Below are 57,671 nucleotides of genomic sequence, written 5' to 3'. Positions count from 1 at the left end.
GCCGTCCTGTTCCCGGAGGAGGCCGAGCAGCAGGTGTTCCGTTCCGACGTAGTTATGGTTGAGATTGCGGGCCTCTTCGATGGCGAATTCGATGACTTTCTTGGCCCGCGGCGTCTGGGGGAGCTTGCCCATGGTCACCATGTCGGGGCCGCTCTTGACCAGCTTCTCGACTTCCAGCCGGACCTTGCGCAGGTCCACTTCGAGGTTTTTCAGGACGTTGGCGCCGACCCCGCTGCCTTCCTTCACGAGGCCCAACAGGATGTGCTCCGTCCCGATGTATTCATGGTTGAAGCGCTGCGCTTCCTGGTTGGCGAGGGCCATCACTTTCCGCGCACGATCTGTGAATCGCTCAAACATTCGTTCACATCCTCTCCCGTCCGCCGGGAAGTTCGAACTTCGCCGTTACTTTCAACCGCCGCCTCACCGACGTCCTCTCCGGCACCCCAAGGGCCGGGGATTCGACCCGATCGCCATCGCGCTGCTCCGTTGAGAGTCGTCCGTCCCGGCGCGCCAAGATCGTGGGTCTTGGTCGCGGCAGGTGCTGAGTTGCGACGATAACCGCGATGTCCATTCGTCGCAATTCTAGCTGTGCTTTCTCGGTCCTTCCACGAGGCGGCTCATGGACAGGCGGGCTCTGCCTCAGCCCTACCCTCTATCGGTTGCCGAATTGCCCGCGTGAACTCCCGCCAGCAGTCGGATGGCAGGCGGTTCTTTCGACATCACTGCCGATAACGCGTCATTGACATGAAAAATCCGCGTCCGAAGGCGGGCCCTTGGGCCGGGAGAAATGGCGTCGAAGCATGATTTGGGCTGCCGCCCAGGAGAGGAGGGCCAGGACCGTCGCGATCGCCGCCAGCCAGGGCGGCATGGCCGCCGGGGCGATGAACCAGCCGGCGAGTGCGACGTTGCCGCAGATCCCGAAGACGATGGCCAGGAGAAAACCCAGCCATTCGCGCCGAGCCAGGATCAATCCCGTGCCCGGCAGTATCACATTCAGCAGCCAGGTGCCCACGAGATTTCCTGTCCGAGTGCGCCATCGTCGGCGAAGGGGTTACGGCTGACCGATGACCTGCTCGACCGCTCCGCCCGGTTTCTTATCGCCGACGATAATCGGCTCGCTCAATTGCATCCACGCGTAAATCATGACCGGTGCGAGTGCGATGCAAACCGCACCGAGCGTCATGCCCATCCACGATCGGCCCTGCTTGGTGTTTCGGGCCTGCCCGAGGCTGCGAAAGCCAAGCGCGCCGGCGGCAATTCCGAGAAGGATGACCACCGGCGTGACCGCGTAGATCAGCGGCTGGCGGTATTGCGACCAACCGATGCGATCGCTGAAGGGGATTACCCACTGCTGCGTGTCGAGCCCCTTGAACACGACGACGGACAATCCCATTAAGCAGAGGAAACCCAGCGCGCCCGCCAGCATGGCTGTTGTCGCCTGAGTGTCGTAGAGTCGAAAGTTCGGCATCTTCATGATCGATCTGTCCTGAAAAAACCTGCCGGCAGGTCCGTCCGCCGTTTACGTCACCCATTTCGGCGGCGATAGGGGCCCGACGATTGGCGTCAAAGCTCGATCAGTATAAGGAAAACCCGACAATCTCCAAAGTCCCTGTATGACGAATCGCATGCCAAATGGGAGGGGTCCGATTTTGGTCGGCAGCGGCAATTTTTGCCGGTTCACAGTGTTTGCCTCGATGGTCGGCTCCCGTACAATCCCCGCCCAGCCGTACCAGCGACGGAGCCGGACGGAGCAAAGTTGCAACGCGGGAGAATCAAGGATGTATTGGAACGAAAAAATCGGGGGACGGAAGTGTATTCGCCAGGGCGCAGTGTGTGTTGCCGTGGTTACAGGGGTTGTTTTCGGTTTGGCGGTGGCATCGTTGGCCGTCACGCCACCGGGGCCGGGTTGCACTGAAATCACCGCCACCTTCACAAACTCGACGCCGGTGGTGATTTCCGGCGGCGACGAGCCCGTCGTCACTTCCACGATCACAGTCTCCGCCGCCGGCGCCTATCTCTGGGATCTCGATGTCACGACCAACCTGACCCACAGCAACTGCACCGACTTGGACATCACGCTCATGTCCCCGGCGGGGACGATCGTCACGTTGACGACCGACAATGGCGGCGGCAATGACAATATCTTCAACGGCACCATCTGGGACGACGACGCCAATCCCGGCGGCATCGTTCCCTATGACGACAACGATGGCATGGTCACTGACTCGTCGTTTGTGGATGGGACGACCGGGACTCCGCTGACTCCCGAAGAACCGCTGGGCGCGTTCATCGGCGAAGACCCCAACGGCGTCTGGACCCTGACGATCAGTGATGATGAAAACTCCAACGGCGGTGTTCTTGACAATTGGAACCTCGCCGTGAGCACGCTCCCCTCGGCGCCGACGGATACCGTCGCGTCATTCGAAAACGCCGCCGACCTTAACATCCTCGATGAGTCCGCAGTCAATTCCCAGATCCACGCCCTCGGCCTGAGCAATCGAATCTGCAAGGTTCGCGTCGTCACTCATATGAAACATACGTTCTTCGGCGACCTCGTCATCGGACTCACGTCGCCTTCTGGGACGATTGTGACCCTCTCTTCGGAGAACGGCGAAGGACTCGACAACGTTTTTGACGGAACCCAATGGGACGACGATGCCAATCCCGCCGGCCAGGTTCCCTATGACAACAACGATGGCTTGGTCACCGATCATCTGTATGTCGATCTCACGACCGCCACCCCTTTGTGCCCGGAGGAGCCCTTTGCCGCTTTCATCGGTGAAGATCCGAACGGCATTTGGACGTTGACGATCGGGGACGTGGCGGCCGGCGACATCGGCGTCCTTGAAGATTGGACATTGGAGATCACCACCTGCACCTACCCCGACGCTGACGGGGACGGCGTGGGCGATCCCTGCGATGAGTGCGCCGAGGGCGACGACTCGCTGGATGGAGACGGCGATGGGATTCCCGACGCCTGCGATCCGTTCAGCTTCTGCGGCACGGGCACCGGCATCATGTTGCCGTTCATGGTCCTGAGCTTCGGGATGATGCGCCGCTCGATACGCCGTCGCTTCTAACCGTCGCGCGGATTTGGAATTTCACCGGCCGGTCTCTCTCGTAACCTCGGGAGGGATCGGCCATTTTTTTGGCAGTGATTGGACGAGGCGGCCACTCTGCGGATCAGCCGCGAAGCCCCAGCCCCGCCGCGATGATGTTGCGCTGGATGTCGTTGGTGCCGCTGTAGATGATGCCGCCGAGGCTGTCGCGGAGAAAGCTCTCCACGCCGCCTTCGTTCACGAAGCCGTTGCCGCCGTGGATGCGGATGAGGTCGAGGCTGTTCTGCACGAACGATTCGCTCACGAAGAGCTTGGCGATCGCCGCTTCGAGCGGGGCGCGCTTGTTGGCCGATTTCAGCGCCGTCACCTGGTAGAGCAGGAGTCGCGACGCCTCATGGCGGACTTTCATGTCCGCGATGCGGTGGGAGATCGCCTGGTGACCGGCGATCGGTTTGCCGGCGACGACGCGTTCGTTGGCGTAGGTGATGGCGAGTTCGATTTCGCGCTGCATGGAGCCGAGGGCCGCGCCGAAGATGCAGGCCCGCTCGCGTTCGATGGAGCCCTGGAAGAGCATCGCCCCCGCGCCGGGCTTGCCGAGGATGTTCGCGACCGGGACTTTCACGTCTTCATAGGTCACTTCGGAGAGGCCCGACCCGGTCAGCCCGACGGCGGGCAGTGGTCGGACCGTCATGCCCGACGTGCCGGGTTCGATGAGGAAGCAGGAGAGGCGATAGCGCGTCGGGTCGTCCATTTTGGCATAGACGACATGCAGATCAGCCCCCGCGCCGCAGGTGGTGTACCGCTTCTTGCCGTTGATGATGTAGTGATCATTCTTCAGCGCCGCGGTGGTCGTGAAGCTCATCAGGTCGGAGCCGGCCTGCGGCTCGGTCACGCTGTGGGCCCCGACCCATTCGCCGGTCGCCAGCTTGCGGAGGAACTTTTTCTTTTGCTCATCGGTCCCGGCGACGCAGAGCGGCTCGACGACGCCGAAGACGTGCGCGCCGATCGCCGTGAGCAGGCCCATGCGGCGACAGCCGTAGCCCAGCCCCTCCATGGCGGCGACGAATTCGTTGAGGGTCTGCCCGCGACCGCCGTAGTCGGTGGGGGCGGTGATGCCCATCGCACCGATCGCGCGGCATTTTTTCCAGCCGTCGCGGTCGAAAACGGGATCGACGTCGCCCGTCGTTAGTTCGCGCTGGGCGAATTCAATGGCTTCGTCCTTGGCGGCTTGTTGAGAGGGTGAGAGGCTGAAGTCCATGCGCGTATAATAACCGATCCACCGCACGTTGACGCGGTTCGGGGTCGCGGCTACGGTCTCGCCCCATGGTTTTGGCGGTCGGCACGTGGAGGCGGGGGCGTCGGCGCGCAGCCGTGGCCCTCACGTCGCTGGTCGTCCTCATCGCATTTCTACCGTTTCTCGTTCCAGTTTCGCAAACGACGACCGCCCCGGCCGCGCCGCCATTGCCGGAGGATCTTTACGGCCTGTGGACGGTCGCGCCGGCGATTGTCGCGATCGGCATGGCCATCCTCCTGCGCCAGGTCTTCCCCGCGATGATCATGGGCATCCTCACGGCGTCGGCGATGGTGATGTACTGCCTGCCGCCGGAGGCGAAGTTCGGCGGGGCCAACGGGTTCGTGACGGCCGCGCGGTTGGCGATTGAGCGTTATCTCGTCGGGGCGATTGCCGATCCTTCGCACAGTGGGACGGCCGATCCGGCGAGGATGATGACGGTTCTGGCCAGCCTGACGATTTCCGGCATGGTCGCGGTCATTCACGCGAACGGCGGGACGGCGGCGATGGTCCGCGCGGTCAGCGGATTGGCCCGCACTCGCCGTCGCGGGCAGCTTACGACGTTCCTGGCCGGGCTGGTCGTGTTTTTCGATGACTACTCGAACTGCCTGATCATCGGTCCGACGATGCGGCCGATTACCGATCGGTTGCGGATCAGCCGGGAGAAGCTGTCGTTCATCCTCGATGCCACGGCGGCGCCGGTGGCATCGCTCGCGCTGTTCGGGACGTGGATCACGACCGAAGTGAGCTTCATTCAGACGGGGCTCGATCAACTCAAGTCGGATGGGCATCTGCCGGCGTTCCTGGCGGATGTCGGGGCGTACGAGGCGTTCGTGCGGAGCTTGCCGTATCGCTACTACGCCATCTTCACGCTGGTGCTCGTGTTTCTCTTGGGGTGGACCGGCCGCGATTTCGGTCCCATGCGCAAGGCCGAGGAGCGCGAGGCGGCGCGGGCGACGCCCTTTCAAGAGGAGCATCGGATCACGGCTCACGACCGCGCGAAGTGGTGGTACGCGGGCCTGCCGGTCGGCGGCCTCGTTGTGGCAACCGTCCTCATCCTGTTCCTGACGGGTTGGTACGGGTCCGCGGAGCCGCGGACGATGGCCGACATTCTGAAAAACGTCAACGCCTACGCGGCGATTCTCTATGGGGCAATCATCTCGGTGTTGTTGGCTATCGGTCTCAGCGTGGCCACAAGGTCTCTCACGTTCATGCGATCGCTGGAGTCGATGATGGAGGGCGTCCAGCGCGTCATCCCTGCGATCGCCATCCTGATCTTCGCGTGGGCGCTCTCGGACAGCATGAGGGACCTTCACTTAGGGCAGGTAGCGGTCCGCGAGTTGAAGTCGCATCAGTTCTCACCGCACCTCCTGCCGCTCATGATCTTCGTCGCCGCCTGCATCGTTTCCTTTGCGACGGGAACATCGTGGGGGACGATGGGTATCCTTTGTCCGGTCGCCGTCCTCCTGGCTGGGCATCTGGCCACCGACCTTGCCAGGGACGACGCGCTCACGCTATTCTACGGCTCCGTGGGAAGTGTTCTGGCAGGCGCGGTCTTTGGCGATCATTGTTCTCCCATCAGCGACACGACCGTCTTGTCGGCGTTGGCCTCGGAATGCAGCCTGGAGGCGCACGTCTGGACGCAATTGCCCTATGCCGTGACCGCGGCACTGATGGAGATCGTGGCGGGCGATTTGCTTTGCGGCTGGCTGGGCGCGCCGGCGTGGGTCGGGCTCCTGACGGGCAGCGCGGGCCTGGTCGTCATCGTGTATGCGATCGGGCGACCGATTCGCGAGCGGGCGGCGGTGGTCGCGTGACAATTCGTTACCGAGTCGCCGCGGTGGAGTGAGGAGACGATCGTCTATGGCGCAATCCAAAGAACAGTGGGGCAGCCGGCTGGGGATGATCCTCGCGGTCGCCGGTTCGGCCGTCGGGCTCGGAAACTTTCTGAGGTTTCCCGGAACGGCGGCAGCGAACGGCGGCGGGGCGTTCATGATCCCTTACTTCTGCGCGCTGATCTTCCTCGGCATCCCGATCTGCTGGGCCGAGTGGGCGATGGGCAAGTACGGCGGGCAGCACGGCTTCAATTCCGCCCCGGCGATCTTCGGCCTGCTCGGGCGCCGTTCGATCTGGCGTTATCTCGGCGTGTTGGGATTGATCATCCCCGTCATCATCTACATGTACTACGTTCTGATCGAATCGTGGTGCATGGGATACGCCATGAGTTATCTCATGGGTTGGATCGATCTCGGAGGCGATTCGGGCCAGTACGCGACGAAGAGCGTCGACTATTTCAATTCATTCGTCGGAGCCAATCAGGATGGGCTGATGCTCGACGGCCGGGTGCACATCAGCGTCGTCGTGTGGCTGATCGTTTTCGCGGTGAACTTTTATTTCATCTACCGCGGATTGTCCGGCGGGATCGAGAAGTTCTGCACGTATGCGATGCCGCTTATGGCACTTTGTGCCATCATCGTACTGATCCGCGTTTTGACGCTGGGTACTCCCGATCCGAGCAAGCCCGAGTTCAGCGTCATGAAAGGGCTCGGCTTCATGTGGAATCCGAAACCCCTGGCAGGCGATACGAGCTGGTATGAAGCGCTGGCAAATCCAAAAGTCTGGATGAACGCCGCCGGTCAAATCTTCTTCAGCCTGTCCGTCGGGTTCGGCGTGATCATTAATTATGCAAGCTATCTCAAGCGCAAGGACGATGTGGTTCTATCCGGGCTTACGGCGTCGGCGACCAATGAGTTTTTCGAGGTTTGTCTCGGCGGATTGATCACCATTCCGGCGGCGTTTGTGTTCCTTGGTGCCGCCGGGGCATCACAGACGGGCACATTTTCGCTGGGCTTCCATACCCTGCCGATCGTATTTCAACACATGCCCGGTGGGCGGCTGTTCGGGTTTCTCTGGTTCTTTATGTTGTTCCTGGCGGCGATTACGAGTTCGCTTTCCATGCTGCAGCCCGCCATCGCTTTTCTCGAAGAAGCGCTGGGTATCGGCCGACGCGCCTCGGTCGCACTGCTGGGATTTGTGACCGGGCTGGGCTCGCTCTTCGTGATCTTTTTCAGCAAGGACCTGAAGTCCCTCATCTTCCTCGATGACACCATCGGGACGATCGCGATCGTCGTCCTCGCTGCCGTGCAAACGCTGCTCTTTGGTTGGGTTTTCGGAGTGAAGCGCGGGGTCCAGTTCGCGCACGAGGGCGCGGAGCTACGCCTGCCTCGGTTCTTCCCGTTTGTCATCCGATACGTTACGCCGGCGTATCTCCTGATCATGCTCGGCTTGTTTTTCTACAACGATTTCAAGAAATACGTCGATCAAATCCGTTCCGACAATGTTGTGGCGCTATCATTTGCCCTCGTCGTCGTTGTGACGGTGTTCCTGCTCGTGTTGATCAACATCGGCGGGCGGCGATGGAAGGCGGAGACCAAGGACACGGGTCGTTTACCGGCGGAGGCGCGATCATGACGACAGAGGGCTGGATTTTCATGATTGGCTCGCTGAGCTTCGTCGTCGGCTTGACCTGTTTTTGTTTCCATCGCGTCCTGGCCAAGCCCTCGGCCGCTAATCACATGCATTCCCCGGTCGATATCGATACGCAAGACACCCATACCTGACACCGACAACCCTGCAATCCCCATTTCGAGGCAGGGTATACGAAGTTGCGGACCCATTGCGCGTGGGCGGCAAGCAGCCCGGTTTCCTGTTTATAATGGCTGTGGCCGTCAGGCCTTAGATGCCGATGCAGCACGCAGGCCCGCTCGACTGCTACCGCCATGCCCAGCTTCACCTACACCGCCCGCAACGCCGAAGGCAAGACCGTCAGCGGTGTACTGACCGCCGATAACCAGCAGCAGGTCCTCCGCTCGCTGGACGAGCAGCTTCTGTTTCCGGTCGATGTCCGCGAGGGGGGCAAGGCGAGTCGGGGCGCCGGCGGGCGGAAGCGGAAGGTCAAGGGGGCGAAGGTCGCCGTTCTGTATTCGCAGTTCGCGGATTTGCTGCGGGCGGGCGTGCCCGCGCTGCGGTCGCTGGATGTGCTGCACAAGCAGACGTCGAACGCCGTGTTCAAGGAGATCCTGCGGGAGGTTCGCGAGGACCTGTCCAGCGGCCAGACGCTGGCGGACGCGATGTCCAAACATCCCAACGCCTTCAATCCGCTGCATGTATCGATGATCCGCGCGGGGGAGAAGGGCGGATTTCTGGAGGATGTGCTCGCCCGCATCGCCGTTTTCACCGAGCGGCAAAACGAACTGCGCAACAAGCTTCTCGGCGCGATGCTGTATCCCGCCCTGCTGATGGGCGTGGGGACGTGCATCATCATCTTCATTCTCGTGGTGATCGTGCCGAAGGTGCGTTCGTTTCTTCGCGGTGAACTGCCGCCGCTAACCAAGCTGGTTTTCGCTTTTTGCGATTTTCTCCAGGCGAACGGGACGGCCGTGGCGGGCGTATTGGCGGTTGTCGTGATTGCGACCATCGCGCTGATCCGCAGCGAGCGTGGGCGGATGGCGATGGACAAGTTCTCGCTGAAGGCGCCGATGATGGGCAAGATCATCACGCTGGTGGCGATCTGCCGGTTCTGCCGAATTCTGGGAACCCTTTTACACAACGGCGTGCCGATCCTTCAGGCGCTGAAGATCAGCCGCGACTCGGCGGGCAATCGGCTGCTGATGGAAGTGGTCGACGAGTCCATTGAGGGCGTGCGTAAAGGGACGTCCCTGGCCGCGCCGCTGGGCAGGAGCGGGCTGTTTCCGCTGGATATCGTGGACATGATCGCCGTCGGCGAGGAGAGTAATAACCTGGAGAATGTGCTCGTCACCATCGCCGATTCGTACGAGGCCCGGACGGGGCGGCAGATCGACCTGATGGTGCGGTTCCTGGAGCCAATTTTGCTGATCATCATGGCGGTGGTCGTGGCGGTCATCGCGATTGCGCTGCTGTTGCCGATCCTGACCATGAGCGCCGGGGCGACTTAACGCTTGTGGAGGGGATAGTGTCGGAGCGGAACGAACGACGATAGAATCCGTTGGATTTGATAGGAACGATACGTTTCAAGGAGCTGACGTTATGAAAAAGAACACGTACACACGAAGAGCGGCGGGGCGGCGGGGTTTCACCCTTCTGGAAATCCTCCTGGTCGTCGGATTGCTCGCCCTCCTGGCGGCGTTTGTCGTGCCGGCGCTGACCACGCAGAGCGACAAAGCCAAGGTCGATCTGGCGAAGGCGGCGATCGGTCCGAATGGTCCCTTGAGCCAGGCCATCAACCTGTTCAAGGTAAACACGGGAATGTACCCGGAGGAACTCAAGTACCTTCTGGAAAAGCCCAGCGACGACGACATCGCCAAGAAGTGGGCCGGTCCGTACATCGAGAACGAAAGCGGCCTGAAGGACCCGTGGGACAACGAGTACCAGTACAACGCCAATGGCCAACACAACGAAGGTAAGTACGATTTGTGGAGCAATGGTCCCGACAACCGCGAAGGCACCGAAGACGACGTAGTGAATTGGAAGACGGATCGATGACCGCGGGTAGGGCGGGTTCCACCCGCCGAAGTTTGCGCGCCGGTCAAACGGCGGGCAGAGCCCGCCCTGCGTTGCGCCGAGGCTTTACGCTCCTTGAAGTGCTGCTGGCGCTGTCGCTGTTCGTCCTGCTTGCGGCGATGGCGTGGCCGCTCATGCAGGGCCAACTTGTCGCGGCGGAGTTGCCTGAATCCGCCTCGCGGCTCCGTTCGCTCCTCTACATGACGCGATCGTCGGCGATGCTGGAACATCGGCGCCACCGCGTCCGATTCAGCCCCGGCGAACAGCAACCTGTTATCGAGGTCGAGCCCGATCCCATCATCGAGCCGGGCCTGTGGGTGCCCGCTTATTACGATTGGGCCGAGGAACCCGCGCTACTGGCGGATATCGAGGTGCATCGCGTCCTGCCGGGTCGGCCCGCCTACATGCGCCCGGTTTCCGTCTCGGAAGAGGGGGTGGTCGATCCGCTCGAGGCCGAGCCCGTCGCTGAAGAAGAGACCTCCGCTGTCGAATCTACGTCCGCGAAGTTGCAGGCGGCCCGCTCCGATGGCATGGGCGGCCAGGAGATCGAGATCGACGAGCTTCGGCCGATCATCCTCTTCGAGGCCGACGGCTCGGCGGAATGGGCCACCCTTGTTCTCTCTCGAATCGCGCCTACGGAGGAGTTGCCCGAGGAAGAGCCGCAGTCCTGGGTGGTCCTTGACGGCCGTACGGGCTTGGCGACGATTCGCGACGCCGTCACCCAGAAGCAACTGAACGACCCCACCTTTTATGTCCAGCGGGAGAAGCTCGAAATCCCGGATGTGACCGCACCGGAAGACATGACGCTGACCATCCCCGCGGATGGGACCGGCCAGAAGGGGGCCGACGATTCATCGCAGGCTGCGGTCGATCCGTCATCGGGACAACAGGAGATTGGCAACCTCCCACCCATCGATCCGACGGCGCTCCAGCAAGGCCAACCTCCGCAGGACGCCGCCGCCGACCCCAACGCCCCTCAATCCGCTGACGACGCCCTGGCCCAGCTTGAGAAGGAACTGGCCGATTCCAACCTCTCGGACGAGGAAAAAGAGGAGATTCGCCGTGCCTTTCAGGAAGCCCAACCCAAACAGAGCGACACGGACGGCAAGTCGCCGTCATAGCTAAACACTCAGACTATCTGTAACTAACTGTCCAATAAAACGTTAGGGCAGCATCTCCGTCGAAAAGAGCGATTCTTTACTTTGCGGCGCAGGCGCTTTTTGTCGGTAAAAGAAGCGGGGCCCGCCAGGCAGAGATAACTGAGTACGTCCCTCTCAGGACGGCAGGATGACATTGATGCGCGGAAGAAGTTTGGCACGTCGGCGTGCCCCGGTGAGGGGAGCGCGTTCGGTTGCGCGCCGCGGGGCGGCCTTGTTCGAGGTCGTCATCGCCCTTTCGCTCCTGCTGGTCGCCATGTCCGCGATCGGCGTCGCCTTCCGCAACGGGCTGTTTCACGTCGAGCATGCCGAGCGGATGAACCAGGCGACGCTTATGACCGACCGGCTGCTGACGGCGCTGGACCTGGGCCTTATCGCGCCGAGCGAGAAAGAAACCACGGGCTTCTTCGAGAATGAGACGATCAGGGGGATGGCATGGCAGATGGAGGCGCAGCCGATCGAGGCGATCTCCGGGCTGTTTCACATCCGCGTTTCGATCTACATGGGCGATCCCGAGGGAGCGGATAACGAGAAGCAGCATCTGCTGACGACATATGTCCTTCGCGCCGAGCCGCGCAACATCAACCTTGAGACGGACTTCGGCATCCCGGAAGAACAACTGACGATGCTGACCGACGCGATCCCCGGCGGCGCGGCGGTGCTCGATCCGGCGAACTTCAACCCGCGCGATGTCGCCGGTCTTCCCCTGGACACCTTGCGCGAGATGCTCCCGATGATCCTCCAGACGCTGGGCATCACGCTCAATCCCGGGCAGATGGAGGATGTCATGCAGGCATTGCAGCGCGGCGATATGCGCGAGATTCAGAACCTCGCGAATCAGGCCGGCATCGATCCCGCGCAGGGCAACCCGCTGGCGCCGAAAGATCAAAAACCCCTCTTGCCGCCGCCCGGCGGCGGGAGGCAGCGATGACACCGCGCGCTGCGAGTCGCCGAACCGCACTGACGCTCATCGAGGTCATCCTCTCGCTGGGCCTGATTACGCTTATCGCCACAATCATGTTCACGTTCTACGACATCTCACTGCGCACTCGCGATCTCGGCATGCGACGGATGTTGGATAGCAACCTCGCCCGCGTCGTCGCCTTGAAGATCGCGGATGAGATTCGTTCGGCGAACGGGTTTCTCGGCCAGACGCCCGGCGTCAGCGGCAAGGACCGGATGATCACGCTGCAGACGGTCGTCCTGCCGGACAAGTCGCTGTTCATCGACCGAAAGATACAGGACGTCTTGCCGCCGGCGGAGAGCGACATCCGGCAGGTGCAATACTACCTCGCCTACGACTACGACCAGACCTACGAATATCCGGACGGGACCGTCGGGCCGGCGCCGATGGGCCTCGTACGGCGGGAAATCAAGACACTGAATCAGGCGATTATCCGCGAGGACCAGCAGGAGTCCGTGGATCTGGATTTGTACGCGGCGGAGATGAAATACCTGCGCTTCCGCTACTTCGATGGTGTCGAGTGGATCGACAAGTGGGACGTCGGCGACGTCGGCGGCGGGATGGGCAATTCGCTGCCGCAGGCCATCGAGGTGACGGTCGGCTACGACGCGCTGCCGCCGAAGCTGGAGGAGGAGGAACTGGATCTGCAGAACGAAGACATACTGCCGTCGCTGCCGGAGCCGTATTCGACGCAGACTTGCACGATCCAGGTCAAGCTGACGCAGGCGGATACGTTTTTCGGATCTCGTTTGATGCGGGCCCAACAGGAGAAGCCCTCGGATGAGGAAGCCGCGGCGGGAGGGGGCGCGAAATGATCCGCAGGCAAACACGAGAATTGCGACGCGGGCTGATTCTCCTCGTCGTCCTCATCATCGTCGTTTTGCTTTCACTTTTGGCGGCGGGCTACACGTTCATGGTCCGCGCCAACCTGAACGCCGCCGTCGCCTATCACCAGCAATTCCAGGCGCGCGTGGCCGCCGAGAGCGGCGTGCAGGCCGCCATTACCATGCTCCGCGACGGTCGGAACAATCCCGGCCTGTGGTACGACAATCCGGATGTGTTTAAGGCGATTGTTGTCGCCGGCGCGCCCGACAAAGTGGAACCGATCAATAAGGACACGACCGACCGGTACGACCCCAACGCCCCGCAGGCGTGGCGCTACAAGGTCGTCGCGCCGAATTACGACGATCCCACGACGGTACGATACGGGATTACCGACGAATGCGCGAAGCTCGATCTCAACCGGGCGACTGAAGCGCAGTTTCGCCGTCTCTTCGAGATGGTCATACCACAGGAGACGACAGACCTGGTCGACGTCAACGTCCTCGTGGACTCGCTGCTCGACTGGCGCGACGGCGGCGCGGCGCCGCGTCCCAACGGCGCCAAGGACGACTACTACAACACGCTCGATCCGCCCTACCGATGCAAGGGTGCGCGGTTCTCGACCATTGAGGAGCTGCTCCTCGTGCGCGGCTTCACGGCCTGGGTCGTCTTTGGCGAGGACTACAACCGCAACGGCCTGCTCGATCCCAATGAGGACGACGCCGACGCGTCGTTCCCGCCGGATAACGCCGATGGCGCACTTTTTGCCGGTGTCTCCCCCTATTTCACCCTTTGGTCGCGGGAGAGGAACGTCTCCAGCAACAATCGCGCAAGAATCAACCTGAACATGAAGGACGCGCAAAAATTGCAGGAGGCGATGGCGGAGGTGATCCCCTCCCAGATTGCCAGTTATGTCATGGAGATTCGAGGGGGCGGAGGGGCCTTTAACAGTGTTATGAATCTGCTTCCCGCGCCGCCGCCACCGGAAGAGGAAGAAGAAGAGGACCCTACGACGCAGCCGGCGACCAGCCAACCCGCGCAGGAGGATCCCAGTACCACGCAGCCGACCAGCCAGCCGGACAAGGGAATGGACGCGGGAACAGAACAACCTTCGACCGATCTAGATCAGGCGCGCGGCGCGTCCGAGAAAAAGCCGAAGGCCAAGCGGCCGGTCTACCAGAACCTGACGGCGACGATTCCGCCGGGGACGTACGAAGACCTGCCGCTGATCCTCGATCGGCTCACGGTCCAGCCGACTCCGATGTTCGCGGGTCGGATCAATGTCAGCACGGCCCCGCGGCCGGTGCTGGCGATGATCGAGGCCCTGACGGATGAGGAGCTGGATGCGATTGTCGCGGCGCGGCGCGAGCTAACGCCCGAGGAGCGGGCGACACCGGCCTGGTTGCTGACGCGGAGCGTCATTGATGAAAACCGATTCCGTCAAATCCTGGACAAGCTGGCGATGGGCTCGGCGGTGTTTCGCGTCGAGTCGGTCGGCTACGCGGATCACGTCGGCGTGGTGGAGCGGATCAACGTCGTCCTGGAGATGCGCGGTCCGGTTCCGCAGGTGCTGTACCAGCGCAACCTTGGAAGCCTCGGCGTGGCCTACCAGCCGCACGGTGAGGAGTTTCGCGGTGTGCGCGAAGGGACCCCATAGAGGGAGCAGGGGATGAGGTTCGGAAGCAAGCAATTCCTGGCGATCGAATGGAACCGCAGGGACCTGCGCATGGTGGCGCTCGCTCCCAAGGGGACCGGCGTGGAGCTGGTCAAGGCCGTGTCCGTTCCGATTCCCGCGGAGGTCCGCGTGGAGGATGCGGCCGCGCTGGGCGCGTTCATCCGCGCGGCGCTGCGCAGCGCCGATCTCGGCGCGCGGCGGGCGCTGCTCTCCATCCCCCGCGATCAGGTCGTGCTCAACACGCTCAATCTTCCGCCGACGCCGCCCGAGGAGCTTGCCGCCATCGTCCAGTTTCAGGTGGTCAAGGAGCTGCCGTTTCCGGCGGAACTGGCGACGCTCGACTTCGCCGTCTGCGGCGAGTTCGATCCGAAGCTGCCCAGCAATGTTCTCGTCGCGGCGGTTCGCAACGAGGATCTCGATTTCTATCGCCAGGTCGCGGCGGCGGCGGACCTCTCCGTCGAGCTGATCGGGCTGCGCCCCTATTCCAACCTGCTGGCCATGGGCGCGCTGTGGCCGGATCTTTCCGACAAGACCATTCTGCTCGTCGACGTCGGGCCGAATCTGACGGAGATCGACATTATCAAGGGCGGGGTTCTCGCCTTCTCGCGCGCTGCGTCGGTCGCGCTCGCCAATGACGAGGGACCGGTTGGCACGGCCCTGACCGACAGTCGTATTGCCGCGGTGCCGCTCTCCGATCGCGAGCCCGACGAGCGGACCCAGCGGGCCGTCTCCGACTTAATGGTGGACATCATCCGCTCGTTCGAGGCGTACCGGGCGACGGATCCCGCGATCAGCGTCGATCAGATCGTGGTCTGCGGATCATCGGGCCTGGAGGCGCAATTGGCGCAGGCGCTGGCGGCGCGGTTCGCCGCGCGGGCGGAGCTGTACTCGCCGCACCTGGCGCTGGGCCTGCCGCCGCAACGCGCCCGCGAACTGCGCGGCTTTTCCGCGACGATCGGCTTGGCTTTGGGGCATGCCGATAGGGGACCGGGTCATTTCGATTTCTTGAGTCCCAAGAAGCCGGTCAGCAAGCGGGCATTGCGGATGAAGAAAGTGCCCGTCGCCGTGGCCACGGCGGTGTTGTTCATCGCCTCCGGCATTGTCTTTCACTACAAGTACGTCGCGCCTCAGGACGCCCTCGTTGCGCAACTCCGCGAGGAAGTGAACAAGAAAAAGAAAACGGAACGGGTGATCAACGATTTCCGAGTGCAGGTTGAGGCGCTCGAGGCGTGGGTGGATTCGCAGCAGACCTGGCCGGAGGTTCTGGTCGCGCTGACGGAAGTCTTCCCGCCGGAAAAGGAGGCCTATGTTACGCGGATCGACCTCGATACGCGGCCCGTCCCGAAGTCCAAGACGCACGCCCGCGCCAGCACCGTCAAGTTGAAGTTCCGCACCGCCTCGCTCGGCACGGTCAACCGCCTCAACGATCGGTTGCAGGAGGCCGGGTTCCAGAACGTCAAGCCGGGCAAGGAGACGCCTTCGCCGGGTCCGGATGGATATTCGTATGAGACCGAGATAGATGCCGATGTGCCGCCGCGCTCGGAGCTGCATGCGCGTGAAGCCGAGAAGATCGAGGCGCCGCCGGCGGAGAACAAATCGGAGGACGCTGCAAGCGTCGCACCAGCTTCGACGGATTCGGCAAAGGCCCCGGCGACGACGCAACCGGGCGCCGCGCCGGCCTCGGGGGGGACCCGACCATGATGAACCCCCGCGAAAGAACGCTCGCGATTGTCGTCGGCGGCATCGTCGGCCTGGGCGCCGTCTATCAGGGCATGAACCTGCTCTTCCTGAAGCCCGCGGACGAGGCGAAGAAAGCCATCGCCGACCTGGAGGGCCAGAACCAATACCTCGATACCGTCATCCGTTCCCGACGCAACCTCGCCGATCGCTGGAACTCTGCGGTCAGCCGCACGCTGGCGTTCGATCGGCCCGAGGCGTCCAACAAGATTGCCCAGGCGCTCAAGGACGGGGCCAAGCGGCATGGATTCGAGAACCCCGGCTTCTTCCCCAATTCGGTCGGCTCGAAGATCGGCGCGAAGACGGGGATCACGACGGTCTCGTACCGGATCACCGCGGAAGGGCCGTTCAAGAACGCGATGGACTTCCTGACGGATATCTATCGCAGCCCTTACTTGTGCGACATTTCGCGCCTGTCGATTACGCCGCTTCTCCAGCGCAACCGGCCGCGCGGCGAGGTGAAGATTGAGTTCTTCGTCGAGTCGCCGCTCATGCCCAAGGTCGATCCCAAGAAAGTCCCCGAGCTGGTCAACACGGCGTCGCTGCCGGGGGAGGGCGCGGACAAGCAGGGTCCCTCGCGCGACGACATCCCACTGGATGAAGAGCTGGCCCTCCTCGGCCGGCGCAACATTTTCCGCCCGTTCGTTCCTCCGCCGAGCAATGTGGTCATCGTCGACAATCAGGATTGGAAGATGGTTGTGGTCCGCGCGAAGTTCTTCTGGGAGGGCGAGGTCATTCGGCAGACGGTCGACGGCAACCAGGTAGAGGAAGTGGTCAAGACCGTGCAAAGCAAGAGCAATGGGGAAATCCGCGGGCTGGGCGACGCGGTGGAGATTCAAGGCACCTATATCGGCGGCAAGACGTTTGGCCCGCAGCGATTTGATTTCGTGACGAAGAAGGATTGGACCTATGCCGTAGCGCAGGTTAACGAGCCGCCGCCGCCGACAGTCGTCCGACTGGCCGCCGACAACAAGCACGCCGAGCCCGTCGATCTCGAAGTTTCGGTGACGCTGCCGGATGGTCAGACGAAGATCAAGCCTACGATTCGCTTGCGCGGAGCGACGGCGCAGGACATTGACGACTTCGAGGTCAAATCCCTGACCGTCACGGCGACCTATGCATCCGGCCGGAAGGCGCCCCCGGCCACCTATACTCCCTCAAAGGAAAAGCAGACCTATGTCGTCCCCGTCGAGCCGGTCGAGATACCGCCGGAAGTCGCCGTCGACCCCAGCGATCAGCCCCCCGACCCCAGTCTGACCGTGACGGGGCTGGTCACCTATCGCGGCAAACAGGAATTGATCGCGAGCGCCGGGCCGGCGGATCGGCGGATCATCTCGGCGGGCGAAGCGGCGGTTGTGGACGGGGGTATGCTCCTGGGCGTTCATCCCCTGGGCGGCGTCGTCAAGATGCCCAGCGGGAACTACTACATCTATCCCCTGGGGCGGCCCTTCACCCAGCGCGTGAAACTGGAAGCCAAGTCGGACGAGGAACTGCCCGCGGCGATCGACGCGTGGTCACGTCCGGATAGCGGGGAGTCGGAAACGGAGCCGGAGGCGGAATCGGCCGCAATCGAGGCGGTCGCCGGCGAGTAGAAAGAGCGGCATTGTGGAAGAGACTCTCGGGAACGGTGCGGAGGCACGATCCATGGTATTAATAAGAAGTAAGCCCTCGCAGACGATTATTCGCGGCGCCGTCGCCGCGGGAATCCTCACGTTCTGCCTGTCCGGCGGCGGTCTGGCGCAGCCGAACCCGCCGCCGACCACCCAGCCGACTACCCGGCCCGCCAAGGGCCCCGCCACGCAGCCTCTGCGCACCACACCCGCCCGCGCGGAAGAACTGAAGGCGCTCCGCGAAAAGGCGCTGAAATCGATCAAGGGCCCCGGCGGTGGATATCCGACGACTCAACCCGTGCCCTCCCCGGCCCAGTCGCGACAGACCCCCACCAGGCCACCAACTCCCAAGCCTGCTGCCCCCGTCGTCAAGACACCTCCGAAGACTGCGTCGCCCGTGACGCCACCCCAATCGCCGGGGCGTCCTCCGCAGCCGGGCGTTCGTCAGCCGGGAAAACCGACGGCATTTCCGGGCAGTCCCAAGCAAGGCGCAGTTCCGCCCGTCGAGGAAGTCCCGCCGACGACCGCCCCGGCCGGGATCGAAAACACGCAGACGACGATGACGTTCACGATCGAGCCGATTGACCCTGAGGCGCGGACCTATCGCTTCAGTTTTTCCAACACACCATGGACGGATGTTTTAGAGGCATTCTCACGGATGAGCGGGCTGCCGTTTCTTAACCAGCCCGATCCGCCGATCGCCGAGACGCTGACTTTCATCAGTCCGAAGGATTTCACCTACAAGGAGGCGCTGGATCAAATCAACAAGCTGCTCTACGAGCGCCCGCTCAACAAGTACATCGTGCAGCGCGAGGACGACTTCCTGACGATCGATCGCCTGCCGGACGCGATGCGGAAGATCCCGCCGAGCAAAATGTTCGCCTCCTTCGAGGAGATGGAGAAGGCCAATCTCGGCCAGTACGACGTGGCCCTGGTCAATATGGAAGTGCCCGAGGGCTGGTCGCCCTTCGAGCTCATCTCCAAATTCCGCATCTACGCCACCGACACCTACGGGACGCAGGTCAACGGCGACAAGATCGAACTGACCGGCCTGGCGCAGGAGCATCGCCGATTTCGTGAAGTAATCGAGCGCCAGAAAGGGATGACGCAGCCGGAAAAGGAAGATCCGCGCACCACGATCACGGTCGACCTCAAGGTGTCGAGAGTCGCCGACATCCAGCAAATCCTTAGGCAGATCTACCCGGCACAGGCAGCGGCCGCGCCGGGCCGCGGCCCCGGCGTCGATCCGATCATGGACAACGCCAGGCGGATCGACCTCATCCCCGACATCAAGAACAACCGGCTGATGGTCAAGGCGATGCCGGCGATGTTGAGCGAGATCCTCGAAACAATCGCCAAGCTCGACACCGGCGCGCCGGCGAGCTTGCCGGAGATGAAGGTCATCAAGCTGGAGTATGCAGACGCGAATCAACTAACCGCGACGCTCAAGCAGATGTTCATGAAAGAGATGCAGTTGCTCGTGAGGCCCGACGGCCCTTACGTGTCGCCGGAGGAAAAGTCCGACCTCGAACGCGATATCTTCCCCGATCCCGCCAACAACTCCGTCATCATCGTGGGCGGCAAGACCGGCGTCGCCAAGGCCGAGGAACTGATCAAGCAATGGGACACGCCGGCGGAGAATCAGGTCACCGAAGTCATTGAATTGGCGCATGCCGATGCCTCGGCGATCTCCCAGACGCTCTCGACCATCTTCCCGCCAACCGGCAAGGGCGGCGTGGCGGATCGCATCACGCCGCGGACGAGCACGTCGATCCTGGTGACCTGCTCTCGGCAGAATTTCGAAAAAATCCGCACGCTCGTGGAGAAGCTCGACGTGCCCGACGGCGACGAGGAAGGCGAGCATGTCGTTCAGCCCAAGGCCGTCCAGCCCAGTACCCTCGCGCAAATCCTCCAGCAGGCGCTCAGCGGAGCGATAGCGCCGCGCGGGCCCTCCCCCGCACAGCGCGGCGCACAACCGGGCGTCCCCGGCGGCACCGGGCCGCGGTTTATCCCCGACGACGGCACGGGTTTCCTCTTCGTCTATTGCAGTAATAAGGACTGGGAGAAGGCCGAGCGGCTGATCAAGACGATCGACGCGCAGGCGGTCGTCGTCGAGCCGAGGCTCCGCAACTTCCCGCTCCAGCACGCCAGCGCGAACGATGTCGCCGCGATGCTGCGGCAGATGTTCACCGCCACGCCCGGCGTCGGTAAGGGAGCCGGCCCCGGCGGACCGCAGCAACTCTTCTTCGCCGACACTTACAACAACGCCGTGCAAGTTTATGCGTCGGACGAGTTCCTGGACAAGGTCGCGCCGTTCATCGAGCAGCTCGACATTGAAAGCACCGGCGTATTGACGGTCATCAAGCTCGTCCACGCCAAGGCCGAGGCCCTGGCGCCGGTCCTGGCCCAGACATTTCCCGGTTCGACGGGCACGCCGGTTCGCGCGGTCACACCGCAGGGCGGCCAGGCCCCGCCCGTTTCGCCGGTTTCGGCGAGCGGCAGTGGCGTGCGGATCATCGCCGAGCCGATTACGAACTCGCTCCTGGTGACCGCCCCGGCGAAGGAGCTGGCGCAGATCAAGGACCTCGTCGCGTCGATGGAGGCGGCGGCGGAGACTCAGGTCAACACGCGCGTCATACTCACCTGCAAACATCGCCCGGCAACGGAACTGGCCGAGACGCTGCGGAGCCTGGCCGGCGCGCCGACCAAACCCATGGGCAAGCTCGTCGCGGGGTCCGGCGCGGTCGGCACACCCACCGGCGGCGAGGCGCTGAACATCGTCCCCGCGGGCACTCAACTCATCCTCGACGGACCGCAGGACCAGGTCGCCAAGTCGCTCCAGCTCTTCGACCAGCTCGATGTGCCGTACGAGCAGGCGATCTATCGCAAGTACGCCGTGCAGGACGCGGAGGAGGATGAGAAGAAGCTGCGGGCGATGCTGGCCATGAAACCCGCGCCCAAAACCGAGGGTGGCAAGCCGGGCGAAGGGGCGCCGGCTCAGCGCATCGCCGCGCCCGAGGCGATCCAGATTTTCGCGGATACGTATGAGAACACGCTGCTCATCGGGGCAAAATCTGAATCCGACCTAACCGTTATTGAGGGTTTGCTCGAACTAATTGTCGCGGATGCTCGACCGATCAAGGGCGTGATACCAGGCGGAAGTGGGGACTTTTTCGTCATTCAGCTCAAGCACAAAGAGGCCTTCGATATCTCCTTCTCTGTCGAGGATCTTCTGAATCCCGATCGCAAATCCGGCGGCATCTCGCTGGAGGAAGGGCCCACGAAGAAATCGCTGCTTGTGCTGAATTGCAAGCCCGGCCAGCGGGCCAAGGTGGAAGAAATCGTCGCCATGTTCGACGTGCCCGACACCACGCGTCGCCCGGGCTTCCGCACCATCGACTCGGACAAGATGCCGCCGGAGCTCTTGGTCAAGATCCTCCAGAGGAACTATGACAAGCCCCTCAATGTCCTGGACATGGGCAGCGCTTCCGGTCGCGTGCAGGTCATCGACATCCACGCCGGTGAGGAAGAAGAACCGCCGGCGAAGCAGGAGGAGAAGCCCGGCGCTTCGGCGAATCCGTGTGTACTTCCGGCCTCGCTCCTGCAATCGCTCGCGGCCGTGTCGCTCGGAGAGTTCGACGCTGAGAAATGTGACGAGGCGCTGGAGCCGGCCGTCTGTCCGATCTGCCATCAGAGCCCCTGCGTCCTGCCCGCCGAACTATTGAAATCCCTCGATGCCGTCGCCATCGGTCAGGCGGATAACGGTCAGGGGTTGGCGAACGCGCCGACGACCCAACCCGCGGCCGTTCACAATCATCCGATGGCGGGCGAGGAACCTGCCGCGCGGCCTGATATCGTACGCAAGGCGACCGGCGACGAGAGCATCCCGACGGTCTTTGTCGATCCCGATACCGGCAAGCTGGTCCTCACCGGACCCGAGGACATCCTCGACACGCTGGAAGATATCCTCGATGAGATCTCCTACGGCGAGCAGCCCGTCGTCTTCCGCAAGTTTCCGCTCAAGTACGCGGATGTCGTCACCGCCGGACAGCTTCTTGAGACCATCTTCAATCAAGGCCAGGCCGTCGCCGGCGCCAAAAAGGGCGGCAAGGCCCTGCCGATGATCCCCGCGCCGGCGCCCGCGCCGGCGCCGCAGGCCGCCGGTCAGCCCGGCCAGCCGCAAAAGCCCGGCCAACCCGGACAGCCCCAGCCTCAGCAAATGGTTCAACAGGCTGCCCCCGCGCGGATCAAGGTCATCCCCGATCCGCGGACCAGCAGCCTCTTCGTCGCCGCGGCGCTCTCGGATATCCCGCTCGTCGTCGACGTGCTCAAGCAGATCGACGCCAAGACCGATGCGCGGACGGCCAACATCAAGCGGTTCAAGCTCAAGAACCTCGACGCCACGCAGGTTGTGGAGAACCTCCGCGAAGTGCTCAACGTCCAGACCGGCGGGCGCGGTCGGCGTGGCGGCCCCGGACAACCCGGCCAGCCCGGCCAGCCGGGTCAGCCGCAGGGTCAGGGCGACCAGGGACAGCAGCAACAGATCATCCAACTTCAGGGCCAACAGGGTCAGCCGGGACAGGGAGTGGCGATTTCCCCGTCGGACAATATCAGTCTGACCGCCGATCCGCAGACCAACTCCATCATCGCCAAGGCGCCGACGGACCAGCTCGAATTGATCGAGAGCTTGATCAAGGAACTGGACGACGACGACAACACGACACAGGCCGTGTTGCGCCGTGTTCAATTGGCTAAGGCCCGCGCTTCGGAAATTGCCGCAATCGTCAAGGAAGTGACCGCCAAGATGGCCGATACCGGCGGCGGCGGTCCCGGTCAGCGCGGCGGCCGGGCCAATCCGGGTATCTCGGTCAACGCCGACACGCGGACGAACAGCGTGATCCTCGCTGGACAGTCCAAGGACGTGGACAAGGCGGAGCAGATCATCAAAGACATGGATGTTGATGCCCCGGGCGGCTCGATCAAGCAATTCGCCGTCAAGGGCGATCCGAACACGATTTCCAACGCGCTCAAGGCCCTGTTCATCACCGGTCAGCAGACCGACGTGGTGATTGCCGCCGACGCGTCGACCGGGACGGTCCTGGTGAAGGCCCCGGCCCCGCAGATGGCGGAGATTGAGGCGCAGATCAAAGAAATGGAAGAGAAAGTCGCATCGAGCGCGGACATCCGCACGATCAAGCTGATGATCGCCAACGCGGAGGTCGTCGCTGAGAAAATGCAGTCCATCTTCGCCGACGCCCGCAACAAGAGCGGCGGCAAGGCCAACATCAGCATCAAGGGCAACAAGCCCAACAGCACGCTGTACGTCAGCGGGGCGGACGACGAGACTTTCAAGACGATCGAATCGATCGCCAAGGACATGGACAAGGCCCCGATCGATTTCATGGTCAGGAGCTTCCCGCTCAAGTACGCCTCGGCGGTGGACGTGAATACGAAGCTGACCGAGATGATGGTCAAGGCAGCGACGACGGACGTTCTGAAGGGGGCCAAGCTCGATCTCGTCGGCGTCGTGCCGGACGTGCGGACCAATTCGCTCGTGGTGACCGGCGGGCCGATCACCTTCGCCTTCGTCGGGAGCATCCTTGAGCAGATCGATAAGCCCTCCGAAGAGACGGCGCGGTTCGCCAAGACCTATTCGCTGCCCGTGTCGGTCGATGCCGGTCAGGTGGCGGGGAACATCGGTGCCCTTTTCGCCTCAGCGTCCGCGCAGGCGATGGGCCAGGAGCCGCCGGCCGTGACCGCGAACCCCGGCGCGAACGTGCTCATCGTCAGCGCCAACAAACGCCAGCACGAGCAGATCGAAATGGAAGTCATCGCCCCGCTCGTCGCGACCGCCGACACCGGCATCCCCCAGACGGAGTTCATCGAACTCAAGCACGGTCGGGCGGACGAAGTGGCCCGGGCGCTCATGGAATCGCTCCGTGCGACGACTTTCCCCAACGCGAAAGGCCAATACGCCGTCAACATCACGCCGGAACCGGCATCAAACAAGATCATTGTGACGGCGACGCCGGAGAAGATTGAGGAAGTGAGGAAGCAGGTCGCCTTGCTGGATACGACCGGCGAAGGCGTGCGCAAGGAGCACACGATCGCCCTGGAGAACACCAGCCCGTCGGACGTAGCCCGCAGCCTTCAGGCCGTGTTCAACGCGAGCGTGGCGGGCAAGCCCGGTCGCACGGCGCCAACGATCCAGGAAGTCGCCGGCTCGAAGCGAGTCGTCGTCCTGGCGACGGAAGCAGAACTGGAGCAGATCAAAAGCCTCGTGCAGCAGATCGATGTTGAGGGGACCAAGGGCCGCATGGTCCACACCGTGACGATGCCGGAACTGATCCCCGCCAAGACGGTCGCCGAGACGATCAAGCAGCTATTCGGTTCGAACAAGGAAGACAGTGTCAAGGCCGAGTACCACGAACCGACGAATACCGTCCTAGTCATGGCGACGGAAGCGGAATTCGAGCGGATCAATGAACAGGTGATCAAACAGGTGTCAAAAACGGATCCAGTCGGCGCATTGAGCATCTACAAAATTCCACTCAAGCACGCTGTCGCCGATGAAGTGGCCAAGACGCTTCAGGACTTTTTTGACAAGAAATCGGGCATCTCGCGCGGCGGCAATAACAACTTGCCGCCGTGGATGCGCGGTCCCGAGCCCGCCGCCAAGCAGCTTGAGAACCAGGTTTCTATCACCGCCGAGGCGTCCAGCAATATGCTTCTGGTCTATTGCACCTTGGCGACCAAGAAGCTGATCGACAGCATCATCGAGGATATTGACGCCGATCCGTCGACGAAAAATGTCATGGAAATGGTGGCGCTGAAGTATATGAGCGCCGAGGACATGCTCGGCATCCTTACCGAGTACTTGAAGGTTTCCAAGCGTTCCCCCGGCGACGAAAACAAGCGGATGATCCCGTGGTGGATGGATGCGCGGGAGGAAGAGAAGGATGAGAAGGTTGTCCTGGCCGGCGACATGCGGCTCCGCGCCGTCGAGGCGCTCAACGCCATCATCGTCGTCGGCAAGCCCGATGGCGTGGCAGACGCGGTCAAGAAGATCAAGGAACTAGACGTGGAGAACCCGGAAACGGGCGGCACCCCGCAGCGGATCGTCCTCGCGCATGTCAGCGCGTCCGAGATAGCCGACACGCTCACCAAGGTCTTCAACGATCCCAACGTGGCGAAGACTAAGGGCCCCAAATACGTGCCACCGAACATTGTCGCGCAGGATACGACCAACAGCCTCATCATTACGGCCAAGGCCAACGAGTTTAATCTGATCAAGAAGATGGCGGAGAGCCTCGACAGCGAGTCGAGCAACGAAGAAGGCGGCGGTGTGCGACTGATGCAGGTGGCGACGGGGCAGAACGTCGAGGACCTGGCGATTCTACTGGAGAAGTCGATCAACGACAGCGAGAAGAACCGGCAGGGCGTGAATAAGGACTACAAGCCGCGGCTGGTCAGCATCGGCGCCGACCCGCGGGCCAACGCGCTGCTCGTCTCCGGCACGAAGTCGCAGTACGACCAAGTGCAGGCGCTGGTCAATCGCATGGTGGCGATGGGCCCGGCGGGCGGGATGAGCCGCCGCGTCATCAAGCTCCAGGGCCAGCTTACCCCCGCGCAGGCCAAGCAGATCATTGAGCAGATGCAGAACAAGGGTAAGTCTGGTCCCCGGTCCGACGCGGAGTGGACACGGCACCGCCGCCCGGCCCGCAAGCTGGCGTTCGCGGTTTCCCTCCCTGCGTTCATGATGCAGGCGACACTCTGCACGGCAATTGCCCAGACCCCGCCCCCTACGACGCGACCGGTCATCTCCTCCATCCGCCCACGGACGCCTACCACCCAACCGGCGGGAAAATCGCCGGAGGAGCAGATCAAGGAATTGGCGACGCAGCCGGCGGACTTGTCGCGGATGACCGAGTCGGCGCGGCAGGCATTCGCGCAAAAGCTCTCCGGTGCGCCGGTGACGGTCGCCGAAGGCGGCGAGGACGTGCTGGTTCTCGAGGGAACGGAAGAAGACTTGGAGGTGATCGAGTCTATCCTGCAGATGCTGGACGCCGCGATCCCTGCCAAGGAGATCGAATACGTGCCCCTCGAGAACGCCAGCGCCAAGGACCTGGCCAAGACGCTGACCGACGTCTTCCAAAAGATCGAGCAGCGCGGCCAGCGCCAGGCCAAGCCCGAGGACAAGGTCGACATCATTGCCGACCCGCGGACGAACGGACTCTACATTGCCGCGACGAAAGAAAAGATGGCCCAGGCGCTGGCGCTCATTCGCCGCAATGAAGAGGCCGGGGGGAGCCTCGAAAAGAACGTCAAGACCTACGTCCTCAAGAATCGCCGCGTTATGGAAGGCGGCGAGGTCCTGAAGAAGATGGTCGCCTCCTACCTCTCCCAGAAGGGCCTCGATCCCAAACAGATCAGCATCGAACTCGATCCGCAGACTAACTCCGTGCTCGTCACTGCCGGCGAAAACGACCTGCAGTTCGTGGACAAAGTCATCGCCGGACTCGACGCGGAACTTCCGCCGACCGAAGAGGGTAAGCAGCAGCCGATCGGGGAGTCCGACGTCATGGTCGTCCCGCTCAAGATCGCCCAGGCCGACACGCTCGGCACGCTGCTCAACGAGCTGCTTCAAAAGGCCGCGACCGGCGACACGCCGATGAAGGACTTCATCCGCCGCTTCCGCCTGCTCGACGACAAGGGCGATCCGATCGCGACGGTCAACCTCGACCGGCCGATCTACATCGTCGGCGACAAGGAGAGCAACTCGCTGATCATCGCCAGTACGAGGGCGAACTGCCTCATCATGAAGCAGGTGGCGATGGCCTTCGACAAGGAGCCCGAGCGGGCCGAGGTGCAGTACAAAGTCTTCACGCTTAAGTATGCCGACGCGACGGAGGTCGCCGAGGCTGTATCGAAGCTCGTAGCGGACGCGGAGGCCCTGACGCAGCGGCCGGGAAAGGGCGACAAGTCCGGCGTACCGGAGGGCGCGGCCGGATCGCTCGTCTATAAGGCGATTGTCACGTCCGACCCGCGAACGAATCAGGTCGTGCTCGTCGCGCGGCCGGACGCGCTGCCGATCCTCGGCGATCTGATCAACAAGATGGACATCCAGGGGCTGGATGTCATGCCGTTCGAGATCGTGAAGCTGGAATACGCCAGCCCGACGGGCTTGCAGGAGGCATTGACGCAACTGGTGGAGAAGCGGGCCGAGGCGTTGCCCAAGGGCAAGGGGCCGAACGCGGAGAAGGCCGAGAAGGTCGCCATCATCGGCGACATTCGCTCGCGCTCGCTGATCATCGCCGCCAAGCAGGCGCGGCGCGAGGAGCTGCGCGGACTGATCGCCAAGCTGGATGTGCCTTCGACGGCGCTCGTCGAGGATATCCGCACCATCACGCTCAAAAAGGCCAGCGCCGCTGACATGGCCGACAAGCTCAAGAAACTGTGGGAGGAGCGCAAGAGCCAGCAGGAGACCGGCAGCAAGGGCGGACTGACGTTCGAAATTCCGGCCATCGTGGCGGACGAACGGAGCAATTCGCTGGTCGTGGCGGCGAGCAAGGGCGACTTCGACGCGATCAAGTCCGTCGTCGAGAAGATCGAGGCCCTCGAACTCAACCCGATGAGCAACATTTACATCATCGGCCTCAAGTACAACTCGGCCAAGCAGCTCCAGGCCGCGATGAAGGCCCTCTTCGACAAGCGGGCGGAGATGCGAACCGTGGACGGCAAGAGCCGACCGGAGGACCAGGTCGAGATTCAGGTGGACGAGGTCAGCAATGCGCTGCTCATGGTCGGCTCGCGCGAAAACTACGAAGTCCTGCTCCAGAAGGTGAAGGAACTGGACGTCGAACTCGGCGTGCCGGGCGTCGTCGAGTTCTTCGTCGCCACCAACGTCGGGGCGCACCGCGTCAAGGACACGATCGATGAGATGTTTAAGGAGGGCGGCGTCTATAAGCCCGGCGGCGCGGCCGGCGGAGAGATCGGCAAGGCCCGTGAGAAAGTCACGGTCACCGTCGATGACCGCTCGAACATCCTCATGGTCTCGGCCAGCCCCGAGAACATGGAGGTGATCCGCGAGATCTTCACGCGGATGAACAGCGTCGCCACGCCGTGGGACGTGGCCATTACCAAGATGGTCATCGTCGAGCACGGCGATTCGGTGAAGATTGCCGCACAGGTCAAGCAGCATTTTGAAGAACTGGACAAGGTCCGGGAGACCGGCAAGGAAGGCGGCAAGTCCGGCTTTGGCATCACCATCTTCGCCGACGAGCGGAGCAACCGTCTCGTGATCGGCGGAACGAAGGATGGCATCGACGCCGCCGTGGAACTCGTCAAAAAGATGGACGTCCCCCCCGGCACGCCGGGGCAGGTGATGGAGGTCTATAAGCTGACCGAGGCGCCGGCCGCCAAGATCGCCGAGATCGTCGACAAGGTCTTCAAGGAGCGCAACAAGCCGCGCGGCGGCGACACGGGGACGAAGGTAGAGAACATCCCGGTCACCATCGAGGCGGAACTCTCGACCAACAGCCTGCTCATCAACGCCTCGCGCGAGGACCACATTCTGCTCAAGGAACTGATCGCGCGGCTGGATCGCCCGTCGACGCTCCTCGAAATGGTCAAAGTGATCCCGCTGGAAAAAGCGCCGGCTGCGCGGGTCAAGGAGATTCTTGAAGAGCTGTACAAAGGCGGCGGGGGAGAAGGAGAAAAAGGCGGCCCCGGCATCGCTGTCGTTGAGGACACGCGGACGAATTCCGTAGTCGTGACGGCCCCGCCCGGCGAGTTGGAGAATATCACGGCGCTCGTCAGGCGGCTCGACGAGACCGTGGTGAAGGGTCAGGCGGAGGTCGGCATCTTTCCCCTGGAGAATGAAGACGCGGGGCAGATGGCCGAGCTGCTCAATTCGATCATGACGGGCGAGGCGGTTTCGGGCGGGAGTCGCTCCAGCAGCAGTTCGAGCAGCAGCAGCAGCGCTGGCGGTGGAGCGGCCAGCCAGAGCGAAGAGAAGCGCGACATCGCCTCGATGCTGATCTCGTTAAGCACGAAGGACGAACGCGGCCGGGAGATCTTTCTCCAGACGGTCCGTGAAAACGTGCAGATCACCTTTAGCGAACGCACGAACAGCGTCATCGTTGTCGCCCCGCCGGACACGCTGCGGTTGATTGAGCAACTGATCCGCGAACTGGATCGCATTCAGAAGCGGCCGGTGCTGGTCAAGGTGTTTGAGCTGCGCAACGCCGACGCCACCAAGACGATCGAGATCCTGGAGAAGATGTTTGCGCAGGAGGAGGGCGATGAAGAGCAGGCCGCCTTTCAGCGCGGCCGCGAAGTGACGGTCGAAGGCGGGGCGAGTTCCACGATGGGCGTTCCCGAGCCCGCCTCGATCGGCGGCGATGCCCGCAAGGGCACGTTCGGCCGGCCCAAGACGACCTTCGTCGCCGACGAGCGGACCAACGCGATCATCGTCGCGGGCTGGCCGGAGGACATCGACGTCGTCGCCGATGTGATCGATCAACTCGATTCGCGGCCCATCCAGGACCGCGAAAACATCGTCTATTCGCTGGTGAACCAGGAAGCCGAGGACGTGCAGGCCGCCCTCGACGAGTACTTCCAGGCCGAGGCCCAGCGCCTCGATACGCTGGGCGAGACGATTTCGCCACAGCGGAGGATGGAACAGGAAGTGTCGATCATCGCCCACGAGGCGAGCAACCAGCTCATCCTCTCCGTCAGCCCGCGCTACAAGCAGCAGGTCCTTTCGATCATCGAGCAGATCGACACGGCCCCTCCGCAGGTCATGATCCAGGTGATGATTGCGGAGGTGACGCTCGACGATCGGTTTGAGATGGGGTTGGAGTTCGCCCTTCAGGAATTGAGATTCAGCGAGACGGCCGTGCCCGACGCCAACGGCATCCTGCAGAGCAGCCACTTCGATGTCGTCGGGGGGACCGACCTTGGGGCGGCAGGTACCGGGCTGGCCGGGTTTTCCTTCACGATTACCGGCGAGGACTTCAACTTCCTCGTTCGCGCGCTGCAATCCGACGCCCGGCTCGAGGTCATCCAACGTCCAATGATCATGTGCCAGGACAATCAGCAGGCGACGATCCAGATCGGCCAGTCGGTTCCGACGCCGAGCGGCTCGCAGGCCTTTGCGGGCCAGACGTCGACGCAGGTGGAATACCAGGACGTCGGCGTCATTTTGAATGTTGAGCCGCACATCAATCCGGACGGATTTGTCTACATGCTGGTCGAGCCGGAAGTCTCGTCCGTGAGCGATTCGTCCTTGCAGATCGCGCCCGGCGCGTTTGCACCGGTCATTAACCAGCGCCGCGCGACGACCTACGTCGCCGTGAAGGACGGGGAGACCGTGGTGATCGGCGGGCTCATCACGACGACGGAGACGGAGGCGGAAACGAAGGTACCATTTCTGGGCGACATCCCGGGCCTGGGCATTCTCTTCCGAACAACGCGGCGGACCAAGAACAAGTCGGAACTCCTGATCGCGATGACGCCGAAAGTGGTCCGTACCGTGGAGGACGGCCGGCGGCTCAGCATCGAGGCCCGCGATGGGTCGGGCATCATTACGGACAACATGAAACAAAGCCCGCTATTCCAGGGCCTACAGGTCCAGCCGGAGGACTCCGCGGAGATCTCCACGCTTGACGCGCCTCCCGAGGAGGGCGAGAACGGCGTCGTTCCCGCCAAGTACGACATGACGGCGCCGGTCGAAACGGAGCCCGCCGGTGTACCGGGCGAACCCCGCCCAAGCGAGCCGGGCACGCCGAAGTACGGGCCGGAGGTGCCGAAGTACGGACCGATGGTACCCTCAGGGGAAGAGACCGTTGCAAGGCGTTAAATGAATAGCGAATTCAGAATGGCGAATAGCGAAGTAAAGAGGTGCGGTCGTTCGTTGGTCGGCGCTGCATTCTTGCTATTCGCTATTCGCCATTCGCTATTTATCTCGCTTTTCATCCTGGCCGCCTGTAACCACCCGGACGCCCAATGGGGTGCGCCGCCGCCGAAGGCCGCTCCCAGCGCCGCGCCGCAGTCGAATGTCGTCCGCGTGACCAAGTTTTTCAATCAGAATCCCTGGCTGTCTTTTACAAGCGACGGCAGCGCCATGGTGGACGGCGTCGGGTTCGCCGTTTACCTCGAAGGGGCCGACGGGCCGCGCGGCGTCTTCGGGACAGGCACGATCGTGGTGACGATGTACCGCCTGGACTTCGATCCCTTGGGCCGGGAGATGGCCACGCCGGTGCACGAGTGGGTCCTGCCGCCGGACAAGGCTTATCCCTGGCGGTCGAAGCGAGCGACCGCGCTGGGCTGGGGCTACGGCCTGCGGCTGCAATGGCCCGAAACGGTGAAGGTGGCCGGCAAGCAGGTCGCCATCATCGTCAAGTACGTCCGGGAGGACGGCCGGGAAATCAGCTCGTCGCGGCAAGTGCTCAAGGTGCCCGTGGGCGGGACGCCGGCGCCGCCACCGGTCGCGGCCAGCGAGAATCCTGTGGCCAAGCCCACGCCCGCGAGCGCACAATAGCCCTTGATGCAATCCGACCCACCGCCGCCACCCGCACGGGCCCTGTCTGGCAGCGCTACGCCGCTCTCGCCGCTTCCGCCTATACCGTCGCGTTGGACGGCACTGCGTGTCATTGCGCTGGCGTTGGCGCTCGGCGGCGCGGGCATCTGCGGCCTCTTGCAACGGATGAGCGGTGGGGGCGGTTCGGTCTTCGGGGCGAATCTCTGCACGCCGACACAGGCGGTGAACTGTGACTTCGTCCTGGCCAGCCGGTGGGCGAAAATCGGGCCGTTTCCGAGCGCGGCGCTGGGAGTCGCGTACTTCGGGGCGCTGGCGGCGTGGCTGGCGTTTGTGGGGTTCGCCAACCGCGCGGGGCGGGGATGGCACCTTGTCCCGCTCGGGCTTGCGGCAGTAGGGCTCTGCGGGTCGGCGTACTTTATTTATGTCATGGCCGTGCACCTGCCGGTCTGGTGTACGTGGTGCATCGCGGCACATGTCGTCAACGCGCTTTTGTTCCTCGCGATCCTTGGCGGCTGGCCGCGCAGGCCTTCGGCGGATGCGCTCGATGTGGCGCCGTACCCATCGGCCGGGCGGGCGCTGGCCGTCGTGGCGGGCTGCGGAGCGGCGGCGGCCGTGGTGCTGTCGGTGGTGATCGCGGTGGGGGCGCAGGTGACCGCGGCCCAGATGCAGCGCGAATTCATGAAGATCGGCAACAACGTCGACTACATCGCGTGGCGATATTCGATGGACCCGTCGCGCGAGATCGCGCTTCGATCGGACGACCTGGCGGCGGGTCCGGCGGATGCGGCGCACACGGTCGTGATCTTTGAGGACTTCCAGTGCAAAGGCTGCGCAGAACTTCATCGATTCACGGCGCTGCTTCTTAAGTCGCATCCCAAGTTGCGAATCGTATACAAGCATTATCCGATGTCGGGGGCATGTAACCGGCACGCCCGCATGGGCTCGCACTATTTCGCCTGCGAGGCGGCGCAGGCAGCGGAGGCGGCGCGGTTGGCGGGGACGACGCGGCAAGCACACCACTTCGCGTCGCGGCTGTTCGAGAACTTCGGGCGGCTGGACGAGCGACCGTACGCGAGTCTGGCGGCGGAGGTGGGGATCGACACGGCGAAGTTCGCGGCGGCGCTGGCGGGTCCGGAGCCGGCGGCGCGGGTGGCGGAGGACATCGAATTGGCGCACGCGCTGGGCGTCGAGTCCACGCCGGCGGTTTTTCTGAACGGGCGGAAGCTGTGGAACTGGAACATTCTGACGACGGACGCGCGGCCGAAGGTGGATTTGGCGGCGACGGAGGGGTTGTGGGAGAGGCTAATCGGCGAGCAGAAACGCTGAAACGCCAAGACTCGAAAACGCGAAAAGACGAATCCGCAGATGGCGCAGATCGACGCAGATTTTTTCTTGCGCAATCGAGCGCAATTGAGCGCAAACGGAAGGCTTGAGGTCCACCACGGCGGATGTTCGACCAATGCCACAATGATCGAAGCGCTTGAAAACGCTTGAATTTCTTGAAATTCATCGGCATGGCGCGGAATCTCCGAAGCCGCAATGGCCAGTGGTCAGTGACCAGTGGCTAGTGAGGCCGATACGGCGAGTGGTTCGCCCGCCTTTCTTGTCCTTGCCTAGTACTCGTGCTCAGCGCTCCCTCAAAAAATAGTCGCAAATTTGGCAAAAAAAAAACGCCCGTTTCGCGGAGCTCGAACGGACGGCCCGTTTTTTCTTCGTATGACTTGGCGTGGATGGAGATGAAGCCGGGCAATGTCGCTTGCAAAAAGAAGTGGCCGTCCTGATAGTCGCGGTCAGGACGGCGGGTGGAAATGGGTGGATTCGTTTCAGTGGTGTTCTAAACATATCCCGCGCGTGTTAGTGCTTCATGAGGGGTGGGTGAAAAATGGGTTAGGGCTGCTGCGAAGATCGGCAGGTCTCGAAGACTCGACCGTGCCCTACTGAGGCTCGGCGGGAGCCTTGCCCTCCCTAGTCGAGGTAGCCGAGGTCGCCGAGGCGGGTGGCGACTTCCTGCATCTGGCGCTGGGTGAGGGTGGGTTCGAGTTCCTCGACCTTGCGCTCCTGCGGGGGTTCGTATTCGACCTTGACGGGCTGTTCGAAGATACGGGTGAGGACTCGGCCGTCCATGTCCTTGGGGACGCGCTCGCCTAAGCCCGCGAGCAGCGTCGGGGCGATGTCGGCGATGTGGGCCTGGATTTTCTTGCCGACGGCGATCGAGGGGCCGTTGGCGATGAAGATGCCGTCGAGGCGGTGCGTGCCTTCGAGTCGATCGAGCGGGACCCAGCGGACGGGTTCCTTGCCGCGGATTTTCTTTACGACGGCCAGACCGTCGGACGGGGCGAGGAGCAGGTCGGGCATCCACGGATAGTCGAAGCGGCTGCAGCCGTAGAGTTCCTCGGAGAGGAAGACGTCGGTGAAGATCTGCATCTTGCGGCCGTCGCGGTCGCGGCACTGCGCAGCGAGGAGGCGCTGGCGGATCTCGTCGCGGAGGGATTCAAAATCGGCCGGGTCGACGATGCCCTGGGGCTGGCGGCCTTTGAGGTTGATGTAGAGGAAGCCATAGATGCCCGCGTGAAGGACGCAGGCCCGCGTCTGTGACCAGTCGACGGCGAGGTCGTGGTCGAGTTCGTTGAGCTGACCGGCGGGCGAGCCGTTTTTGGCGCGGGTGAGCCGCCGCCAGAGGACGGTGCCGCGGGTTTTGGCGCGGGCGAGGTTGTTGCGGAGCGAGAGGTAGCCCCACTCCGACAGGAGCAGATTGGGCTGGGCCTTGCCGTCGAGGCTGCCGTGGCCGTGGTCGGACATGACGAGGATCGTCGCGCCCTCTTTGTCGGCAAAGCTGCGAAGCTTTCCGAGGACGACGTCGAGCTTGGCGAAGCAGTCGCGGGTGAGGCGTTCGCGATAGGGGCTGCTGTCTTTGGTTCGCGGATCGAGATAGCGCCAGGCTTTGTGCTGAAGGTTGTCCACGAGCTTGAAGAGGACCATCAGCACGTCCCAGCCGTACTTGCCGCCGCAGAAGCGGGCCAGTTCATAGCCGCGCTCGAAGCTCTGACAGATGTATTCGAGGTTCTGGGCGAAGACCTTGTCGCCGCCGAGGGCCTTGCGCTCCCACTTTTTCTCGTGGGTATAGTCGGGATGGTTGGCGAGAATTTCGGCCTGCAAGTCCTTGGGGTGCGTGAAGTCCTGGCCGCTGGGCGTGTCGAAGCCGCTGATCATGAAGCCGTTGACGTTTTCCGGCGGAAAGGTCATGGGGACATTAATCGAGCCGACGCGATAGGACTTTTCGCTGAGGATCTGCCAGATCGTCTTCTGGCTGATCTTCTGGTTGTTGTTGAAGGTCAGGCGATTGGTCGCCGGGTCGTAGCGGAGGAAGTCGATGATGCCGTGCTTGCCGGGCCCCTTGCCGGTCATGAAGGTCGTCCAGGCGGCGGGGGTGATCGGCGGGCGGGTGGATTCGAGGACGCCGCTCGTGCCACCGGCGACGAGGGCGGCGAGGTTGGGCATGGCGCCGTCGCTCATGAGCGGGTTGAGGACATCCCAGGTCGCGCCATCCAGACCGATCATGAGGACGCGGTCGAAGAGCGCCCCATTGCGGTCGGACGGAAAGCGATCGGGAGGAGACAACACGTGCAAGGACCTCGCTGAGTAGTCAAACGATGTCGGCTTGTGGCCGGTTCGTGTGGGTCGTGCCGCGCGTTGGATCGGGGCCGACCGCGCCTTATAGACGGTAGATAGGGTAACGGATTCACGGAAAATGGTCAAAAAACTATGTTTTTTGGGTTAGAGCGAAGAAACGCCAATTGGGGCGAGTCTTTACTCCTTGGGCATGTCTACGGCGGTGTGAAAGGTCTCTCGGCAGGCACTGGCGTGCCTGGTTCTGATAGGCCGCCATCCCAAGGCGAGGTTTTTTCGAAGATCGTGAGGTAGGGGTCGCGTTGGAAGGGCCGTGGCGAGGTCTGGTGGAGGAGGCGGAACGAGGGACTTTTCAAGAATTCGCTGAGTTCCAGTCCGTGGTCAGGTGAGGCGGCAAATTGGCGCTCCCAGGCGACAAGCGTGCCGAGGGGGGCTTTCGCGATCTGCTCGCGGACGGTGGGGCGATCGGGCGGCAGGCGGCGATTGGTCACGTAATCGAGCCAGACGTTGGCGGAGATGATCTCGCGGTCGCCGAGATTTTGGGCGGCGAGCCAGGCGCGGGCGTCGGCGATGATGGCGGCTTCCGGGGGTTTGCGGAGGGGATGGCAGAGGGCGTAGACGGCGAGGAGGGTGAGCGCGGCGAGGGCCGAGGGCATGAGCGCGCGCGGCCAACGGCGCACGGCGCGTGATGTGCTCAGCGCGGCGATCATGACGGCGAGGAGCGCGAGTGCGAGAGCGGACCAGCGAACGACGGCGACAGCTTTGTGTAATTCGGGGATTTCGGCGGCGAGGTCCCGGCGAGCGGCGTATAAGACGAGTTGGCGTTCCAAGGCGATCCAAAGGAGGACCATGGCGTTGGCGGCGATGAGGGCGCTGCGCCGCCAGTGCGTTTTTTCCGCGCTCCAGAGTTCATTCCATCCCGCGAGTGCAGCGACGGCGACGAGCGGGCTGAGGGGGACGAGGAAGCGGGCGTAGCCGCCGGAGTCGTAGAGACCGAGAGCGCGGATGATGGTTTGTGCTGCGAAGTAGAGGGCGATAGTTGCGGCGACAAGTGCGCCGTTGCGGAAGCGCACAGTGGGGACAAATCCAACCATAGCGAGGATGGTGATGCCGGGGCCCCAGGCCTCCAGTGCGCGGCAGAAGAAGGTGAGCCAGCCTCCGCGACCGTATTGGGTGGAGGGCGTGGGGGCGAAGAGGCGGGCGATGGGGGCGTTCACGCCGGCGAGGGGGGCGAGGAAGTTGACGGCGAGCGGAGCCCAGAGGAGGGGCCAGAGTCGCCAGAGGGCGACTCGGTCGCGCCAGGCGAAAAAGAACCAGAGTGGGAGGAACATGATCGCTTCGTGACGGGTGACGAAGGCGGGGGAGAGGATCGCGGCGGAGGTGGTCCAGCGGCCCTTCTGCGCGAGCATGACGGAGAGTGTGAGGTAGAAGGCCATCGGCGTTTCGGTCAGCGTCGTTTGCGATAGTTGGAAGAAGAGAGGTTGGGCAAAGACGAGCGGCACGACAAGCCAGGCGCGACGGAGGCCGAGGGTTCGGGCGATTTCAAACGCGGCCAGCGCGGCACCGGCGGAGAGTGCACAGGACAGGATGCGGCAGGCGGCCCAACTGAGACCGGCGGGGAGGAAGTAGAGGGCCGTGAAGCCAGGGCGGCCCCAATCGTCGAGCAGATAGGCGGGCCAGGTCCAGGCCCAGCGGGCGTAGAGGTAGTGGGTGAGGTCGTCGAACTGGACGATGCCGTCGGGGTCGCGGAGGGCGAAGATGGCGGAGAGGGCGAAGCCGATGCCCGCGAGGGCGAGGGCCAGCGCGCGTTCGTCGTAGGTCGCGCGGGCTGCGCCGGGCGATGTACCGCCGGTTAACATGGCAGCATCATCGCCGCGCGCGGGCTGATGACAAGCGAGGCGCCATAAATGCGGAATGCGGAACGTGGAATGCGGAATGAAGGCGCGGAGATTGTCTGCCTCGACGCGGGTGAGGACGATGTGCAGCTTTGCAAATGGGATGGGGTCGAGATTCGGATTGAGCGGGCTGCCGCGCCGGATGTGACGGCGGCGATTTCGCAGGCGCTGGATAAGCTGGTTCCGCGACCGGGCTTTCGACTACGGTATCGAATCGCGGAGGGTGTGCCGGATAGCGAGGTGATGGCGCGGTGGATCGAGGGAGTGGGGCGGAGCTTGGGGGTGGGGGCGATTCGGCGGTTGCCGGACGACGTCCGCGCGGAGCCGGGATTGACGGCGGCGCGGCAGGCGGCGGATCGGCATCGGCTGGGGGAAATCGTGTGCCTGGAATTGCGGCGGGGTTCGTATATATGCGCGGCGGTTGATGCGCGCGGGCGAGCGGGAACGCACGAACGCGGGAAATGGGCAGATGCAGATGCGGTGGGCGCCGTCGTCAAACGGTTCGGACGGGCGGGTTCAACACTGACTTGCTACGGTTGCGCCGTGTCTGAGGCGAAGGCAATCGAGATCGCGCGGCGGTTCGGGCTTCGACACGTTTTGGTCCCGGACTATGCGGCATCGTTCGCGGTCGTGGGAATGCTGATCGTTGATCTGGTTTTCGAATTGCGGGCGGATCCGCCGAAGGATTCGGCCGACACGCGTGGTATTCGTGAAAGTTTTGCGCGGTTAATGGATGAAGCGGCACGGCAGGTGACGTTGGAGGGTTACGATATCGATGACACGGTTTGCGAGCGGCTGGTCGAAATGGCCGGCGGTGAAGGAATTCTACTCGAAGGGCTGACGGGTCCGTCGAAAGAGATTCGGGGGCTGTTTCTGCGCGTGACGATCCATACGCCGAAATTTGCATTGCCGGCGGATGGTACGGGGCGGCTTATCTCAATCGGTTAACGTCCGAAGAACGCCGTCGCTACTTCGTCCCCCACTGAGGGAGGACGCTACCGCTACTCACCGGGCGGTTGAGTGGGTGGCGTGGTCGTGGCCTCTTCCGGCGCGGGCTCCATCGGTTCCGGGGGCGGCTCCATCGCGCCCATGGCAATGAGGCGGTTGCGGGCTTCGAAGGCCCAGGTGGTCGCCGACCAGTCCTTTTCGACGAGGCGATAGTAATACGCGGCTGCGTCGATCTGCTTCGTTCGCTCGTAATACTGCGCGACGCGGTATTCCTTCTCCGCGCGCTGGTCGCTGACCCGCGCGAGGGTTTGCGGCACTTGCTGAGCACCGGCGTCCTGCGGGTACTTCTGCGAGAAGTCCTTGAGGTAGACCTCGGCTTCGAGCAGGTCCGCGTCGTCGAACTCGACGCCGGGGAAGCGGGCCAGGGCTGACTCACCGGCGCGGAGCATGGCGAATTTGTGGTAGCGGCCCCGGGGGAAGTCGCGCATGAGGCGGGCGTAGGCGGTTTCGGCCTCCTCGAAGTTGCCGTTGATGTAGTAGTAGTCGGCCTTGAGGCGGAGGGCCTGCTCGGCGATCGGTGTCTCGCGGGCGCGTTCGTCGATGATGCGGTCGAGGATGGTGAGGGTCTCTTCGTCGGCGGAGAGCCAGAGGACCTTCCAGACTTTCTGCTTGCGGCCCTTGAAGAGGACCATCTCGGCGATGATGAGTTCCTTGCGGAGGGCGCGGTCGGCGATGTTGGTGCCGGGCCAGCCGTCGAGGATTTCCTCCAGCCAGCGATGGGCCTGCATGAGATCGCCGCTCTTGGGCTTGGCGTCCTCGGCAGAGACTTCGGTCTCGGCGGCGTAGAAGAGGGCCTCGGGGCGGAGGGTCGATTCCGGGTAGGTCTCGAACCAGTGCTCGAAGGCCTTGCGGGCGTCTTTGTACTCGCACTGGGCCAGGAGCGAGCGGGCGAGTGCGAGGTCGCCATCCTCGGTGCCGGGGATGGGCGGGGCGATTTCAATCCACTGGCCCTTGGCGGCGTCGAACTCGAGGCGTTCGTGGTAGGTGGGTTTGGCCTTGTCATCGCCGCGGGCGGTCGCGGAGGCGAGGAGGATGAGAAGGGGTGCGAAACATCCGTGCTTCATGGGGGGCATCCTAAACGTCAAAACGTCAAAAAGTCAAAAAGTTAAAACGGGGGCCACCGATGGAGGCAGATCGCGCAGATGAAGAGGGAGGTGAGGAGATCGTGAAAGTTGAGCTTCGGTTTTCGGGGTTGAGGGTAGACACGCCTGCCGCAGGCGGATATAGTTTTAGCGGACTCGGTGGTTTTCGAGTCGAGGATCGCTACGTACGATTTATTATTCGATCGCATAACAGCATTTATTTTCATTCCCCCGCGATTCTCATGACCGGCGACTGGGTCCTTCGTTGACGGGGAGATTCCCCGTTGGTTCGAAGTAGGTCCAGTGGGGGGCCGGAGTAGCGTCATGTCACCATTTGGCAGGTCCGTCGACTTTGGGGGGTTGGATTCCGCGCGCACGGCGGGAATGGGACAGGATTTACAAGATTTACAGGATGGGAAGAAACCGCATTTCGTAAGCGGCACGCCTTTGGCGTGTCGGTCAGACTCCCACAAGCGTCGCCGGGGGCATGGGCTCTATGGCACGGTCGCGATGGCGATCGTTGCGCTCGGGCATGCCCCGGCGGCGCGGGGGGAGTGTGGGTATGGGTGGCGGCCGGGGCATGGGAACCCGTACGTGGATGGCGCAGTCTTTGCTATGACAAAATGGGATCCAGATGGTCCCGGTCCACAGCCGGAAATGCTTGTCTTGGGAGGGTGGATTTCATCCGTAGAGAGTATCCCGGTGAGTCAGATCGCGGCCTGGGATGGGACCACTTGGTATCCGATTGGAGATCAGATTGACGCAGGTGTCTCTGCGTTGTGCGCCTACCAAGGAGGCGTGGTTGCAGGAGGCTACTTTACCAGCGTCGCGGGACAGAGCGCGAAGGGAGTGGCCTATTGGAATGGCTCGACGTGGGAGCCCCTCGGCGAAGGCGTAAATGGGTGGGTGAATAGCATTTGCGTCTTTCGCGGTCGAATTGTCATAGGTGGGGCGTTCACGGTCGCGGGCGAATCTCATCCGACGCATCTTGCGCAATGGGACGGCGAGCGATGGGAGTCCCTGGGAGGCGGTTTCGACCCGGGGGCCTACATCGCGGCACTCACGGTCTATCACGGAATGCTGATTGCGGGCGGGGTGTTTGCAAGCGCAGGAGGTATATCCGTAAACAATATCGCCCAATGGGACGGGGCTTCTTGGGCGCCGCTTGGCGAGGGGGTTGGGATAGGGGGCAACGACCAGATACTGGCCATTCAGGTTCATCACGGGAAGCTGGTCGCGGGGGGATTAATCTATCCCAGTGTGATGCAATGGGATGGAAAGAGTTGGCGGCCCTTAGAAGGGGGCATCGCGAGTTACTCGGAGATCTACTCCCTTGGCGTTTACCAGGACAGGCTTGTCGCCGGGGGCCTTGTGTACTCCGACGATGGTTTCGGGAGCTATGGTGTGGCGCGTTGGGACGGAAGTCGCTGGGAGGTACTTTCCGGAGCTTTCGGTAACTACGTAACTGCGTTGGCTGAGTATCACAACGAACTGATCGCAGGAGAATACGGAGTTCAAAGATTCGATGGGGCCCTGTGGCGACCGATCGGCCTGGGATTTAGCGATTACGTTGAGCATCTTGCTGTCTTTCAAGGAAATGTCATTGCGGCAGGGCTTTTTCGGTTCGCGGGGGGAACGAAAGCCAACAGGGTAGTGCAATGGGACGGTTCCGATTGGCGTGCTATGGGAGAAGGTATTTTGGCTTGTGGGGAGTTTTCGCCGCCGGGCGCCCGTTGTGGATTCGGTTGGATAGGAGCGACAACGATTTACCACAATCGGCTAATTGTTGTAGGCGATTTCTTCGCCGCTGGCGATGTCGAGGCCCGCGACGTCGCCCAATGGAATGGTACGAGCTGGCAGGCACTGGGGACCGGCATCCCAGGCTCGAATTCGTATGCAAATGCCGTCGTGGTATACGATGGGGAATTGATCGTTGGGGGCCGATTCACCGACGTGGGCGGCATTTCGGCCAACAACATCGCAGCGTGGAATGGCACGGCATGGCGGCCGATGGGGAGCGGAATGAACGGGGCGGTGTCGCGGCTGGCGGTCTTGGGTGACAAGGTCGTGGCATACGGAGTTTTTACTACCGCTGACGGTTTCACGGTTCCGAAGATGGCCCAATGGGACGGAAAAGGGTGGGAACCGTTCAGCACCGGCCTGCCGGGAAACGTCAGCGATCTTGTGGTTGTCGACGGAAGCCTCTATGCGTCAGGCCGTTTCGAGGTTGAAGCTGGAGTATTTGAATACCAAGTCCGTGAATGGAATGGAATGAATTGGCCGCGTGTGGGCGGCGCGATGAACGGATCGGTTTTCGCACTCTCGGTGGTTGGAAACCATTTGGTTGCCAGCGGCAGTTATACGACCGTCGGGGGTGAGGCTTTACCGTACAACGCACGATGGAATGGTACGTCGTGGGCCCCCTTTGCTACCGGTCTCGGCGGTGGGGCACGCGACTTTGTCGAATTCGACGGGGAGTTGATTTCAGGCGGTCACTTTTCGACCGCGGGGGGAAATGTCTCTCGTTACTTTGCCCGGTGGGGACCGACGTGCCAACGTGGCGACATGAATTGCGACGGAGTCGTGGACGACGTGGATGTCATGCCGTTCGTCGATGCGGTGCTTGAGCCGGAGGGGGAGTCGGATTGTGTGCGGTATCTGGCGAACGTCAGCGGCGACGTGGAGGCGGATGGGCGGTCGAAGGTCGATGGGGTGGATGTGGGGGAGTTTGTAAAGACAATTATGAATGGCGAATAGCGAATAGCGAAAGCGGCAGAGCGGAGGATTAGCCATGGCGAGCATGAGCGAGAAGATCTTTGTCGGTGCGCGGGGGTTTGTGGCGGCGCTGGATGCCGAAAGTGGCGAGCAGGTGTGGCGGACGCGGCTTCCGTCGGGCGCGCCGACGAGCCTGTTGACGATGCTCCTCAAGGGCGGGCGCCTTTACATGGGATACGCCGACCGGGCGTATTGTCTGGAATCGAATACGGGAGCGATTCTCTGGACGAATGAGGTAGGGGCGCCGGACGACCAGCCCATGCGATTGGCGATGCCCGGGGCAACCGAATTCGCTTCGGAAGAGGTCGTGGCGGTCCTGGCCCAAACGGAAGCGAAGAGCGCGGCAGTTGCAACGGCTTAGCTTGGGTCATGGCGAGCGGGGTGCGAGAAGGGATTCTCGCGTCAGGGGCAGAGTGGCCCGGCGACCAGGCAGCGCGGCGCTGGTCGCCGAATGCGAATAGAATATGGAGGAGGACGTTTTGAGCCCCGGTCGTGGGCGGAGCGGAGGAATCACCATGATAAAGAATCGGGAGCGGCTTTATGTCGGGTCGCGGCGGTATGTTGCGGCGCTGGATGCGCAGACGGGCGAAGAGATTTGGCGGACAAAGTTTGCGTCGGGCACGTCGGCCGTCGTGACGATGCTCCTCAAGGGAAATCGTCTCTTCGTGGGTCACTCAGGCCATGCGTATGGTCTGGATGCCGGAACGGGTGCGATCCTCTGGACCAACGAATTGCCCAAGATGGGATTCAACCCCGTAATGCTGGCTATGGAGGGCGCGAGTGAATGTGCGTCGCAGGCGGCCGTGGCGGCCGGCGCGGAAGCCGAGGCTGCAGCGGCAGCGGCCTGCGTTGTTACATAGTCCAGGGAAATGCGTCCACGGCCATTCAGGGCCAGCGAGCGTACCGATTGTCGGGGCGGGGAGTAGGGGTATAATCGCTCCCCGCATGAGCCAGACTAAGAAGGCAGCGATACACCGACTAAAGGCCGGTGCCAAACGGCTCGGCGGGAGCCTCGCCCTCCCTGCAACACTTTGCTGTCTCCTGGTGGGCTGCGGATACTCGACGGATCGCAACGCGGTCACGCGGACGAAAAACTCGAAGAACGAGCGGATACGCACCGTGGCGCTGGATGTGTTCGAGTCGCGGGAATTTCGGCGGGGGCTGGAATTGCAGCTAACCGAGGCGCTGGCCAAGCGTCTAGAAGCGGAGACGCCCTTCAAGCTGGCCAAGAAAGACCGGGCGGATTCGATCATTACGGGTGAGATACGCGAGGTCCGCCAAAGCACGCTGGGGCGGGATTTCCGGACGGTTCGACCTCGGGAAACGGCCGAGACCGTGGTGGTCAGCTTTCAGTGGAAGGATTTGCGAACGGGCGAGGTCCTGCTGGATCGCCCAAACTATGTCCAGACCGTGGATTACGTCCGTCCGTTGGGGGAGGATTTTTACCATGCCAGCCAGCGGGCGATGGATCGGCTGAGCGAGCGGATCATCGAGGAGATGCAGACCACCGATTGGTGATACTGCCCCCGCGACTATAATCCGATAGAGTGTTGGCGATCTGGGTCCCTTTTTCAGACGTACTTATTACGCCTCTCTGAGGGCGAGAAAAAGATACATGCCGGATATTGGCCTCGAACCTGACGATCAGCAGCCGGAAGCCCGACCGGGGCGCAAGCCGCGCGGCGGCAAGGGCGGTCCCCCGCCGCCGCCGCGGATGAAGATGTCCCGCGGGGTGATGAGCTGGATCGGCTTTTTGCTGATCGCGATGATGATCGCGCTGGTGGTGTCACAGGGTTACACCGCGCCGCAGGAGATCAGCATCAGCGACTTCTGGAAGTACGCGGCGCTGGGTCACTTCGAATCGATCGAACTCTCCGACGATCAGATCACGGGGCAGTTCAGCGACCGGGCGCAGGGTCGGCCGCAGGGCCGGGCGAACGCGCGGTTCAAGGTCGAATACAACACGGCCGGTCAGGTGTCGGAGATCGAGGAGAAGCTGCGCAAGACATGCCCGGGGACGAAGATCACCTACGCACCGAGCAGCACGCCGTACATGAACCTGCTCATCGGGATCGTGCCGTGGATTCTGATCTTCGGGTTTATCTACTTCATCATCTTCCGGCACCTGCGGGCGTCGGCGGGCGGGGCGGGGATGCTGGGCAGCTTCGGCCGTTCGCGGCACCGCGTCAGCAACAAGGAGTTGACCAACGTCACGTTCAAGGACGTGGCGGGGGTGGACGAGGCGAAGGAAGAGGTCGCCGAGATCATCGAGTTTCTCAAGACGCCCAAGAAGTTCCAGCGGCTGGGCGGGCGGATTCCGCGCGGCGTGCTGTTGGTCGGCGAGCCGGGCTGCGGCAAGACGCTCCTCGCCAAGGCGATCGCGGGCGAGGCGGATGTGCCGTTCTTCTCCATCAGCGGCGCGGACTTTGTAGAGATGTTCGTCGGCGTGGGCGCGAGCCGCGTGCGAGATCTGTTCAAGAGCGCGAAAGAAAATTCGCCGTGCATCATCTTTCTGGATGAGATCGACGCGGTCGGCCGGCGGCGCGGCGCGGCCTACAACGGCGGCGGTCACGATGAGCGCGAGCAGACGTTGAACGCGATCCTTGTCGAGATGGATGGGTTCGATACGTCGGACCAGGTGATCGTGATCGCCGCGACCAATCGCGACGACATCCTCGACCCGGCGCTCACGCGACCGGGGCGATTCGATCGCCGCGTGTATGTGTCGTTGCCGGATATCAAGGGACGGATGGAGATTCTGAAGGTCCATGCCCGGAAGGTGAAGATGTCGCCGCGGGTGGACCTGATGCGGCTGGCCCGGGGGACGCCGATGTTCAGCGGGGCGGAGCTGGCGGCGATCATCAACGAGGCGGCGATCATCGCGACTATGCAGAACAAGGACATGGTCGAGATGGACGACCTCGAGGAGGCCCGCGACAAGATCCGCTACGGCCGCTCCAACAAGAGCCGGGCGATCGAGGAGCAGGAGCGGATGGCGACGGCCTACCATGAGGCCGGTCATACGGTGATTCAAGTGCTCCTGCCCGACGCCGATCCGCTGCACAAGGTCACGATCATCCCGCGCGGCCGGGCGCTGGGAGCGACGATGTCGCTGCCGGAGAAAGATCGCTACGGGTTCGGGGTGCGGTGGCTGCACGCGACGATGCGGGTGCTTTGCGGCGGTCGAATCGCCGAGTTCCGGCACAGCAAGGACGCCAGCAGCGGGGCGGCGATGGACATCGAATACGCCACGAAGCTGGCCAAGGCCATGGTCATCGAGTGGGGCATGAGCCCGAAGCTGGGGTTTGTGAAGTATTCGCCGGAGTCCGGGAAGGACGCGTTTTTCGCGGACAAGCCCTATTCGGATGAGACCGCCCATTTGATTGACGAGGAGGTCCGGCGGCTGATCGACGAGGCCTATCGCGACGCGGAGCGGCTGCTTTCGGAGAACTGGGAAAAGGTCGAGGCGGTCGCGCTGGCGCTCATGAAGTACGAGACCCTCGACGCCGACGAAGTCCGGCTCTTGTGCCGGGGCGAGGCGCTGGACCGGCCGAGCCTGACGGGCATCCTGTTCGACGAAAACGTCGGTCCCAAGCCGCAGACGGCGCGACCGGTGACGGGGCGGCCCGAGCCACAGTTGCCGCCGGGCGGGTCGATGCCGCAGCCCGGGCTGGGGTAGGCCAAACCGTTCTATCGCTCAAACTCTGTTCGCCTAGATCATGATGCGATACGCTCCCGCGACACCGATCGGCTGATCGCGGGGCTTGACCATCATGGCGCAACTGGCGGGCAGTGATCCGATGGAGGGACACGAAGGCGGCGCAGATTTGACGGATCCCCCCTGCGCGAATCAACCCCAGGTCCTCGTCACCGATGTGCCGCGTCGGTGGGCGTGGGTCTTTCTGGCCGTCATGGCGGCCGTCTTTGCGTCACTGTCCCTTCTTGCGGTTCGACAGAAGTCGGTGACGGTGGACGAATTCGGCCACCTTCCCGTCGGCTACAACGTTCTGACCACGGGCGATTTCCGTTATTGCGAGTTGAACCCGCCGCTGATGAACGTCCTGTCGGCCCTTCCGCTGCTGTTCATGGAGGTGTCGTCGCCCGAGGCGACGGACTTCACCCCGGATGAAAAGTATGCCTTCTGGGCGAACGGCTATGAGTTCATGGAAAAGAACACGGCGAATTATCATCGCCTCTATGTCGCGGCGCGGTGTGTGACGGTCGTCGTCGTGGCGATGCTCGGCGTGTTACTTTTCGGCTGGGCCGGTCTGCTCGCGCCGACGCGACCGAACGCGGCGGGCCTGTTGGCGGCGGGCCTGGTGTGGTTTTCGCCGGGGATCATGGCGCACAGTCAACTGGTCACGACGGATGCCGGGTGCGCCTTTTTCACGGTGCTGGCGCTGGCCGCGCTCCACCTTTTTCTGCACCGGCCCAACCTGGCCCGATCGGCCGGGGCGGGCCTGGCCCTCGGACTTGCCGCGCTGACGAAATCCTCGTGCCTGTACCTCTACGCCATCGCGCCGGTCCTCGTCATCGTCGGTTGGCTCTGTTACAGGAAGTCGACGTTGCCGCGGCTCTTTGCCGGTCTGGCGTTGGCCTTTCTGGTGAGCGGAGTCACGATCTGCGCGGGGTATCATTTTCAGGAAGTGGGGCGGCTTCTTAACTCGTTCGCCTTCGCCAGCGGCGCGGGCAAGCTGGTGCAACGGATCGTCCCCGGCGGGACGCCCTTGCCGCTGCCCGCGAGCTTCGTGACGGCGCTGGACAACCAGCTTCGCGACGCGGCAGTCGGGGACCCCTCGTTTCTCTTCGGCCAATACTACTTCGGAGGCAAGTGGTTCTATTTCATCGCACTGTTGGCGGTGAAGACCCCACTGCCGCTACTGGCGCTCTTTTTTCTAGGGATGGGCCGGGCGCTGGCGCTTCGTGCGTACCGCGGCCTGCTCCCCTGGTTATTGCTCATGCCGGCGGCGCTGCTGTTCGTCGTGTTCTCATTTTTTTCCAACAAGCAACTGGGGCTGCGGATGATCCTCCCCGCCGCTCCCCTGGTCTGGCTCTTTGTCGCCATCTGCCTCTGCGCAGCGCCGAGGCGGCGCTGGTGGTCGGCCATTGTCACGGTCCTGCTGGTCTGGTGCGGCGTCGAGACTGCCCGAATTCACCCGCATTACCTGACCTACTTCAACCAGATCGCCGGCGGCCCGTCGCAGGGATTCCGGTACGCGACGGACTCGAACCTCGACTGGGGCCAGGATCTCATCGCCCTGCGGCATTTCCAGACGCAGCGCGAAACCGGCCCGATTCAACTGCTGTACTTCGGGCGGGTGGATCCCGCGATCTACGGAATCGATTATCGAGTTCCCGACCTGGCGGAGGGCCAACCCCTGGGGCCGGGCCTGGTGGCCATCAGCAACTCGCTTCGCGGAAGGTCCTACCCGGTGAATGACCACGGTCGATTCATCTTCGTGCCGGCCCTGGAGATCGCTGAAGGGAAGCTCATCCGTCCGGTGGCCAACATCGGCAATTCGATCCAGGTCTACCGGCTGGCGCGGCCGATCGGCGGACGCTGGAGGAATTGATGTTTGTCGCCGCGGCGACCGATTCGACAAAGCCGGTCCGCGTTTATATCCTAGTGAAATGGCCAATGCGGAAGTGATGATTGTCGGCCCGGGCGAGCTGCCGTTGATCGCCGATCTTTACAACGAGATCTTCCGGCCGGCGCACGACGTGGAGTTTTTTCGACGGCGCCTGCGCGGTCGGTATAACGCGCTTTTGCTTGTGGCGCACGTCGACAAGCAGCCGGTCGCGTTTTCCACGGGGTTCGAACTCAAGCCGACGGTCTTTTTTTCGTGGCTGACGGGGATCCTGCCGGACTATCGGCGGCTGGGGATCGCGACGCAGATGCACGAGGCGCAGTGCGCGTGGGCGGCGGAGCACGAGTATCTGCACATGCGCATGGAGTGCCACAACGCCCATCGGCCGATCCTGCACATGGCGATCAAGATGGGTTTCAACATCGCCGGCGTGCGGTGGGACCCTGACCGGGCGGACAATCTCATCATTTTTGAAAAGGCAATCGGCGAGGGGTCGGGGGAGGAAGAGGAATAGCGAATGGCGAATAGCGAATAGCGAAAGAAGACCGCAGCGCAACACTGTTAGACGGGACATTCGCTATTTGCTATTCTTCATTCGCTAGTTTTATGCGCACGCTTTTACACAACATCGGACAGCTGATCGTCGTTCCGCCGGGGCCGGCGTCGGGCGAACAATTCATTGCGCCACCGATCATTAAAGACGCCGCGCTCGTGATCGAGGATGGGCGGATCGCATGGTTCGGGCCGAAGGGCGAGCGACCGGAGGGGCCGTTTGATGAGACGGTCGATGCGGGCGGGGGGTGCGTGACGCCGGGGCTGGTGGATTGTCATACGCACGCCGTTTTCGCGGGCATGCGCGAGGGGGAGTTTGTTCAGCGGATCAAAGGGGCGTCGTATCTGGAGATCATGCAGGCGGGCGGGGGGATTCGCAGCACGATGCGGGCGGTGCGGGCCGCAAACGTCGAGGATTTGGTGGAGGGATCGCTTCCGCGCGTCAGGCGAATGATCGCCGGCGGCGTCACGACGCTGGAGATCAAGAGCGGGTATGGGCTGAGCCCGGACGACGAGCTGAAGATGTTGACGGCGATCCGCGAGATCGCGCGGCAGGTGCCCATCGAGATTGTGGCGACCTACCTCGGGGCGCACACCGTCCCGCCGGAGTTTGAAGGACGGGCGGAAGACTTTCTCGCGGCGATGACGGATGCGGCGTTTTTACTACGGCTGCATGAGGAGAAGCTCGCCGAGTTCGCCGATGTGTTCTGCGAGCGTGGGGCCTTCAGCGTCGAACAATCCCGACGATACTTGACGGCCTGCAAGAACGCGGGCCTGACGCCGAAGATTCATGCCGAGCAGATCACGAAAACCGGAGGCACGCGGATGGCCGTCGAACTGGGAGCGGCGTCAGCGGATCATCTCGAATGCATCGATGACGAGGATATCACGGCGCTGAAAGCGTCGAAGACAATCCCCGTGCTGCTGCCCGGCTGTTCGTTTTTCCTGAACACGACGCCCGCGCCGGCGCGGAAGCTGATCGACGCGGGACTGCCGGTCGCGTTGGCGACGGATTGCAACCCCGGCTCGTCGATGATCGAGTCGCTGCCCCTCGTCATGTCGATCGCCTGCACGATGTTGCGGATGACGCCGGTCGAGTGCCTGGTGGCCTGCACGGCCAACGCCGCAGCGGCGCTACACCGCGCGGATCGGATCGGGGCGATCGCGGTCGGGTATCAGGCGGACCTCCTCGTCCTCGATGTGCCAAACATCGACGCATGGCCATACCGCGTCGGCGCCAATGCTGTTCGATCCGTGCTCAAACGGGGCAGGCAGATTCTTCCTGTTCTTCAGTCGGCGTAATCGCCTGGATCGCCGCTAGATTCTGTTTTAGGGTGGCGTGGACGCATCGATGAGCGCGGCCTCGCCCGCAAAGGCCTTGACGTCTGCCACAAAGCCAGCCTGCCCAGACCCAGCGACATTATGAGGCCCGGTGAGCGTAGGTCCCGGCAGCATAGCCTCGACGTACTGATCCGCCATAGTCGTGCTCGCGTTCATTATTATTTGCACGGTGGGCGAAACGCCCTTGAGCGTAACGGTCGCTTGTTCGGTTCCCGTAATCTTTCTCACGAGGAAAACACGGTGGATGGCCCCGTCGACCTGGGTGATCATGGTGGCGTTGCTGCCGTGCGCGGTGGCATCCACCAGATCTGTTTCGGCGGAAGGACACTCGCCGGCCTCATAGACATAGCCTGACGCGATGTAGATGCGCGGAATGGGGTTTCGATACTGCGCGACGAAGTCCGGAAGTGGAGACACGTTATAAGGATAAGGTCCGATCAGGGCATCGAATTCACTTGGCACTTTGTCCAAATTGAATTTAACCTTGTAGCGATGGAAATAGTTACTCTTAATTTCCTGATGAGGCCGCACGATCACGCCGGTGAGGATCGCGCGCGGACTCGTTTTTATCCCCGGCGGCGGCGGGGGGAAGCCGCCCAAACAACCGACCATTCCCAGCATTCCAAGGGTGAGCGCGAGAGTTGCATTTCGGCCAGACATCGGGAATCTCCTTATTGAACAGTTTGACGATCGAGTTTATTCCTTCGACCAATCCATAGGCTCATTTCACACGCCATGAACATTGCGAGAATGGCCAACAGGGGATTCCATGCCGTGGAGGCCAGTCGCACGATGATCAGGCTTGCTCCGAAGCTCGCGGCGGCGGCGGCGGCGACGAGCAGGTACGTCTTCCAGCGGCGCCCGGCTGCGAATGCCACGATGAGGCACCCCAATAAAGCGGCGCCAAGGGTCATAGCAATCTTGGCCTCCCAACGCGGACGACCCAGCGAAATCGATCGCAACAGCATGTCAATCCCCACGGCGTGGGCGTGGCAACCCGGCAACGTGCGACCGTCCGGATGGGGGTACCAATCCTTGCTGGTCAGGTCTCCGATCACGACCACCTTGTCGCGGAGCATGTCCTTCAAATCATGCAGCGCGGCGGAGAAGATTTCGCGGTAGTCGATGGTGGAGGCGGTCAGAACGTCGTCGTTGGGCATCGGAATAATGAAATGGCCCACATAGTCGCCGGACTTGAGCCCCATTTTCGATACGTCGGTGGGGACGGGCGTCAGGTAGGTAAGATTGATATGATCCGATGATTCCAGCAATTGTTTGGAACGCGGCACGTTGGGATCGGCTTTGTAGTAGATGATCTCCAGGGACTCCCGGGCTTCATTGACGCGAAAGACGGGTTCCGCGTCGGGCTGGCGACAGGCGGCAAACGTGGTCAACGCCATCGACGGCATCGGCTCCGTTACGCCGCGCTGCATAAAGAGAACCAGGCGCCAAGGGGCCTCCTTCGCAAGAACGGGCCGGCCCCAACGAACGTCCGGGGCAATGATCCCGCTCAGTTGCGCCGAGGACAAACCTTGCAGCGGCCAGTCCGTCACGGTGACGATGACCTCGGCTCCGGCCGCGCGCAGCGCCCGCACCCCGCTGACGAAATCCTCATCAAATGGCGAATTCCCCATAAAAGTTATGTCGAAGGCCACGGCTCGAACGCCGGCCTGCGCGAGCCGCTCCATCAGGCGCCCGTGCAGCCGGCGATAGCTTTGACGATTGTCCCGCGAGACGTCGGCCAGGGATTCCTGCTTCGCCAGGGCGGGCATCCCCGTCGAATCCGTCATGGTTATGATGCGGACCTGCTGCAGCGCCGGCCCGGCGGGTGGCACCGCAAACCGGCCGATGATGAATCGATCAACCCATCCGCCGACCGGCGTTAATCCAAAGAAGAGATAGTCTCCGACGGGCCTTGCCAGCAATGTCGCCACCACAATGATTCCCAGATGGGTCGTGATAGGATGTCTCGCCACAGCGCGCTGGGCATGCTTCCTGACGAGGTATCCCCGGCTGTCCTGCCTGGCCGTGATCGCCGCGCCGGCCAGGAACGCGCGCAGGTCCCCCGCCAGGGCCGTCGCGGTTTGGTAGCGGCGTTCGCGCTCCTTGGACAGGCACGTCAGTATGATCGTCTCCAGATCGGGATCGATTCCCGCGCAGACCGTGCTGGGCCGCTTCGGGGCGGCGTGCAGGATGTTATCGAGGGCCGAGTGGAGATCGCTGTCCGTATCGTACGGTGTGGCGCCAGTCAAAAGCGTGTAAAGAATGACGCCCAGGGAATAGATATCCGTCCGCCGATCGATGGCGCCGGGATCGCGGCCGGCCTGCTCGGGGGAGAGGTAGCGGAGGGTCCCCATGACGTGCAGGCTCGTGGAGAGTTGCGGGTCCACGCCGGCGGCCATCGGCCGGGCGAGGCCGAAGTCGAGGATGTGGGTGTGGCCGTCGCTGTCGACGAGGATGTTCTGCGGCTTAAGGTCGCGATGGACGAAGCCATGTTCGTGGGCATGGTGCATCGCGTCGCAAATGCCAATGAAGAGTTGGGCCATCTGCTCGACGGAGGCCCGCTGCGTCTGGACATATGCGTCGAGGCGTTTGCCGCGGACGTAGTCCATCACGTAGAACTGGCGGCCGTCCTTTGTCAGATCGGCGTCGAAGATCGAGACGATGTTGGGGTGGCGAAGCTGCGCAAGAGTTTCGATTTCGCGCTGGAAGCGCTTGCGCTGGGCGCTGTCGGCATAGTGGCCGTGCAGCAGGACCTTAAGGGCGACTTTGCGCTTGGTGGCCGTCTGGATCGCCTGGTAAACGATGCCCTGACCGCCGCGGCTGATCTCCGCGATGATCTCGTAGCCCGGGAATAAATCGGCGGGCGTCGGAAGGACGTCGCTGGGCGCGGTGGGGACAGACGTTGGCGCGGGAGTCGTAGGCTCCGGACGTTGGCCCCCCGGCGCTGAAGTTGGCGCGGGCTCCGACAAGTATTCCGCTCCGACTGATGGCGGCGAACTGCTCGATGCGATGAGAAGGCGACGAGAGCGCCCGACTGGCCCATCCGCCACGCGGCCCGCCAGTATATCCCACGTCGACGGGCTGTGTAAAGTGCGATCGGAGTAGGGTTTGCGACCCGTGTGTCCGGGTCTAAACTACGCGGTGGAGGTTCTGAATGCCCCCCCTTATTGAGTGTGTCCCCAACTTCTCCGAAGGCCGCGATCCCGCCGTCATCAAACAGATCACAGACCAGATTCTGACCGTCGAAGGCGTGCGATTACTGGACGTTGACCCCGGTCAGGCGACCAACCGCACCGTGGTGACGTTCGTCGGTCCGCCGGGGCTTGTCTGCGAGGCGGCATTTCGGGCGGCGAAACAGTCGGCTGAGGTGATCGACATGCGGCGGCACAAGGGTGAGCATCCGCGGTTCGGGGCGACGGATGTTTGCCCGCTGGTGCCGATTTCGGGGATTACGATGGAAGAGACGGTCGAATGGGCGAAGAAGCTCGGTCGGCGGATCGGCGAGGAGCTGGGTGTTCCGGTTTTTCTCTATGAATACGCGGCGACGAAACCCGAGCGGAAGAATCTGGCGAGCGTCCGCGCCGGGGAATACGAGGGGCTGGCGGAGAAGTTGAGCCGGCCGGAATGGAAGCCGGATTTCGGGCCGGCGAAGTTGAATGAGAAGAGCGGGGCGACGGCGGTCGGCGCGCGCGATTTTCTCGTTGCGTACAACGTCAACCTGAACACGACGAGCGTCCGCCGGGCGAACGCCATCGCCTACGACATTCGCGAGAAGGGGCGCATCAAGACGATCGATGGCAAGGCGGGCGGCAAGCCCGTCCTGGACGCCAAGGGCGAAAAGCTGTGGGAGCCGGGATCGCTCAAATGTTGCAAGGCCATCGGCTGGTACATCGAAGAGTATGGAATCGCGCAGATTTCGATCAACCTGACCAACCTCGCCGTAACGCCGATCCACGTCGCATTCGACGAATGTTGCAAGAAGGCCGAGGCGCGGGGCGTGCGCGTGACGGGCAGCGAGATTGTGGGAATGGTTCCGCTCTCGGCGATGTTGGAGGCGGGGCGATATTTTCTGCGCAAGCAGCACCGCTCGGTCGGCGTGAGCGATCGGGAGCTGATCAAAATCGCGGTGAAGAGTCTGGGGCTGAACGACCTAAGCCCATTTAAGCCGGAAGAAAAGATCATCGAATACGCCATTGCCGACAAGTCCGCGGGGCGGCTGGTGGATCGCACCGTCGTAGGGTTTGTCGAGTTGACCGCGAGCGAGGCCCCTGCGCCGGGCGGTGGGAGCGTGTCGGCGCTGGTAGGGGCGCTGGGGGCGGCGCTGGCGACGATGGTGGCAAACCTGTCGAGCCATAAGCGGGGCTGGGACGAGCGCTGGGAGGAGTTTTCGACGTGGGCGGAGCGCGGCAAAGCCCATTGGGCGCGGCTGATGCAGCTCGTGGACGAGGACACCGAGGCCTTCAACACCCTGATGGCGGCGCATGGCTTGCCGAACGGTAGCGAGTCGGAGAAGTCGGCGAGGGCGGCGGCGGTCGAGGCGGCAACGAAAAGGGCGATCGAGGTCCCCCTGGCGGTCATGGAGGAGGCCCTGGCGTCGATGGAGGTGATCGCAGCGATGGCGGACCATGGGATGGAGGCGAGCGTCTCGGACGCGGGGGTAGCCGCGGCATGCGCCCGGGCGGCGGTGATTGGGGCGCATTTGAATGTGAAGATCAATGCGAAGGGGTTGACGGATAAGGCGGCCGTGCAGGAGTTTCGGCGGCAGGCGAGAGAAATCGAGGCGAAGATATCGAGTTGCGAGCAGGCGATACAGGAATCTGTCGAGCGCAGGTTATTGTGAGGGCAATCCTTGCCAGTCAGGGCTGTCGTATATCGTTCTGAACTTTGGTCGCCTCCGCGTTTAATCGGGTATTCGTTTCTCACGGGCGTCACCGTTTACATCGGGGGAATCGGATTGATGGCAGTGTCGATTTTCGCGCAGCATGGAGAATTGCCGACTTTTGTTTTGAACTATCAGCGGCTTTGGCTAACGGTCGGAATGGCCGCCGTGGCGGGTATCCCATGGATGATACTTTGGCGATGTCAGTCTATGGTCAGGACCTTTCGACGAGCGCTTGCATCGGGAATCGCATGTGGATGCGGCGCCATAAGTCTCGCCCTCGTTTTTTCTCTTGGGAACCCTGACCCCAATCATTGGCTATTGATGCTGAAGTACGGAGTCTATCTCTGTGCATTCTTTGGACTTTCGAATGTCGTGCTTATGCTCGCATACAACAGGCTTCGCCAACCGCTTCCGATACAAAACGGTACCCTTTGTCCTGGATGCGCCTATAGCCTGATCGGAAATGTCTCTATGATCTGCCCGGAATGTGGGCGCCCCTTCAACTTCGCCGAACTCGCGCCATAGCAACGAATTACGAAGATATACTTCCGCATGCCCTTCCTACACGTGGAAGTGCAGCGAGGTCTTGCTGGAGAAACTCCCGATTTCGCGTGAGTACCTGGCCCGGTCTGTCGCACTGGAGAATATGGCCCTTGCCGGCGAGGCGAAGATCCTCGAATGCGTCCCCGCGAGGATGAACTAGCAGGCGTCAGGGGCCGCATCCAGGAATTGGCGGTTATTTGACCGCTGGGAGTTGAACAGGGAAAATACAGACCGTTTCGGGAGGCTGCCCCCCGGGCAGCCGCTAACAAAGTAAACATGGAATCCGTTTCGACCATGAATGGCCGTTGGGAAATTCCTCGGAGGTTTGAATCATGCAGTCGACAGTGCGACGAACGCGAATGGGCATCTTAATCCTCTGCCTGCTGGCGATACCCATCCTCGGCAACACCAGTTGCCCCCAGGACCTGGACGCGACGGTGTTGAGAATCACGATCGAAGGCGATGGCACCGTCGAGCCCTGCTGCACCAGCCTTCATCGCAGGGGAGACGTGGTGCGCCTGACCGCCACTCCGGCGGTCTCGTGGGTCTTTACGAGCTGGCGCGGCAACGCCGGCGTCGGGCAGACCACCAACCCGGTGTTGGACGTTTTGATGGACCGGGACAAGGACATTATCGCCCGCTTTGATGTAAGGCCGCCGAATCCGCTGGATTTGAAAGCAATCGTTCCCGCCGACGGTGCGGAGATGCCAAACGAGGGCGCGAAAGCGGCGAGCCCGTAGGCCCTTCGGTTTCCGTATCGGCGTTGGGTGTTTTCGGGCGGTGGTTCGTCAGTGACGGATTCGCCGCCCTTCCTTTGCGCTACAAAAAGTCGGGCCATGGCCACCCTTTGATCGCTGCTTGGTGCTATCATATAATAGTATGATAATAATCAGACAGGAGCCTGCCATGATCCACATGACCGACATCCATCCGCTGACGGATTTTCTGCGAAACCACAAGGAGCATATCGAACGGCTGAAGAAGCGCGGGCGTGCGGAGCTCTTGACCGTCAACGGCAAGGCAGAGATCGTCGTGCAGGATGCAGAGGCCTATCAGAAGCTGCTGGAAGCCGTCGAGCGGGCCGAGACGATCGCGGGGATTCGGCGGGGGTTGGAGTCGATGACGCAGGGGAAGGGCCGTCCTGCGGAGGAGTTTTTTGCGGAGTTGCGAAAGAAGCATAAGATTCCCCGCGGATGATACGCTTCCGGGTCATCACGTCCCCATCCGTTGAGGAAGAAATTAACGACGCTCTCGTATTCATTGCGAAGCATTCACCGGAAAACGCGCTGAAATGGGCCAATCAAATTGAAGACGCGATACTTTCGCTGAAGGAAGTGCCGGAGCGATGTCCGCTCGCGCCTGAATCGGAAGAATTCAACGTCGCAATTCGGCACCTTGTCATCGGAAACTACCGCGTCCTGTTTACTATTCGCGGCGACGAGGTTCATGTTCTACACGTCCGACACGGCGCGCGAAGGCCGATCGATCCGCTCGATAATTAAGTTGTGCGATTACGGCCGCTTATCCTGCGCCTTGCCCGTCATCGGAACGAACTGGACCGGCGCGACCGATTCCTTCTTCAGAGTGCCATCTTTCTCCTTGCGCAGAAGGATCAGTTCCTGACCGGTCCACAGTGAGCCGACGGGGATGCACATGCGGCCGCCGGCGGCGAGTTGCTTGATCAACGCAGGTGGCGGGTCTTCGGGGGCGCAGGTGACGATGATTGCGTCGAACGGGGCCTCTTCGGGCCAGCCGAGATAGCCGTCGCCGATGCGGACGTGAATATTCTTGTAGCCTCGTTCGCGCAGGATGTCGATCGTCCGTTTGGCGAGTGGCTCAACGATTTCAATCGTGTACACCTTTTCGGTCAGTTCGGCGAGGACGGCGGCCTGGTATCCCGAGCCGGTGCCGATCTCCAGCACTTTCTCGCCCGGCTTGATCGCGAGGAGCTGGGTCATCAGCGCGACGATGTAAGGCTGCGAGATCGTTTGGTCCCAGCCGATGGGCAGGGGGCGGTCGTCGTAGGCGCTGCGGGCGGAGTCTTCGGGCACGAACCAATGCCGTGGGACGTTGCGCATCGCGGCGAGCACGCGCGCATCGCGGATGTCGCGGGCGGCCATTTGTTGATCGACCATACGACGACGCTCGGTTTGGCGCTCCGTCGTCCGCGGGAGACCGGCGGGACTCGTGGTGGTAGATGCGGTCGGGCCCGATGGGGGGGGCGGGGCAGAGTTTCCGGCGGATGGGCGGCATTGCGGCCACGCAGTGTGGAATAGCGCGATCATGAAAACCACCCCCGATCGAGAAAAGAGACGGCACGAATTGGAGATCACATACAAGCGATTGGTTCTTGGATTCGCGGGCATTGGGCGCCTCCGCGAAAAGGTGCGAGAGAGGATTTTCGCACCGCCATCAACCCCAGCATAAGCCTAGCCTGCCACCGCCGCCTTTTCCTCCGCGGACGGCCTAAACGCCTTCGCATCGTGGACGTCCTGATTCATCACGTCGGAGTAGATCTTGCCGTCGCGGAAGAAGACGACGCGCTGGGTATAGAGAGCGATGTCGGCCTCGTGCGTCACCAATGCGATCGTCAAGCCTTCATCGCGGTTGAGTTCCTGCAGGATGCGCATGATCTCGACACCCGTTGCCGTGTCGAGGTTGCCCGTCGGCTCGTCGGCAAGAACGAGGACCGGACGGGTGACGAGGGCGCGGGCAATGGCCACGCGCTGCTGCTGGCCGCCGGAGAGCTGGTTACTCTTATGTTGAACACGGTCACCCAGGCCGACGCGATCGAGCATCTCCATTGCGCGGCGGCGGCGCTCGGCGCGGCGCAGGCCCTGATAAGTGAGCGGCATGGCGACGTTGTCGAGGACGGTTGTGCGCGAGAGGAGATTGAAGCTCTGAAAGACAAACCCGATGCGGCGGTTGCGCAGCCGGGCCAAGTCGCGCTTGGAAAGGCGACCGATTGGTTGTCCG

General features: G+C 62.6%; 38 protein-coding genes and 1 pseudogene (2 of these 39 running past the window's edge). 28 read left to right on the top strand and 11 right to left on the bottom strand.

Going from position 1 to position 57,671, the window contains the following annotated elements:
- From VJZ71_16210 to VJZ71_16200, 3 genes are all read right to left on the bottom strand, one after another.
- Window positions 1-357, bottom strand: partial view of an ATP-dependent Clp protease ATP-binding subunit gene (locus tag VJZ71_16210; GenBank protein HKQ49617.1) — the beginning only. 2,181 nt of this gene lie to the left of the window's left edge; the window shows 357 of its 2,538 coding nt (coding positions 1-357); it begins with the start codon at window positions 355-357; its stop codon lies off the left edge, out of view.
- Between the two features lie 379 nt (window positions 358-736).
- On the bottom strand, window positions 737-1,012 hold the full coding sequence (locus tag VJZ71_16205) for a hypothetical protein (GenBank protein ID HKQ49616.1): 276 nt from the start codon (window positions 1,010-1,012) through the stop codon (window positions 737-739).
- A gap of 39 nt (window positions 1,013-1,051) precedes the next feature.
- Complete coding sequence (locus VJZ71_16200; protein HKQ49615.1) at window positions 1,052-1,474, bottom strand: hypothetical protein; 423 nt, start codon at window positions 1,472-1,474, stop codon at window positions 1,052-1,054.
- Between the two features lie 397 nt (window positions 1,475-1,871).
- On the opposite strand from VJZ71_16200, the gene VJZ71_16195 reads away from it, so the two are divergent.
- Complete coding sequence (locus tag VJZ71_16195) at window positions 1,872-3,080, top strand: proprotein convertase P-domain-containing protein (GenBank protein HKQ49614.1); 1,209 nt, start codon at window positions 1,872-1,874, stop codon at window positions 3,078-3,080.
- A gap of 103 nt (window positions 3,081-3,183) precedes the next feature.
- On the opposite strand, the gene VJZ71_16190 is transcribed toward VJZ71_16195, so the two are convergent.
- The gene (locus VJZ71_16190; GenBank protein HKQ49613.1) at window positions 3,184-4,317 is read right to left on the bottom strand and encodes an acyl-CoA dehydrogenase family protein; all 1,134 of its coding nucleotides are present in this window, start codon (window positions 4,315-4,317) and stop codon (window positions 3,184-3,186) included.
- A gap of 113 nt (window positions 4,318-4,430) precedes the next feature.
- Here VJZ71_16190 and VJZ71_16185 point away from each other — a divergent pair, with 113 nt between their 5' ends.
- From VJZ71_16185 to VJZ71_16120, 14 genes are all read left to right on the top strand, one after another.
- On the top strand, window positions 4,431-6,167 hold the full coding sequence (locus tag VJZ71_16185; protein ID HKQ49612.1) for a Na+/H+ antiporter NhaC family protein: 1,737 nt from the start codon (window positions 4,431-4,433) through the stop codon (window positions 6,165-6,167).
- Window positions 6,168-6,213: 46 nt separating this feature from the next.
- Window positions 6,214-7,821 carry a sodium-dependent transporter gene (locus tag VJZ71_16180; GenBank protein HKQ49611.1) on the top strand — a complete coding sequence of 536 codons (1,608 nt, stop codon included), beginning with the start codon at window positions 6,214-6,216 and terminating at the stop codon, window positions 7,819-7,821.
- Entirely contained in the window at window positions 7,818-7,970 is a 153-nt protein-coding gene (locus tag VJZ71_16175) for a hypothetical protein (GenBank protein ID HKQ49610.1), read from the top strand. Before VJZ71_16180 ends, VJZ71_16175 begins: the two co-directional genes overlap by 4 nt.
- Window positions 7,971-8,129: 159 nt before the next feature.
- The gene (locus tag VJZ71_16170) at window positions 8,130-9,326 is read left to right on the top strand and encodes a type II secretion system F family protein (protein HKQ49609.1); all 1,197 of its coding nucleotides are present in this window, start codon (window positions 8,130-8,132) and stop codon (window positions 9,324-9,326) included.
- Between the two features lie 91 nt (window positions 9,327-9,417).
- A complete protein-coding gene (gspG, locus tag VJZ71_16165; protein HKQ49608.1) occupies window positions 9,418-9,873 on the top strand; it encodes a type II secretion system major pseudopilin GspG in 456 nt (151 codons plus the stop codon).
- Window positions 9,870-11,012: a prepilin-type N-terminal cleavage/methylation domain-containing protein gene (locus VJZ71_16160; protein HKQ49607.1), complete on the top strand. Its 1,143-nt coding sequence runs from the start codon at window positions 9,870-9,872 to the stop codon at window positions 11,010-11,012. The genes gspG and VJZ71_16160 overlap by 4 nt, the downstream gene beginning before the upstream one ends.
- A 175-nt stretch (window positions 11,013-11,187) precedes the next feature.
- The gene (locus VJZ71_16155) at window positions 11,188-11,979 is read left to right on the top strand and encodes a hypothetical protein (GenBank protein ID HKQ49606.1); all 792 of its coding nucleotides are present in this window, start codon (window positions 11,188-11,190) and stop codon (window positions 11,977-11,979) included.
- Complete coding sequence (locus VJZ71_16150; GenBank protein ID HKQ49605.1) at window positions 11,976-12,827, top strand: hypothetical protein; 852 nt, start codon at window positions 11,976-11,978, stop codon at window positions 12,825-12,827. The genes VJZ71_16155 and VJZ71_16150 overlap by 4 nt, the downstream gene beginning before the upstream one ends.
- On the top strand, window positions 12,824-14,491 hold the full coding sequence (locus tag VJZ71_16145) for a hypothetical protein (protein HKQ49604.1): 1,668 nt from the start codon (window positions 12,824-12,826) through the stop codon (window positions 14,489-14,491). The genes VJZ71_16150 and VJZ71_16145 overlap by 4 nt, the downstream gene beginning before the upstream one ends.
- A gap of 12 nt (window positions 14,492-14,503) precedes the next feature.
- Window positions 14,504-16,210, top strand: coding sequence for a pilus assembly protein PilM (gene pilM, locus VJZ71_16140; GenBank protein ID HKQ49603.1), 1,707 nt, complete (start codon window positions 14,504-14,506; stop codon window positions 16,208-16,210).
- Window positions 16,207-17,838 (top strand): hypothetical protein, encoded by a 1,632-nt coding sequence (locus tag VJZ71_16135; GenBank protein HKQ49602.1) that lies wholly within the window; start codon window positions 16,207-16,209, stop codon window positions 17,836-17,838. The genes pilM and VJZ71_16135 overlap by 4 nt, the downstream gene beginning before the upstream one ends.
- Window positions 17,839-17,890: 52 nt before the next feature.
- Window positions 17,891-30,718, top strand: a complete 12,828-nt coding sequence (locus VJZ71_16130; protein HKQ49601.1) for a secretin N-terminal domain-containing protein — start codon at window positions 17,891-17,893, stop codon at window positions 30,716-30,718.
- Window positions 30,719-31,399, top strand: a complete 681-nt coding sequence (locus VJZ71_16125; GenBank protein HKQ49600.1) for a hypothetical protein — start codon at window positions 30,719-30,721, stop codon at window positions 31,397-31,399. It abuts the gene before it with no gap.
- A gap of 6 nt (window positions 31,400-31,405) precedes the next feature.
- The gene (locus tag VJZ71_16120; GenBank protein ID HKQ49599.1) at window positions 31,406-32,725 is read left to right on the top strand and encodes a thioredoxin domain-containing protein; all 1,320 of its coding nucleotides are present in this window, start codon (window positions 31,406-31,408) and stop codon (window positions 32,723-32,725) included.
- A gap of 639 nt (window positions 32,726-33,364) precedes the next feature.
- Here the strand turns inward: VJZ71_16120 and VJZ71_16115 are convergent.
- Window positions 33,365-35,020 carry an alkaline phosphatase family protein gene (locus VJZ71_16115; protein HKQ49598.1) on the bottom strand — a complete coding sequence of 552 codons (1,656 nt, stop codon included), beginning with the start codon at window positions 35,018-35,020 and terminating at the stop codon, window positions 33,365-33,367.
- Window positions 35,021-35,223: 203 nt separating this feature from the next.
- The gene (locus tag VJZ71_16110) at window positions 35,224-36,885 is read right to left on the bottom strand and encodes a hypothetical protein (protein ID HKQ49597.1); all 1,662 of its coding nucleotides are present in this window, start codon (window positions 36,883-36,885) and stop codon (window positions 35,224-35,226) included.
- 69 nt (window positions 36,886-36,954) lie between these two features.
- On the opposite strand from VJZ71_16110, the gene VJZ71_16105 reads away from it, so the two are divergent.
- Window positions 36,955-37,869, top strand: a complete 915-nt coding sequence (locus VJZ71_16105) for a hypothetical protein (GenBank protein HKQ49596.1) — start codon at window positions 36,955-36,957, stop codon at window positions 37,867-37,869.
- Between the two features lie 53 nt (window positions 37,870-37,922).
- On the opposite strand, the gene bamD is transcribed toward VJZ71_16105, so the two are convergent.
- Entirely contained in the window at window positions 37,923-38,993 is a 1,071-nt protein-coding gene (gene bamD / locus VJZ71_16100; protein ID HKQ49595.1) for an outer membrane protein assembly factor BamD, read from the bottom strand.
- 720 nt (window positions 38,994-39,713) lie between these two features.
- Between bamD and VJZ71_16095 the strand changes: the two genes are divergently transcribed.
- From VJZ71_16095 to hutI, 8 genes and pseudogenes are all read left to right on the top strand, one after another.
- Entirely contained in the window at window positions 39,714-41,768 is a 2,055-nt protein-coding gene (locus tag VJZ71_16095; protein ID HKQ49594.1) for a hypothetical protein, read from the top strand.
- A gap of 31 nt (window positions 41,769-41,799) precedes the next feature.
- Window positions 41,800-42,147: pseudogene (locus VJZ71_16090) on the top strand (PQQ-binding-like beta-propeller repeat protein).
- A gap of 154 nt (window positions 42,148-42,301) precedes the next feature.
- A complete protein-coding gene (locus VJZ71_16085; protein HKQ49593.1) occupies window positions 42,302-42,646 on the top strand; it encodes a PQQ-binding-like beta-propeller repeat protein in 345 nt (114 codons plus the stop codon).
- A gap of 85 nt (window positions 42,647-42,731) precedes the next feature.
- A complete protein-coding gene (locus tag VJZ71_16080) occupies window positions 42,732-43,304 on the top strand; it encodes a hypothetical protein (protein HKQ49592.1) in 573 nt (190 codons plus the stop codon).
- 97 nt (window positions 43,305-43,401) lie between these two features.
- Window positions 43,402-45,465, top strand: a complete 2,064-nt coding sequence (gene ftsH, locus VJZ71_16075; protein ID HKQ49591.1) for an ATP-dependent zinc metalloprotease FtsH — start codon at window positions 43,402-43,404, stop codon at window positions 45,463-45,465.
- A 94-nt stretch (window positions 45,466-45,559) separates the two neighbouring features.
- Window positions 45,560-47,359 carry a phospholipid carrier-dependent glycosyltransferase gene (locus VJZ71_16070; GenBank protein ID HKQ49590.1) on the top strand — a complete coding sequence of 600 codons (1,800 nt, stop codon included), beginning with the start codon at window positions 45,560-45,562 and terminating at the stop codon, window positions 47,357-47,359.
- A 58-nt stretch (window positions 47,360-47,417) separates the two neighbouring features.
- A complete protein-coding gene (locus VJZ71_16065; protein ID HKQ49589.1) occupies window positions 47,418-47,888 on the top strand; it encodes a GNAT family N-acetyltransferase in 471 nt (156 codons plus the stop codon).
- Between the two features lie 92 nt (window positions 47,889-47,980).
- The gene (gene hutI / locus VJZ71_16060; protein HKQ49588.1) at window positions 47,981-49,228 is read left to right on the top strand and encodes an imidazolonepropionase; all 1,248 of its coding nucleotides are present in this window, start codon (window positions 47,981-47,983) and stop codon (window positions 49,226-49,228) included.
- Between the two features lie 27 nt (window positions 49,229-49,255).
- Here the strand turns inward: hutI and VJZ71_16055 are convergent, their stop codons facing one another.
- Both VJZ71_16055 and VJZ71_16050 read right to left on the bottom strand, forming a co-directional pair.
- Window positions 49,256-49,927, bottom strand: a complete 672-nt coding sequence (locus VJZ71_16055; protein ID HKQ49587.1) for a hypothetical protein — start codon at window positions 49,925-49,927, stop codon at window positions 49,256-49,258.
- Between the two features lie 11 nt (window positions 49,928-49,938).
- Entirely contained in the window at window positions 49,939-52,239 is a 2,301-nt protein-coding gene (locus VJZ71_16050; GenBank protein ID HKQ49586.1) for a protein kinase, read from the bottom strand.
- Between the two features lie 185 nt (window positions 52,240-52,424).
- Between VJZ71_16050 and ftcD the strand changes: the two genes are divergently transcribed.
- The 4 genes from ftcD (at window position 52,425) to VJZ71_16030 (ending at window position 56,197) form a co-directional block, all read left to right on the top strand.
- Complete coding sequence (gene ftcD / locus VJZ71_16045) at window positions 52,425-54,110, top strand: glutamate formimidoyltransferase (GenBank protein HKQ49585.1); 1,686 nt, start codon at window positions 52,425-52,427, stop codon at window positions 54,108-54,110.
- Between the two features lie 917 nt (window positions 54,111-55,027).
- Window positions 55,028-55,435: a hypothetical protein gene (locus VJZ71_16040; protein ID HKQ49584.1), complete on the top strand. Its 408-nt coding sequence runs from the start codon at window positions 55,028-55,030 to the stop codon at window positions 55,433-55,435.
- A gap of 166 nt (window positions 55,436-55,601) precedes the next feature.
- Entirely contained in the window at window positions 55,602-55,892 is a 291-nt protein-coding gene (locus VJZ71_16035; GenBank protein HKQ49583.1) for a type II toxin-antitoxin system Phd/YefM family antitoxin, read from the top strand.
- A complete protein-coding gene (locus VJZ71_16030; GenBank protein ID HKQ49582.1) occupies window positions 55,889-56,197 on the top strand; it encodes a type II toxin-antitoxin system RelE/ParE family toxin in 309 nt (102 codons plus the stop codon). The genes VJZ71_16035 and VJZ71_16030 overlap by 4 nt, the downstream gene beginning before the upstream one ends.
- A 9-nt stretch (window positions 56,198-56,206) precedes the next feature.
- Here the strand turns inward: VJZ71_16030 and VJZ71_16025 are convergent, their stop codons facing one another.
- Together VJZ71_16025 and VJZ71_16020 are read right to left on the bottom strand one after the other, a co-directional pair.
- Window positions 56,207-56,980 (bottom strand): protein-L-isoaspartate(D-aspartate) O-methyltransferase, encoded by a 774-nt coding sequence (locus VJZ71_16025; GenBank protein ID HKQ49581.1) that lies wholly within the window; start codon window positions 56,978-56,980, stop codon window positions 56,207-56,209.
- A gap of 144 nt (window positions 56,981-57,124) precedes the next feature.
- On the bottom strand, window positions 57,125-57,671 hold the 3' portion of the coding sequence (locus VJZ71_16020) for an ABC transporter ATP-binding protein (GenBank protein ID HKQ49580.1). 248 nt of this gene lie beyond the right edge of the window; the window shows 547 of its 795 coding nt (coding positions 249-795); its start codon lies beyond the right edge, outside the window; it ends in the stop codon at window positions 57,125-57,127.

This window comes from Phycisphaerae bacterium, assembly GCA_035275405.1.
Lineage (GTDB): Bacteria > Planctomycetota > Phycisphaerae > UBA1845 > UTPLA1 > DATEMU01.
This window is presented reverse-complemented; position numbering and strand designations above follow the sequence as displayed.

Coding starts and splice junctions, on each gene's coding strand:
- VJZ71_16200 (HKQ49615.1), bottom strand. CDS start 1,474: ATGAAGATGCCGAACTTTCGACTCTACGACACTCAGGCGACAACAGCC.
- VJZ71_16190 (HKQ49613.1), bottom strand. CDS start 4,317: ATGGACTTCAGCCTCTCACCCTCTCAACAAGCCGCCAAGGACGAAGCC.
- VJZ71_16180 (HKQ49611.1), top strand. CDS start 6,214: ATGGCGCAATCCAAAGAACAGTGGGGCAGCCGGCTGGGGATGATCCTC.
- VJZ71_16175 (HKQ49610.1), top strand. CDS start 7,818: ATGACGACAGAGGGCTGGATTTTCATGATTGGCTCGCTGAGCTTCGTC.
- VJZ71_16170 (HKQ49609.1), top strand. CDS start 8,130: ATGCCCAGCTTCACCTACACCGCCCGCAACGCCGAAGGCAAGACCGTC.
- gspG (HKQ49608.1), top strand. CDS start 9,418: ATGAAAAAGAACACGTACACACGAAGAGCGGCGGGGCGGCGGGGTTTC.
- VJZ71_16160 (HKQ49607.1), top strand. CDS start 9,870: ATGACCGCGGGTAGGGCGGGTTCCACCCGCCGAAGTTTGCGCGCCGGT.
- VJZ71_16155 (HKQ49606.1), top strand. CDS start 11,188: ATGCGCGGAAGAAGTTTGGCACGTCGGCGTGCCCCGGTGAGGGGAGCG.
- VJZ71_16150 (HKQ49605.1), top strand. CDS start 11,976: ATGACACCGCGCGCTGCGAGTCGCCGAACCGCACTGACGCTCATCGAG.
- VJZ71_16145 (HKQ49604.1), top strand. CDS start 12,824: ATGATCCGCAGGCAAACACGAGAATTGCGACGCGGGCTGATTCTCCTC.
- pilM (HKQ49603.1), top strand. CDS start 14,504: ATGAGGTTCGGAAGCAAGCAATTCCTGGCGATCGAATGGAACCGCAGG.
- VJZ71_16135 (HKQ49602.1), top strand. CDS start 16,207: ATGATGAACCCCCGCGAAAGAACGCTCGCGATTGTCGTCGGCGGCATC.
- VJZ71_16130 (HKQ49601.1), top strand. CDS start 17,891: ATGGTATTAATAAGAAGTAAGCCCTCGCAGACGATTATTCGCGGCGCC.
- VJZ71_16125 (HKQ49600.1), top strand. CDS start 30,719: ATGAATAGCGAATTCAGAATGGCGAATAGCGAAGTAAAGAGGTGCGGT.
- VJZ71_16120 (HKQ49599.1), top strand. CDS start 31,406: ATGCAATCCGACCCACCGCCGCCACCCGCACGGGCCCTGTCTGGCAGC.
- VJZ71_16110 (HKQ49597.1), bottom strand. CDS start 36,885: ATGTTAACCGGCGGTACATCGCCCGGCGCAGCCCGCGCGACCTACGAC.
- VJZ71_16105 (HKQ49596.1), top strand. CDS start 36,955: ATGCGGAATGAAGGCGCGGAGATTGTCTGCCTCGACGCGGGTGAGGAC.
- bamD (HKQ49595.1), bottom strand. CDS start 38,993: ATGAAGCACGGATGTTTCGCACCCCTTCTCATCCTCCTCGCCTCCGCG.
- VJZ71_16085 (HKQ49593.1), top strand. CDS start 42,302: ATGATAAAGAATCGGGAGCGGCTTTATGTCGGGTCGCGGCGGTATGTT.
- VJZ71_16080 (HKQ49592.1), top strand. CDS start 42,732: ATGAGCCAGACTAAGAAGGCAGCGATACACCGACTAAAGGCCGGTGCC.
- ftsH (HKQ49591.1), top strand. CDS start 43,402: ATGCCGGATATTGGCCTCGAACCTGACGATCAGCAGCCGGAAGCCCGA.
- VJZ71_16070 (HKQ49590.1), top strand. CDS start 45,560: ATGGCGCAACTGGCGGGCAGTGATCCGATGGAGGGACACGAAGGCGGC.
- VJZ71_16065 (HKQ49589.1), top strand. CDS start 47,418: ATGGCCAATGCGGAAGTGATGATTGTCGGCCCGGGCGAGCTGCCGTTG.
- hutI (HKQ49588.1), top strand. CDS start 47,981: ATGCGCACGCTTTTACACAACATCGGACAGCTGATCGTCGTTCCGCCG.
- VJZ71_16055 (HKQ49587.1), bottom strand. CDS start 49,927: ATGTCTGGCCGAAATGCAACTCTCGCGCTCACCCTTGGAATGCTGGGA.
- ftcD (HKQ49585.1), top strand. CDS start 52,425: ATGCCCCCCCTTATTGAGTGTGTCCCCAACTTCTCCGAAGGCCGCGAT.
- VJZ71_16040 (HKQ49584.1), top strand. CDS start 55,028: ATGCAGTCGACAGTGCGACGAACGCGAATGGGCATCTTAATCCTCTGC.
- VJZ71_16035 (HKQ49583.1), top strand. CDS start 55,602: ATGATCCACATGACCGACATCCATCCGCTGACGGATTTTCTGCGAAAC.
- VJZ71_16030 (HKQ49582.1), top strand. CDS start 55,889: ATGATACGCTTCCGGGTCATCACGTCCCCATCCGTTGAGGAAGAAATT.
- VJZ71_16025 (HKQ49581.1), bottom strand. CDS start 56,980: ATGATCGCGCTATTCCACACTGCGTGGCCGCAATGCCGCCCATCCGCC.